Source organism: Pseudomonas sp. PB120, assembly GCF_009761815.1.
Taxonomy (GTDB): domain Bacteria; phylum Pseudomonadota; class Gammaproteobacteria; order Pseudomonadales; family Pseudomonadaceae; genus Aquipseudomonas.
Genome location: NZ_RWIN01000083.1, coordinates 1 through 55,575 on the forward strand (window position 1 = coordinate 1; position 55,575 = coordinate 55,575).

A 55,575-nucleotide genomic window follows, 5' to 3' on the forward strand; every position below is an offset into this window, starting at 1 on the left:
GTCAAAACCGGAGGCCAGCAGGGCTTCGAGGCCGGCACAGCCAATATCGTGATAGGCGAAGACAACAGCTTTAACGCTCATGAGAGAACCTGATCGGAAGAAGTGGAAGTGAGGCCGTCAACGGTGATCACCGGGGCAGGAGACGCCGGTTGGCTGCGCAAGACTTTTTCGATGAAGAAACGGGGGCGGGCGCGCACGTCGCTGTACATGCGCCCTAGGTATTCGCCCAGCAGGCCCATGCCGATGAACTGCCCGCCGGTGAAGACGAACAGCACGGCGAACAGCACAAAGGTGCCGTCGCCGGCCCAACTGGCGCCGAAGGCCAGGCGCAGGACAATCAGCGCAAGGGCGAACAGCACGCCCAGCCCGGCCATGGCGAAGCCGACAATGCTCAGCAAGCGCAGCGGGGTAGTGGTCATGCAGGTGATCAGGTCGAACATCAGGTTGACCAGGCGCATCGGGCTGTACTTGGATTCACCGTGTTCGCGCTCGGCGTGGGTCACCAGGATTTCCGTGGTGTGCCGGGCAAAGCTGTTGGCCAGAATCGGAATGAAGGTGCTGCGTTCGCGGCAGGCGAGCATGGCGTCGACGATGGTCCGGCGGTAGGCGCGCAGCATGCAGCCGTAATCGCTCATCGCCACGCCGGTGGAGCGCTGCACGGCGAGGTTGATCAGCTTCGATGGCCAGCGGCGCAGGGCCGAGTCCTGACGGTTGCTGCGCACCGTGGCGACCACGTCATAGCCGAGCTCGGACTGGGCCACCAGGCGCGGGATTTCTTCCGGCGGGTTTTGCAGGTCGGCGTCGAGGGTGATCACGACATCGCCCTTGCACTGTTCGAAGCCGGCCATGATTGCCGCGTGCTGGCCGTAGTTGCGGTTGAGAATGACCGCCACCACCGGGCTGCCTTCGCGATTGGCGGCGTCCTCGAGGATTTGCGCAGAATGGTCGCGGCTGCCGTCATCGACCATCACGATTTCGTAGTCATGGTGCAGTTGCTGGCACGCCGCTTCGGTGCGTCGCAGCAACTCGGGCAGGCTGTCTTGCTCGTTGTAGACCGGGATGACGATCGACACGCAGCGGATTGGGTAAGGTTTCACAGGCGTGTGTCCATAACGGTTTTAATGGCACCGACCACGCGATCGACGTCGTCGAGGGTCATGTCGGGGAACAACGGGATCGAGCACAGTCGCGCCGAGTTCCATTCGGTGTTGGGCAGGTAAATGTCGGGGTAACGCTGGCGGTAGTAGGTGTGCAGGTGCGTGGCGATAAAGTGGATGCCAGTGCCGATGTTCTGTTCCTGCAGGCCTTTCATGAACGCTTCGCGGTCGAGCCCGCAGCGTTCGGCATCGATGCGCAGGATGAACAGGTGCCAGGCGTGCTGCTGCGCGTAGGCCGGCAGCGCGAGCGGTTGCACCGGCAGGCCTTCGAGGCGTTGCAGGTAAGCCTGGGCCAGTTCGGTACGCTTGGCGTTGATCTCGTCCAGGCGCTCCAGTTGCACCAGGGCGATAGCGGCATTGATGTCGGCCAGGTTGTATTTGAAGCCCGGCTCCATGACTTGCGCCTGGGGCTTGCGGCCGTGGGTCAGGCGGTCGTAGGCGTCGACGCCGAGGCCATGAAACTTGAGCATGCGCACGCGACTGGCCAACGCTTCGTCGTCGCTGACGAACATCGCGCCTTCGGCACAGGTCATGTTCTTGATCGCGTGGAACGAAAAAATCGCCGTGCCCCGGGCCCCGACGTGGCGCCCTTTGTAGAAGGTGCCTGCGGCGTGGGCGGCGTCTTCGATAACCGGGATGCCGTGTTTGTCGGCCAGCGCATACAGCGGATCGAGGTCGAACGCGGCGCCGGCGTAATGCACGGGAATGATCGCTTTGGTGCGCGGGGTGATCGCGGCTTCGATGCTCTCCACGCTGCTCATCAGCGTGTCGCGGTCGACGTCGACAAACACCGGTGTCGCGCCGAGCAGGCTGATCATGTTGGCGGTGGAGACCCAGGTCTGCGACGGCGTGATGACTTCATCACCCGGACCGATGCCCAACGCCAGTAACGTGATGTGCATGCCACCGGTGGCCGACGAAAGTGCCACGGCATGCCGGCAGCCAACATAGGCCGCGAACTGCTCTTCCAGTTGCTGGTTTTTCGGGCCGGTTGTGATCCAGCCCGAACGCAGTACTTGCTCTACAGCGGCTATTTCTTCATCGCCGATACTGGGGCGGGAGAACGGAAGAAACGCTTGACTCATGGGCACCTCGGGGCTGAAAAGTGAATAGCCTTGGAGGCTAAAAACAGCGGTTCAACGAAAGCGTAGACGCTAAAATGAAAGCGGCTTCAATCAGTTACATATCATGTGTTACAAATCACATCAATTGACTTTTACGGCATTGACCGGCAGCGTGAACCTTCGCCGGTGTTGACGCCGACTTCGTTGAGGTTAGGCGTGATTTTGTGAAATGAATATGAAAAACCGGTAGGAGAATCGTTTATCTGACAGCTATTAAGCCCGTGTTCAGGCTTCTACCGCTCATCGCGCTTCTTCGTAGAAAAGTCCTACAGAAGTGTCCTGCTTTATATGAAGGATGTTTCAATCCTTAGTTGTTTCAATGAACTGTTTCCACTGAAGGCCGTTTCGTTTGATTGACTTACCTGCAACCGATTCAAGTGCACCCAAGACCAATCCGTTGACCCTTTATCTGGCGCGACTGGCGCCCTCCAGCCAGCTGACCATGCGCTACGTTTTGCAGGATGCCGCCGACCGCCTGGGCTTCGAAGACATGAATGTCGAGGAGATCCCCTGGCATCAACTTCAGCCGGAAAACGTCGTGGCGTTAGTGGCGACCTTACGCGAGGACGGTTACGCGCCGAACACGTCCTCGCTGTACGTCAATGCCGTGCGCGGGGTCATGAACGAAGCGTGGCGCATGAGCCTGATCAGTCAGGAGCACTTGCTGAAGATGCGCTCGGTGAAAGGCATTGCCGGTACGCGGCTGTCCCAGGGCCGCAATCTCAAGCGCACGCTGATCCGGGAATTGATGGCGGTCTGTGACGCCGACCCTCGGCCACAAGGTCTGCGCGACGCGGCGATCATCGCGATTCTGTACGGGTCGGGAATGCGCAAGTCGGAGTCGGTAAACCTGGACCTCAATGAAGTCGATTTCACCGAGCGCAGCCTGCGGGTGACTGCCAAGGGCAACAAGCAATTGATCAAGTACGCCCCCGCCTGGGCCTTCGCCAAGCTGGACGCCTGGCTTGAACTGCGTCGCTCGCAATTGGGGGAGGGGCAAGACGATGATCCGTTCCTGTTCAACCGTATCCGTCGCGGCAGCCATATCACTCGCGAGCGCATCACCAAGCACGCGATCTATTACATTGCCCGGCAACGGGGCGCGCAGGTCGGGGTAAAGATCATGCCCCATGATTTTCGGCGCTCGTTCATTACACGAGTGATCGAAGAGCATGACCTGTCGATCGCCCAGAAACTCGCCCACCACAGCAATATCCAGACCACGGCCAACTACGACGTGCGCGATGACAACGAGCGGCGGCGGGCAGTGGACCGTTTCGATCTCTGATTCAGGCGTCGCTCAGGACATGGGCGTGGCCGATGGTCGAGACGTTCACCTCGCTGCCCGCGGGCGGCGCATACATGCCCGAACTGCGAACCATCAATGAGCGACCGGGTTGCTCGCTGGACGCCAACGACTGCAACTCCACGGTCAATGTGCAGGTATTGCCGCTGAAATCCCGTTCGGTCACCACGGCGCGACAGCCGGGAGGCCCTGCCGGCCCCGGCACGGTACTGACCAGTTGCAGTTGCTCGGGGCGCAGCATGATCTGCGCGCTGGCATTGTTGCGGTGGTTGTTGACCGGGATACGTCCCAGATCGCAATGGGCCCAGCCCGCTTCGATCCGTGCGGGCATGACCACGGCATCACCGAGAAACAGTGCGGTTTGTTCGTCTTCGGGATAGCGGTAAAGGTCCAGTGGATGGCCGGACTGCACCAGTCGGCCTTGGCGCATCACCGCCAACTGATCGGCAAACGACAGCGCTTCGCTCTGGTCGTGGGTCACCAGAATGGTGGTCACTCCCGCGTCTGCCAGCAGCCGCGCCACCAGTTTGCGCATTGCGGCGCGCAACCCGGTGTCCAGTGCCGAAAATGGCTCATCCAGCAGCATCAGGCGCGGCTGTTGTGCCAGGGCCCGCGCCAGGGCCACGCGTTGCTGCTGGCCGCCGGAAAGTTCGTGGGGCCAGCGGCTCGCCATATGCGATTCCAGTGCAACGCTGTCCATCAACTCCGCAATCCGCTCCTGCTTTTTCACGCCGCTGTAGGCGAGCCCGAACCCGATGTTGGCGGCCACGGTCATGTGCGGGAAGAGGGCGCCGTCCTGAGGCACATAGCCAATCAGTCGTTGATGCGCGGGCACTTCATGGGTGTCGTCCACCAGCGTCTGGCCATTGAGTGAAAGCTTGCCGGCATCAGGAAATTCGAAGCCGGCGATCATCCGCAGCAGGGTGGTCTTACCGGAACCGGAAGGGCCGACGATGACGGTTCTGCTGCCCGAGGGCACGGACAGGCTGATGTTGTTCAGGGCTTGTTGGGAGCCGTAGGACTTGTAGATCGAATTCAGTTCAAGTGCGTTCATCGGCCAGCCGTTCGTTTGGATTGGTGGTAGAGGAGTCCGGTCAACGGAAGCGACAGCAGAATCATCAGCAAGGCGTATGGAGCCGCCGCGGCGTAGTCGATTTCGCTGGTCATGGCCCAGAACCCGGTTGACAGGGTGCGTGTGCCGTTCGGCGCGAGCAGCAGGGTGGCGGTCAGCTCGTTGGTGATCGCCAGGAACACCAGGGCAGCACCCGCAGCGGCGCCGGGGGCGGCCAGTCGCAAGGTGATCAGCCACAGGGCTCGAGTGGGCGAGCGACCGAGGCTGCGCGCCATGTTTTCCAGCTCCACAGGGGCCTGGGCGATACCGGAGCGCAAACTCACCAGGGCTCGGGGCAAAAACATCAGCAGATACGCGAGCAGCACGGTGATCGTGGTCTGGTAGATCGGCCGGGCGAAATGGATCGCGAAGGTCACCAGGGCCAGCGCAACCACAATGCCCGGCAACGAACTGGTGATGTAGTTGCAGCTCTCCAGTACCCGTTGCAGACGTCCCGGCGAACGTATCGACAGCCAGGCAATCGGGAACGCCGCGCACGTTGTGAGGAGGGCGCCGGCGGCACCGAGCATCAGCGTCTGCTCCAGCGCCGGCATCAGTTCGTCCATCTGCCAGACCTGCGTGCCGCCGGCGATCAGCCATTTGCCCAACGTAATCAACGGCACCCCCAGCGCCAGCGCGCAGGTCACGATCTGTAACGTCAGGGCGAGGGCGGTATTGGCGGGTTTCAGGCGCACGACGCGCTGCTCGCGGGCACTGCCCGAGCCGACGCGGGCATAACGCGCAGAGCCGCGCGCAGCCGACTCGACAGTCAGCATCGCCAGGCAACACAGGGCCAGCACACTGGCCAGCGTGTTGGCGGCTGGGCCGTTGAAGGTGGATTTGAACTGATCGAAAATCGCCGTGGTGAAGGTGTCGAAACGGATCATCGCGTACAAGCCATATTCGGCCAGCAAGTGCAGCCCCACCAACAACGCACCGCCGCAGATCGCCAGCCGCAGTTGCGGCAACACTACGCGGAAAAACACCGCCCAAGGCTTCAGCCCCAGCGATTCCCCGACATCTTCGATGGCCGGATCCAGTCGGCGCAATGTCGCTGCGATCGGCAGGTACAGAAACGGAAAGTAGGCGATGACCGAGACCAGCACCCCGGCAAACAGCCCATGGATCGGCGGTACCAGGCTGACCCAGGCGTAGCTGTGAACAAACGCCGGCACCGCCAGAGGCGCAGTGGCCAGCAACGACCAGCCGCGTCGCCCGGGCAGGTTAGTGCGCTCGGTCAGCCACGCCAGTGACACGCCCAGCACGATGCACAACGGAATGGTGATCACCACCAGCAATACGGTGTTGACCAGCAGTTCGCCAACCCGTGGCCGAAACAGCAGCGTCTCAAGGGTTGCCCAGCCAGTCTGGATGGACACGCCCATCACGAACGCAATCGGCAACAGGGCCAGCAATGACACCAGCACCGCCAGACCGACCACCCACGCGCCGCCGCGGCCCGCAAAAAGACCACGAGATCGTCGCTGTAAATTCGCGGGTATCGTCGTGGCGACACCCGTCGGTAGCGTTTCAGGCATCAATTAGAGCAGTCCGGCCTGAGTCATCAGCTCCACGGCTTTTTTACTGTCGAGTTTCGAGGCATCGACCTTCGGTGCGTCGAGCTGTTGCAGAGGCACCAGTTTGGGGTTGGATTCGGCGTCTTTACCCACCGCGTATTCAAACGATTTGCCGTTCTTGAGCACGTCCTGACCTTCTTTTCCCGTGACCCACTTCAGAAACGCCTGGGCTTGTTCCTTGTTTTTGCTGGAGGCCAGGACGCCGCCGCCCGAGACGCTGACAAACGCGCCCGGGTCTTTGTGCTTGAAGTAGTGCAGGGCGGTGTTCTTGCTGTTTTCGCCGGTCTTGGCCTGATCGCCAAAACTGTAATAGTGATAGATCACGCCGCTGTCGATCTGGCCGGCGTTGACTGCTTTCAGGACCGCACTGTTGCCACGGTATACGGTGGCGTTGGTTTTCATCGCCTTGAGCCAGTCGAGCGTGGCGGCTTCGCCCTTGAGTTCCAGCACCGCCGCGACGATAGCCTGGAAGTCGGCGCCGGCCGGCGAAGCCCCCCAGCGACCTTTCCACTCGGGCCCCGCGAGGTCCATCAGCGACTTGGGCAATTGGGCTTCAGGCAACTTGCCCGGGTTGTAGACGAACACCGTGGAGCGCGCGGCGATGCCGACCCATTTGCCATGCGCCGGGCGGTAGGCCGCATCCACTTGCTCAAGGGTGGTCGGCGCAACCGGCGCGAACAGCCCTGCGTTGTCGACCAGCACCATGGCGGGGGAGTTTTCGGTCAGGAACACATCCGCCGGAGACGAGGTGCCTTCCTGCACGATCTGATTACCCATCTCGGTATCGTCGCCGTTGCGCAGCGTGACCGGAATGCCGGTTTCCTCAGTAAAGCCCGCTGCCCACGCCTTGGTCAGGCTTTCGTGTTGCGCGTTGTAGACAACGATGCCGACGGTGTCAGCCGCATACACATGCCCGGCGCCGATCAGCGCGGTGACCAGCAATGCTTTTTTCAGGAAAGACGGGAAAGAAGAATTCATGCGCGGACAGCTCCTGATTTATTTTTGGAATCGTGCATTCGGATTCGACAGGATCGATGGGTAAGGTCGTCGTTGAGTGTAGAACAATACGAATCATTTGCAGCTTAAAGGGCGGGGAATGTAGGGGGCGAGATGAGAAAAAAACGTCAAATTAATCGTTACGCCGTGTCATTTGCGGCGCGAGCGAGGTCATCCAGACGCTCACTCGCTGACAGGTTGTTAACGTTTATTGAGCGAGGCCCGGTGGGCCTCGTTTTTTTTCGAGCGCAGGAACTGTCAGGGCTGGCTCTTGGGGAAAATCAGAATCTGCAGGTTGCCACGTTGATAGCGCTTGCCGTCCACCGGTAGCAACTCGACCTCCTGAATTTCCTGAACACTGTTGACCCGCATGACCACACCGACCGCCCCTTTTTTGCGGGCCTCGGTCATCCACTCCCCGACATTCTCTTTGGTGACGATGCGTGGGGCCATGGCCGGATCGTCGAGGCCATATTTCAGCTCACCGACCGTGTTGAACAGATCGACTTGCGGCCGCTTCAGGCGCCAGGCCAGCGCAGACGCCGAACCCAGGTCATTGCTGAGCAATGAGGTGGTCTGATCTAACGCATCCAGGTGTTCGCCGATGAACGGGTCCGGCATCTTGCTCTCGACAATCTGAGCCGGCATGGCCGCTGGCAACAACGCCACCAACAAGCCCATGCCAATGGCCGGTGCGCCCCAGAACAGCAGTGGCCGCAGGATTTGCAGGGCGTTGGTGATGATCCAGCCAATTAGAACGATAAACACCAGCGACAAGCTGAACATCTCGGTGTTTTCGTAGATCTCCTTGGTGGTTTGTACATAGAGCAGGGCGATCAGCGCTGCGGTGCCCAGGACTACGTTGACCACGCCATTGAGGCGAATCGCCCGGCCGCGCTGCTGATCCAGCAGTTGCATGACGGCATGCCCCATCAGCAAGGCCAGCGGCAGCAGGCACGGCATGATGTAGGTCGGCAGTTTGCCGCTGCTCAGGCTGAAGAACGCCAGCGGAAGCAGCAACGCGATCAGCAGAAACGCGATCGCCGGATGGCGCTTTTGCTTCCAGCCCTGAACGAAGGTAGTGGGCAGCAGCACCGCCCAAGGCAGGCTCGATGCAACCAGCAGAGGCAGGTAAAACCACCACGGACGTGCGTGCTGCGCATCATCGGCGGCGAAACGGCGGATGTGCTCGTTCCAGAAAAAGAATCGCCAGAAGTCCGGCTCCTGATGGTGAATCGCGAGTACCCACGGTAAACAGATCACCGCTGCGACCAGCACAGCCAAAGGGCCGTAGCGCAGCAGTTCGCCCACGCGGCGTTGCCACAGCATGTAGGGCAGGGCAATCAATACCGGCAGCAGCCCGGCCAGGAAGCCTTTGGTCATGAAACCCATGCCACAGGCCAAGCCCAACAGTGCCCAGGCGCCGGCCTTGTGGCGAGGAGAGCGACCATCGATGGCAAACCACAGGGCCAACAGGCTCAGATTCGCCCAGAACGTGAATTGCGGATCAAGGTTGGCGTAGCCGGCCTGGCCGGCAATCAAACCGAAACTCATGTAGAACAGCGCGCACGCCGCGCTTTTGCGCGGATCGTCCCAGAGGCGACGAGCGAGCAGGTACGCTAGCCAGACGCTCATCCCGGAGCTCAGTGCCGAGGCAATTCGTACGCCGAACAGATTGTCGCCAAACACCGCCTGGCCGATGGCAATCATCCAGTAACCGGCGATGGGTTTCTCGAAGTAGCGAATGCCCATGAAGTGCGGGGCGATCCAGTCGCCGCTCAGACGCATTTCCTGGCTGATCTGGCCATAGCGGGTTTCGTCGGGGATCCACAGACCATGGGACATGAGCGGCAGGAGGTAGAACACGACAAATGCCAACAGCAAACCGGGGATCAGCCAGCGCTCGATGCGCATTGGTGGTTGTGCAGTACGGCGGGATAGATCGGCAGGGGAAGGCAACGGCGTATGTGACGTCATGGTTGGGCCTTGGCGCGGTTGAAGTTGCTTTCGATGTTTATTGTTTGCTCAGAAGTGCGGGCCAGCCTTCGGCGTTTGCAATGCCCAACACTTGAAGTTCACCCGTGGCATCAACACTGATAAACAACGAACTCACGTACTTGCTCTTCGCCGCATGCGCAAAGCCTGTCGCTGCTTCAAAGTCACGGATGCAGCCACTGTGAGTGACCAGCAGTAAATTGTGATGGGCACGCTTATGCGCCACGACATCGTTGCGCAGGCCGCTGCCGCAACTGGCGAGCCAGTCCTGGGCGACGGCGTCGTGGCCGAACATGTCGTGTGAAGTTTGGGCTGTACGCGTCAACGGGCTGCTGAACACGTCGGTCTGAGCCATGCCCAGCTGCGTAAAGCGCTGACCCAGGGCCACTGCGGAGTCGCTGCCGACACGGGTAATTCCGTCCAGGGGACCCAGGCACGGATTGCTGGACTGGTCGCAGCGCTCTGCGTGCCGGACGAGCACCACGATATCGCCGGCTTGCCAGCGTCGCATCAGTTCAGCGGTCTCGCGGGCGCTGGAATGTGCCAGGTTGGCCGGTGATTTCGGCCACAAGGCGAATCCCGTCACCACAACGACAATCGCCAGGGCGACGAGGATAAAGGCCAGTTTTGTTAATCGGGAGTTCATGATTTGCCAGGGATCTTGAGTTGCAGGAGTCCGGGCAAACTAAGTTCAGCTGAGTAGCGGAGGAGTGAAACGAATGTGAAAAAATCGCGGAGGGTATTCGGCAGGGTTAATTAGTTGATTTTTGATAATTAATGTCTTTTACGCGCTCTTAAAACGTGGCGTTTGCCGGACATGAACGGGTGGCGGTGAAGGGTTCAACGGTGACGTTTTCACCGTTGAACCGAGGGAGAATGATCAAGCCGAAGGGCAGGTTTTCTGTGCCCCTCTGGATGCCTGACTGATCAGGGCGGCCAGACGCTTGACGTTGCTCTGCTGGGCTGCGACCAGTTCATCGATGGACGGCCCTGAAGGTGTCTGCAAGGTGCTGCGGCACGTCACCAGCGCGCTGTCGCCTTCACCGGCCGTGCGCAGGCGCCATTTGACGTCGATCAGCGCGTATTGGCCCGGAATCGAATCGAAGCGCTGCACTTCCACCCGCACCGAGACTTTGCGTTGAGGATTGCCGTTGACCATCTGGTCGAGCAGCGCGCTACGCAATTCATCCACCAGGCTAGCGCCCCACCAATCGGTTTCCAGGATCGCCATGGTGGTGTTGCCCTGACGAACGACAATCTGCTGGCGATCGACCTGGGGCGGGACGGTAAGGACTTCGATCGGGATGTCCGCTGCCATCCGTGAATTCGTGCTCGGTTGGGCCGGCGTCAACGTATGGAACTGGATCGGATCGCTGCGGCAGGCGGCGAGCAACGACAGCGCGGCAACCAGCATAATTTTCAGCGGAAAAGCCATGGGTGATGCTCCTGTGGTCATTTGCTCGGTGGCCCTTGCATATCCATTGGCGCGGCGTTTTCGGGGCGGCCGCGAATCAGCGATTCGGGATGCCGTCCGAGATAATCCGCAAGGTCACGCAAGGAACGCGAGGTGCGCCCGAGCTCATCCAGTGTTTGTGACAGTTTTTCGCGTTGCGGCGAGTCATCGGCCAGTGTCGAGTTGGCTGATTGCAGGGTTTTGCTGACATCCGAGAGGGTGGTTTGCACGCCCGGCAGGGTCTTGGCGTTGAACTGCGTCAAGCCTTTGCGCAACTCGACGAGGTTGCTGTCGAGGTTGCCGGCAATACGTTCGATCGGGAGTTTGTTGATCTTGTCGACCATGGCCTCCAGTTTCCCCTGCAATTCCTCGAGGCTGCCAGGAATGGTCGGAATCATCGCGGGGCGCAGGTTCGGGTCGAACACGACCTTTTCAGCCTTGGGGTAAAAATCGAGGGCGATATACAGCTGGCCGGTCAACAGATTGCCGCTACGCGCCTGGGCCCGCAGGCCGTTTTCGACGAAGGAACCCATCAACCGTATGCTGGCGGCTTCGTCATTGGGGTCATGATTCAAGGCCTTGAGCATTTTGGTGTGGGCTGTGCCGAGCCGTTGCGGGTAAATGACGATGCCGACATTGACCGGGAAGATGCGCTTCTGCGGGTCGAAATCCAGATTGATCGACACGACTTTGCCGAACTCCATGCCGAGGAATTCCACCGGAGCACCGACCTTGAGCCCGCGCAAGGCCTGGTCGAAACGCAGGCTCAAGTATTGAGCCTTGCCCTCGGGTGGCGCCAACGCGGTTTGCTGATCGTCGAACAGCTCATAGGCATATTCTTCGGCGGCGGGTTTGTCGTCCGGGCTGTAATCGGGTGCGCGGAAGGCAATACCGCCGACCAGAATCGATGATAACGACTCGGTTTTCACCGACACACCGTTGGCGCCGACGCTCACGTCCACACCGCTGGCATTCCAGAACCGGGTGTTTTCGGTGACGTACTGGTCATTGGGCGCATGAATGAACAATTCGATGTTGACCCCTTTGCCGTCGGGGTCCAGGGCGTAGGCCACCACTTGGCCCACCGGAATCTTGCGGTAGTAGACCGGGGAACCGATGTCCAGTGAACCGAGGTCCTGGGTGTGCAGGGTAAAGCGCTTGCCCGGTTCGCCGTAGGTGATAGGCGGCGGGTTTTCAAGGCCCTTGAAGTCCTTCGCGCGGCCATTGGCCTGCCCGATGTCGGCGCCGATGTAATCGCCGGAGAGCAGGGTATCGATACCCGACACGCCACCCGCACCGATGCGCGGGCGTACCACCCAGAACTGCGAATCTTCGCGAGTGAAAATTTCTGCCTGTTTGGCCAGTTTGATCGTCGCGTTGACGCTCTTCTGGTCGCTGCTGAGTTCCACGTCAGACACGTGGCCGATCACCACGTTGCGGTATTTGACTTCAGTCTTGTTGGCCGTCAGGCCGTCACCGGTCTTGAAGGTCACGGTGATGGTCGGCCCTTCCTGCAGGATGCTGTGGACCACCAGCGAGATGCCCACCAGAACCGCGACGATTGGCACGATCCAGACCAGCGACACGCTGAAACGACGAGTTTTTACAGGGGCTTGCCCGGGGGCTAGCGGCCCGTCAGTGGCTTGCGACTTCATCCATGGTCTCCTCGTTGTCTGATTGATCCCGCGTGTCCCAGATCAGGCGCGGGTCGAAACTCATCGCCGCCAGCATGGTGAACACCACCACCAGGCCGAAAAACAGAATGCCCGCACGCGGCTCGATGTCGGCCAGGGCCTGGAATTTCACCAGCGAGGCCACCAGGGCCACCACGATCACATCGAGCATCGACCAATAACCGATGACCTCGACAAAACGGTACAACTTCGACCGCTCCTTGCGCGCCCACGAACTGTCGCGGCGCACGGTGATCAGCAGCAGGGTGATGGCCACGAACTTGATGCCCGGCACCGCGATGCTGGCAATGAAAATGATCAGGGCAATGTCCCAGGCGCCGGCTTCCCAGAACTCCAGCACGCCGCTCATGATGGTGCTGTCGGCGCCATTGCCGACCATTTTGGTGTTCATCACCGGCAACAGGTTGGCGGGGACGTAAAACGCCAGGGCGGTGAACATGTACGCCCAGGTCCGGGTCAGCGAGTTGGTTTTGCGTCGATGCAGGGGGGCGCCGCAGCGCTCACATTCGTGGGGGTCATTGGTCGTGTCACACGCCAGCCCGCAGGTGTGGCACAGGCACAGATTGAGATCGCTGGCGACGGGAGGCGTTTTCATACGATGTCCCACAGTTCACGAATATCGCGCCCGGCGATGCGGATCATCATCAGGCTGAGCACGGCCAGGGCAAACAGGCCGATGCCGGGCAATACGTCCAGTAATCCGGCGAGCTTGATGACCGCGACCATCGCCCCCAGCAGGCAGACTTCCAGCATGCTCCAAGGCCGGAGCGTTTCCAGCCAGCGCATGCAGAATTTGAAACCGGGCGAACGCCGGGAGGCGAGGGCGAAGCTCAAGACCCAGATCAACAGCAGCAGCTGGAATATCGGCGCGATGATCATCGCAATCGCGGCCACCATCGCAATAAAGGTGATCGGCCCCAGACTGAGGGCCAACACTGAGTCCCAGAGTGTTGCGCTATTTTTCAGGCCCTGGAGGCTGATGCTCATGACCGGGTAGAAATTGGCGAAAATCCACACGACCAACGCGGTGAGGGTCAGCGCCAGGCGCTGCTCCACGGTCATGCCGTTATAGCGCTGCAGCACGCCGCCGCAGCGCGTACACAGGGTTTTCTGATGTTTGGCGAGCGTGACTTTCTCGTACACGCTGTCGCAGTGCTCGCAGATGATCAGCTGGTCAGTGGTCGCCATGGGCCAGGCTCGATAGGAGGCTTATAAGTCAGAGCACCTCCTCAATATAGAAGTGCCTCGCAATTGAGCAAATTAAAAGACTGAAACGACGAATGAACCGCGTCATCGTTCATCGCGAGCAGGCTCACTCCCACCTACGATCTTCATTGAACACAGCATTTGTGAACAACGGAGAGCTCCTGTGGGAGCGAGCCTGCTCGCGATGGCGTACGGTCAGTCACCTCAAGGCCAATTGAAATTGATCAACCCAGCACCTCCCGCAATCGATACCAGAACATCCCCAGCGCCAACAGCGGCGAACGCAGCATCGGCCCGCCCGGAAAAGTCATGTGCGGCACGGCGCTGAACACGTCGAAGCCCTCACTGTGCCCGGCATGAATCGCTTCGCCCAACAGCTTCGCGCACCAGTGCGTAACGTTCAGGCCATGCCCGGAATACCCTTGGGCATAGAACACGTTCGGGTGCTGGCTCAAACGCCCCACCTGTGGAAAACGATTGGCCGAGATGCCGATCTTGCCGCCCCATTGATAGTCGATGCGCACGCCCGCCAATTGCGGAAACACCTTGAGCATGTGCGGGCGCATGTAGGCCGTGATATCCGCCGGGTCGCGCCCGGAGTAATGACACGCGCCGCCGAACAGCAAGCGCCGGTCTGCCGAGAGCCGGTAGTAATCGAGCCCGACTTTCTGGTCGCACAGCGCCAGGTTTTGCGGGATCAATGTGGCCGCAAGCTCGGCCGACAGTGGTTCGGTGGCGATGATGTAACTGCCCGCCGGGAGTACTTTGCCGCTGAGTTTCGGTTCGAGTTCTTCCAGATGCGCGTTGCAGGCCAGTACAAGGCTGCCGGCGCGCACCGTGCCACCGGCGCAGCGAACCTGCACGGTGGCGCCATGGACCACGTCCAGCACCGGGCTATGCTCGAAGATTTGCACGCCAAGGCTGCTCGCCAGTCGCGCTTCGCCAAGGACCAGGTTGAGCGGGTGCAAGTGGCCGGAGCCCATGTCGATCAGGCCGCCGGCGTAGACGCCGGAGTCCACCACCTGTTGCCGGATCTGATCGGGCCCGACGAGTCGGGTGACGTGAGGGTAACCCGACTCACCGAGGCTTTCGTGTTCAGCCTTGAAGGCCGCGAACTGCGCCTTGGTGTTGGCCAGTTCACAAAAGCCCCAGCGCAAGTCACAGTCGATGCCGTGTTCGCGGACGCGGTTGGCCACCACTTGCACCGATTCGATCCCCGCGCGCTCCAGGTACCGCACGCCGTCTTCACCGACGTGGCGGGCGAAACCGGACACGTCATGGCCGATGCCACGGATCAACTGCCCGCCGTTGCGTCCGCTGGCCCCCCAGCCGATCCGCCGCGCCTCCAGCAACACCACCGACAATCCGCGCTGCGCCAGTTCGATGGCCGTATTGACGCCGGTGAAGCCGCCGCCGATCACGCAGACATCGGCCACCCGATCCTCGGTCAGCGCAGGGAAGGGCGTCAGGCTGTGGGCAGTCGCGGCGTAATAGGACTGTGCATGTTCGTTATTCATTTGTTGGACTTCACTTTGCTCCAGGAACGGGTCATCAAACGCATGATCGCCTGGGGCGGGGTGGTCGAAATGTAGAGTTTGTCGAGGACTTCCTGGGACGGATACACCTCGGGATTGCTGACCAGCTCCGGGTCCATGTATTGCTTGGCGGCCGGGTTCGGGTTGGCGTAGCCGACCGAAGCGCTGACCTTGGCAATCACTTGCGGGTCCAGAAGGTAATTGATGAAGGCGTGCGCTTCTTTCGGGTTGGCGGCGTCGGCGGGAATGGCCAGCAGGTCGAACCACAAGTTACTGCCTTCCTTCGGGATGGCGTAGGCGATGTTCACACCGTTCTTGGCTTCCTTGGCCCGGCTGGCGGCCTGGAACACGTCGCCCGAATAACCGAAGGCCACGCAGATATCGCCATTGGCCAGGTCAGACACGTACTTGGACGAGTGGAAATAAGTGACGTAAGGCCGAATGCTCAGCAGCTTGGCCTCGGCTTTTTTGTAGTCTTCCGGATTTTCACTGCGCGGGTCCATGCCCATGTAGTTGAGGATCGCCGGGAACACTTCATCCGCCGAGTCCATCATCGACACGCCGCACTGGCTGAGTTTCTTGATGTTTTCCGGTTCGAACAGCACGGCCCAGGAATCGATGTGGTCGATGCCCAGCACCTGCTTGACCTTGTCGACGTTGTAGCCGATGCCGTTGGTGCCCCACAGGTACGGCACGGAGTGCTCGTTGCCCGGGTCGTTTTTCTCCAGCAGCGCCAGCAGTTTCGGGTCGAGGTTCTTGAAGTTGGGCAGTTGTGCTCGATCGAGCTTGAGGAACGCACCGGCTTTTACCTGGCGGGCGAGGAAGTGGTTGGACGGCACCACCACGTCATAGCCGGTACGGCCGGCGAGCAATTTGCCCTCCAGGGTTTCATTGGAGTCGAAGACGTCGTAGATCACCTTGATCCCGGTTTTTGCCTGGAAGTCGGCGAGGGTGGTCTCGCCGATGTAATCGGTCCAGTTATAGACACTGACCGTGGGTTGGGCCTGTGCAACAGCGCTGACCAGCAGGGCCAGCGTGACCGGAACAATGGATTTCAATAGACGCATGGCGACACCTCTTGGTTATTGGTTTTTTTGTGGGAGCGAGCCTGCTCGCGATGGCGTTCTTACAGTTAATGATGATGCTGAGACTACCGGCCTCATCGCCGGCAAGCCGGCGAAGGAGCCCTTACAAACAGTTCAAGACTTAGACGCTAAAGAGCAGGAACTCACGCTCCCAGGAGCTGATCACGCGCTTGAAGTTTTCGTGCTCGGCGCGTTTCACCGCGACGTACCCGCGAACGAATTTCTCGCCCAGGACACGCTCGATGGCCTCGCATTCTTCCATCTGCGTCAATGCGTCTTCGATGGTGATCGGCAGACGCAGGTTGCGCCGCTCGTAGGCTCGCCCGGTGACTGCCGCGCTTGGTTCAACTCGGTCGACCATGCCGAGGTAGCCGCACAACAGGCTGGCGGCGATGGCCAGGTAGGGGTTGGCATCGGCGCCGGGCAAACGGTTTTCGACACGCATCGCGTCGGGGCTCGAGGTCGGCACACGCAGGCCGACGGTGCGGTTTTCTTCGCCCCACTCAACGTTGACCGGCGCCGAGGTGTCCGGCAGGAAGCGGCGGAACGAGTTCACGTTGGGCGCAAACATCGGCAGCACTTTCGGGATGTACTTTTGCAAGCCGCCGATGTGGTGCAGGAACAGTTCGCTCATATTGCCGTCGGCATCGACGAAGATCGGCTTGCCGGTGGCGATGTCGACCACGCTCTGGTGGATGTGCATGGCGCTGCCGGGCTCGTCACCGATCGGTTTGGCCATGAAGGTCGCCGCGACGTTGTGCTTCAGTGCGGCCTCACGCATGGTGCGCTTGAACACGGTGATCTGGTCCGCCAGGTCCAGCGCGTTGCCGTGACGGAAGTTGATTTCCATCTGCGCCGGGCCGTCTTCGTGAATCAGCGTGTCGAGGTCCAGGCCCTGGAGTTCGCACCAGTCGTAGACGTCTTCGAACAGCGGATCGAATTCGTTGGCCGCGTCGATGGAAAACGACTGGCGACCGCTTTCCGCGCGGCCCGAACGGCCCAGCGGTGCCTTGAGTGGCAAGTCCGGGTCTTCGCAGCGCTGGGTCAGGTAGAACTCCATTTCCGGTGCAACAATCGGGCGCCAGCCTTTGTCGGTGTACAGCTGCAGGACTTTTTTCAGCACGTTGCGCGGCGACAGTTCGATCGGGTTGCCGAACTTGTCGAAGGTGTCGTGAATCACGATGGCGGTGGGCTCGATGGCCCATGGCACCACGTACACCGCGTCTGCATCCGGCTTGCACACCATGTCGATGTCGGCCGGGTCGAGCAGGTCGTAGTAGATGTCGTCGTCGACAAAGTCCCCGGTTACCGTTTGCAACAGCACACTTTCCGGCAGGCGCATGCCTCGCTCATGCAGGAACTTGTTGGTGGGTGCGATTTTGCCGCGTGCAATGCCGGTCAGGTCGCTGACGACGCACTCGACTTCGGTAATCTTGTGATCTTTCAGCCAGGTAAACAGCTGATCGAAAGGGACATTCATAAAGACCTCGTTATTGGTTTTATTAACGCCGGGGAGGTTGGTTTCATCCACCACACACTTCCCCTGTGACGCGTTGACGACTATCTTGGGCGAGCCTTGCAGTTCCATCTATCCACTTTCAGCAGCACCAAAACGCACCAAACGAGTGCGTAAGGTCTTTCCATGACGATGTGCAACTCCTTACAAGTCCAAGCGTTCAACACCGCTGACGTGGCCGAGCAAATCCGCGCCACGCCGGGTTGGGAGCAGCATTACCAGCAGATGTCGCCGGGGCATTTCGCCGGGCTGGTGCGCTATCTGGACCTGCAGGGCGTGGAGATTTACGAAGAACACATGAACACCCGGGTCGAACAGAATTTCAGCGCACCGCCAGGTTCCCTGGCGTTCTGTTTTGATCGCAGTGACAACGCGCTGTACCTGCTGAATGGCGAAAGCCGCAATATCTGGATCACCCCGGAGAACTACCAGGAAATCGCCGTGGTGTTCGGTCCGGAGTTTGTGCGGCGCCACGGGCTGGATGTCGGCAGGCTCGAAGGGTTGTTCATGGCACCGCTGAATTCGCAGCAGAACGGGTTGTTCAGTCGCTGGTTGAGCAGCACGCTGACCCGTTTGGCGCAGACGTTCGATCCGCCCAGCAAGGAGGCGTTGACGCAGCAGTTGCTGGAGGATTGCCTGTACATTCTCGACAATGCCTGTGTTTGCCTGGATCACGGCGGTTTGCAGCGGCGTGCGCAGGAGCGCGGGGTGATGCGGCGTATCGGGGAGTGGGCGGCGGATTCGCCGGAAGAAACCTTGAACCTGATGGAGCTTTCCGAGTTGGCGGGGGTTTCATTGCGGCAATTGCAGCATGCGTTCAAGGCGTATACGGGGATGACGCCAACCCATTGGCTGCGCTTGCGTCGCCTGAACAGCGCCCGGCGTGAATTATTGAGCCGTTCGCCGATGGAAACGACCGTTGCCGAAGTGGCGATGCGCTGGTCGTTTTGGCATTTAGGGCGGTTTTCCAGCAGCTATCGCGGGTTGTTTGGCGAACTTCCCAGTGAGACGTTGAAACGGTAGGTTTTTGGATTGCCCGTTCAAAAATGTGGGAGCCAGCCTGCTGGCGATGGACGCCCAGACAACGCGATCTTCCAGGCAGGGCGCGTTATCGTTGACGTCCATCGCCAGCAGGCTGGCTCCCACAGGGGAAATGCGCGAATCAGAAAAATCAGGTCGGGCGGTAGGCTATTCGCCTACGCCATTAACACTCAGTGCCCTTCCGAAGCCCCAAACATCGTCTTCGCATAAATCAACCCCAACCCATAAGACCCGCCATTGGCAATCGAAGTCTTCACGGTCTCTTCATACGTCTCGCTACGCGCCCAGTCACGCTGCAGTTCAAGCAGGTATTGCAGCGAAGTCATCGGCCGGGCCCCGATCTGGATCATGCGCTGCATGGCCATTTCATGCGCTTCGGTAGACACATCACCGCAAGCATCGGCAATCACATACACCTCAAACCCCTGATCGATCGCCGACAGCGCCGGCCCAACGATGCACACGGAAGTCCACAGCCCCGCGAGAACGATTTTCTGCTTGCCGATCTTATTGACTTCGACCGCAATGCGCTCGTCTTCCCAGGTGTTCATGCTGGTGCGGTCAATCACGTTGTGTTCCGGAAACACCGACTTGATTTCGTCGAAAATCGGACCGGAGAAACTTTTCTCGGCCACGGTGGTGAGAATGGTCGAGACCTTGAAGCCGCGAGCCGCCTTGGCGACCAGTGCAGCGTTGTTGCGCAACGTCACCGCATCAATGGATTTGGTTGCAAAAGACATCTGCGACTGGTGATCGATCATGATCAGGGTGTGGTCGGTCGGGGTCAGCAGGGTTTTGCCGGGAACAGCTTTTGCGATAGCCATGGCGATGTCCTTACAGGGTGAGTGAGGGCCACAGGATTACGCAGTTGGCGGGAAGGATATTGAGTGAATGTGCTGAGTTGCCGCTGACCCCGGTTAATTAGCGTAGCGCCTCACGTTTTCTGTTGAGCGTCTATGCTGGGCTAACCGACCACAATCCTCAGCAGTGACCTGCAAGGAGGCAGTAATGGTGCCTACGACCCTCACCGAGAAAACCCTCACTCGCAGTCTGCTGGACGTCCTGATTCGAGCCGGACTTATTATTGTTCTGGTGCTGTTCTGCTTCGAGATATTCCAGCCATTCCGCGACCTGATGCTGTGGTCGGTGATCCTGGCAATCACTCTTTACCCACTGCAAGAACGGTTGAAAGGCCCGTTGGGACAAAAAGACGGGCGCATTGCGACGCTGATCATATTGGTCGCCATCATCATTTTGATGGTGCCGATCTACCTGTTGGGCACCTCGATCGCCGATTCGGTCGAGCATGCCATCAGCGTGGTCAAGGAAGGCGGGATCGATATTCCTCCGCCGGCGGAATCCGTCGCGGGCTGGCCGTTGGTGGGCAAGCCGCTTTCGGCGCTGTGGGCGCAGGCTTACAACGATCTTCCGGGTTTGACTCAGAAGTACATCCCGCAGATCAAGGGTGTCAGCCTGACTCTGCTTAGCAAGCTGGCCGGTGTCGGCATGGGGTTTCTCACCTTCATCTTCGCGCTGATCATCGCCGGCATCTTCATGGCGTACGGTGAGGCCGGCAGTCGCAGCGCCGTACAGATCGCGTCGCGTGTCAGTGGCCCGGCCAAGGGGCCGAAAATTGCCGAACTGTGCACCGCCACGATCCGCGCGGTGGCGCTGGGGGTGGTGGGCATTGCCTTCATCCAGATGCTGTTGGTAGGTCTCGGTTTTGTGGTCAAGGGCATTCCGGGTGCGGGTTTGCTGGCGCTGGCAGTGCTGTTGCTCGGGATCATGCAGTTGCCGGTCACACTGATTACGATACCGGTGATCGCCTATGTGTTTGCCACTGAGGGCGCCAGCACGGCGACCATCACGTTCGCCATCTACGTCTTCGTCTCCGGCCTGGTGGATAACGTCCTCAAGCCGTTGCTGCTGGGGCGCGGTGTAGATGTGCCGATGCCAGTGATTCTGATCGGGGCTCTGGGCGGTATGGTCACGAACGGAATCATCGGCCTGTTCATCGGCCCGGTGGTGCTTGCGGTCGGCTATCAGTTGTTCTGGCAATGGGTACAGGATCGGCCGGAGGAGGGCGACTGACCCCGCGAAATCTCTTGGCCCGTCTGGCCAGCGACGGTATCGCGGACAGCAAGCCACTGACTCCAACCTTGCGTACACCGGCGCCGATTTTCAGTTGCCGACGACCTGATTGAGCGGCCCGCTCCCTGTGGGAGCCAGCTTGCTGGCGATGACGGTATTGCATTCAGCGGAACTTGCCGCTGGCTACCCGCCCGAATCGGCCGTACAGCGCATTTCCCCCGATCCCGGCTTCTGGAACAGGGCGTCGTTACCGTCCTGCCAGAAGCTGTACATCCCCTGGCTGTCCTTGCCGGTGTAATGCGCGCCGGAATCGCTCGGCACCTGGTTCAGGGTGACCGAAGTGTTCGCCCATTTCAGGTACACGACCCCCGGCTGGGTGATGAAGAAGGAGGCGGCAATCGGCGTGTTGAAGCCTGTGCAGCGAAACGTCAGGGGGCCCTCGGTCAGCCTGTCGGGGTCTCGGGTTCTTACAATCGCCGAGCCCTGGCGCAGCTGGTAGGCGCGCTCGGCATAGCTTCGAATCGTGCAAGCCCTGGGCTCCGCCGAGGAACCACATTGATTGCGCGCATCGATCCAGAATTGCTGGTCGATCATGACTTTGCTGGGCGGCGGCACTGAGCGTTCATCCGTGAGTGCGAGGCGATAAAGGCGCAACAGCTCAAGGTCCATCTGCGCCAGTTGCGGGTCGCGACAGATGAGTTTTTCGACGGATACCTGTGCCGTGGCGCAGTCGAAGCTGGTCTTGAAGGACGCTGCATTCGCACAGGTGCTCGCCGCCGCGCACAGGCTGGCAGCGAGCAGACAGTTGAAAAGGGCCGTGGACGTTTTCATGTTGGCTTCGCAGTGGGTTATCGCAGTGTAAGTCAGTGCTCGAAACTTGCCACACTGCCCGCCAGTCGGCGCCCGGGTACAGCGACACGGGCCGCCTGTCAGAGCGAACTACACTTTCTGCTCTTTCGATATGCAGCCAGTGAAGGCACAATGCGCATCCTTTTTTTGGCTGGCCTTGCCGGAGGCCTCGAAATGATCAAAACGCCGTACTACCTCATCGACAAACAAAAGCTGCTGGTGAACCTGCAGAAGATTGCCTATGTGCGCGAACAGTCCGGGGCCAAGGCCCTGCTGGCGCTCAAGTGCTTCGCCACCTGGTCGGTGTTCGATCTGATGGAGCAATACATGGACGGCACCACGTCGTCTTCGCTCTACGAGCTCAAGCTCGGTCGACAAAAATTCGCGGGCGAGACCCACGCCTACAGCGTGGCCTGGGCCGATGACGAAATCGAGGAGATGCTCGAGAACTGCGACAAGATCATCTTCAACTCCATTGGTCAGTTGCAGCGCTTTGCCGAAGCCTCCACCGGCAAGGTTCGCGGTCTGCGGGTCAACCCGCAAGTCAGCAGCTCGGATTACCTGCTGGCAGATCCGGCGCGGCCCTTCAGCCGCCTGGGCGAGTGGGACCCGGTGAAGATCGAGCAAGTGATCGAGCACATCTCCGGTTTCATGTTCCACAACAACTGCGAGAACGGCGACTTCAGCCTGTTCGACCAGATGCTGTGCACCATCGAAGAGCGCTTCGGCCATCTGCTGCATAAGGTCGAGTGGGTCAGCCTCGGTGGCGGCATTCATTTCACCGGCGAAGGTTATGCGCTGGATGAGTTCTGCGCGCGTCTCAAGGCGTTCTCGCAGAAGTACGGCGTGCAGGTCTACCTGGAACCGGGCGAAGCCGCGATCACGCAGAGTGCATCGCTGGAAGTCACCGTGCTCGACACCCTCTACAACGGCAAGCACCTGGCGGTCGTGGACAGTTCCATCGAAGCGCACATGCTCGATCTGCTGATCTATCGCCTGAACGCCAAACTGGCGCCGAGCGAGGGCGAACACACCTTCATGGTGTGCGGCAAATCCTGCCTGGCCGGGGACATTTTCGGTGAGTATCAATTCGCCAAGCCATTGGCCATCGGCGACCGCCTGTCGTTCGTTGATGCAGCGGGTTACACAATGGTCAAGAAAAACTGGTTCAACGGCCTCAAAATGCCGTCCATCGTAGTGAAACAACTCGACGGTACAGTCGAGGTGGTTCGAGAGTTTGGTTACGACGACTACATGTCCAGCCTTTCGTAAGCTGGCAGAGAAGGAGAGAGAGAAAAATTGAAGAAGAACGTGCTTATCATTGGTGCAGGAGGTGTCGCCAAGGTGGTGGCCCACAAGTGCGCGCAGCATAACGATGAACTCGGTCGTATTGCTATCGCGTCGCGCAACATCTCCAAGTGCCAGGCCATCATCGACAGCGTCAAGGCCAAGGGCAGCCTCAAAGTGCCCGCCGAAATCCAGGCCTATTCGCTGAACGCCCTGGATGTCGAAGCGACCAAGACGCTGATCCGCGAAACCGGATCGCAGATCGTCATCAACGTCGGTTCCGCGTTCCTTAACATGTCGGTGCTGCGTGCCTGCATCGATACCGGCGTGGCTTACCTCGACACCGCCATTCACGAAGAGCCGGGCAAAGTCTGCGAGACGCCGCCGTGGTATGGCAACTACGAGTGGAACCACCTCGAAGAGTGCAAAGAGAAGAACATCACCGCCATTCTCGGCGTGGGCTTCGACCCGGGTGTGGTCAACGCCTATGCGGCACTGGCGCAACAACAGTATTTCGACCGCATTGATTCGATCGACATTCTCGACGTCAATGCCGGCTCTCATGGCAAATATTTCGCCACCAATTTCGACCCGGAAATCAATTTCCGCGAGTTCACCGGACAGGTGTGGAGCTGGCAGAACAGTCAGTGGAACAGCAACACCATGTTCGAAGTCAAACGCACCGACGACCTGCCGGTTGTCGGTTCGCAGAACCTGTACCTGACCGGCCACGACGAAGTGCACTCGCTGTCGAAGAACCTCGACGTGCCCAACGTGCGTTTCTGGATGAGCTTCGGCGAGCACTACATCAATGTGTTCACCGTCCTGCGCAACCTCGGCCTGCTCTCCGAGAAGCCGGTCAAGACCGCTGAAGGCCTGGAAGTCGTGCCATTGAAAGTGGTCAAGGCCGTGCTGCCGGATCCGAGCTCGCTGGCGCCTGGCTACACCGGCAAGACCTGCATCGGTGACCTGGTCAAGGGCACCAAGGATGGCCAGCCGCGCGAAATGTTCATCTACAACGTGGCGGACCATGAAGACGCCTACGCCGAAACCGACAGCCAGGGCATTTCCTACACTGCGGGCGTGCCGCCCGTCGCCGCCGCCTTGCTGGTCGCCCGTGGCGAGTGGGACGTGCAGCGCATGGCCAACGTCGAGGAGCTGCCAGCCGAGCCGTTCCTCAAGGCGCTGGACGTGATGGGCCTGCCGACCCGCATCAAGGATGAAAACGGAGACCGTCCCTGGAACTGAAACGCCTGAGGTTTGCACAACCCAGGTGAATTTCGTTTCACGCTCGGTACGCAAAAACGCCGCTCATTGAGCGGCGTTTTTGTGTGTGCGTACCGGGCTGGCATCGATTGAGATCAATCACCCACCACTGACCTTCCAGTGTTTGACGTCATCGGCAAACACCATCTGCTTCATCTCGTGAGCAATCCCGTAGGCCAGCGACTCATGGGCGGCGATGACTTTTTCCTCGGCCGACAGGCAATGAAAAATATCGAGTTTGGTCGCGGCGTCAGCGGTTTCGAGGGTGAAGATCTGCACGTAGCGCGCCAGATCGTTATCGAGGCTGGACAGGTATTCCCGAAGTCGTTGGTGGTCGACGGATTTCTGGCTGAAATACCAGTTCATCGGATGAATCAAAAACCGGGCATGCGGCGACGTAATCCGCCGGTTGGCCGCCAGGAACATGATGATGCCCATCGATTCGATGTTGCCGGCGTTGATCGCGCACAGCGGTACCGGCAATGACTTCAGGAAGGTGTAGAGCGTGAAGCCAAAGTTGGTGCTGCCGCCACAGGTGGACAGATTCAGCAGCAGGGATGTGGCGCCCTGATCAATGGCTTCCAGGCAGCAATCCCTGAAGCGCTCAGTCGTTGCCTGATCGATCTGGCAGTGAAAGTGCACGATGTGTTCTGTCATTCACTGACCTCCTGGGATGAAGGCGGGAGGGTGGTCTTCGAATCATTCAGTCTAGTAAATATCGGCGTTCGGCTTTGAGAATCCGGCGTACGGTGCCCTTTCCGGACGGGCATGCCGTCAGTCGACCGAGCCGGTTTTTTTTGGAACCAAATTCCCCGATCCGCTCGTCGCGAGCTCTGTATTTCCGTTCAAACTTTCAATTTTCGGCGTCCTCCGAATTATACGGGCCAGTGCTCGGACTAACGACGTAGAGGTGAATTGAAATGGCTAATACAGGAAACAATAACCCAGGCAATGACCGGGACAAGGCTTCGCAAGCCGGCAACAAAGGCACCGAAGCTACGAGTGGCAATCATGCCAACGATCCACAGCGGGCGTCGGGAGCAGGCCAAAAAGGTGGCCAGGCTTCGGGCGGACAGCAATCACGCGATGCCGACCGCATGTCCGGAGGCGGGCAGGGTACAAATCGCGGCGGCGAATTTACCGATGATAAAGATGACATGACCAAACCAGGCCAGAAAGGCGGCCAGGCGTCGGGCGCACAACGGCCAAATCAGGCCGATAAATCAACTGGCGGTGGCCAGGGAAGCGCGCGCGGCGGTCAGTTCGCCGACAAGGACAAAATGTCGGACATGGGCCGCAAAGATGATGATCAGAGTGGCGGCGGAGGACGCAAATCCTGATGCGGCGTGATCCATTTCAGGCCCCGATTCTTCGGGGCCTGATTCAATCTGCGGGTTGATGCCCAAGGCAAATCTGACAACCCTGCACCTCTCAACTACGCTGCGATACGTACTGGTTCATGGAGATGACAGGCATGGAACGTCATCTGCATCGCCGGCCTGATCCATGCGGCGTGAGGGGTTGAACGATGCGAAAAAGGTCGCTAGCACTGGGGATTGCGAGCGTTTTTTTAGTACTGTGGTCTGTTTTTTCCTGGGCGGTGGACGCACCCAGCGCCAAAGACAATCCCGCCGAACTGAAAGTGGCCAATCGCAGCATCATGGTCTTTCGTGCGACCTTGCTGGGGGAATCGCCGGAGTCGAGGGTCAAGCGGGCCAGAACCGTTATCAATGAAGTGCTGGATGAGTCTGAAGACTCGTCCGTCAACGTCGCGCCGATCGAGCAGAGTTATCTGGTGATGCTAGGCGCGAAGCGCGCCTTTATCGTTTCCCCGGACGACGTCGATACCGTCGAATACGCATCGGCCCAGCAGGCCGCCGAAGGGGCCGCTCAGAAGTTGCGTCAGGTCGTCACCGAAACCCAGGAAGCCCGCACCCTGCACTTGATGCTCAAGGCTGGCGCAGCCGCTGCACTCGCGACCGTCATCTACGTCGCCTTGTTGTGGGGCATGGCGTATCTGCGGTTGAAACTGGACAAGCGGCTCCCGGAGTTGATGCATCGGCACAGTCAGTCACTTAAGGTCGGGAGCGCGCAACTGATCGATGCCGGCTCCTTGTATCTGTTGGTCAGTCGGGCGTTCGCGCTGGTGCGCTGGAGCGTCGTGTTGCTGCTGACCTACGAGTGGCTGGGCTTCGTCCTTTCGCGCTTTCCCTACACCCGGCCCTGGGGTGAAAGCCTTAACAATTACTTGCTGGATGTCGCCCGTTATCTGCTCGAAGGCATTGTCGGTGCGATTCCGGGCTTGGGCGTTGCCGTCGCGATTTTCTTTATCGCCCGTGGCATGACCGCGTTCAGCCGGCGTGTCCTGCGGCGCCTGGCAGCGCCGGGCACTTTCAGTTGGCTGAATTATGAAACCCTGCAACCCACGACGCGCCTGACATCATTGGCGATCTGGCTGTTCGCGTTAGCGATGGCTTATCCGTATTTGCCCGGTGCGGGTACCGATGCCTTCAAAGGGTTGACGGTGCTGATCGGCTTGATGATTTCGCTCGGGGCCAGCAGCGTGGTCGGGCAGGCGGCCGCTGGTCTGATTCTCACCTACACCCGGACGTTGCGACCGGGGGAGTTCGTGCGCATTGGCGAATACGAAGGCACGGTCACGGAACTGGGCATGTTCACCACCAGCATCCGCACCGGGTTGGGCGAGGTGTTGACGCTCCCCAATTCGATGATCACCAACACCGTGACCAAGAATTACTCGCGCACGGTGCAAGGTGCCGGCTACGTCGTCGACACCGTCGTGACCATCGGCTACGACACGCCTTGGCGGCAAGTCGAAGCGATGTTGCTGGAGGCCGCCAAACGGACCGCCGGGATTCTTGAAGACCCACCGCCACAGGTTTTCCAGACCGCACTGTCGGACTTTTACCCGGAGTACCGCTTGGTGGCCCAAGCCATTCCCAGCCAGCCTCGCCCGCGTGCGGTGTTGCTCAGTGTGCTGCACGGCAATGTCCAGGACGTGTTCAACGAGTACGGCGTGCAGATCATGTCGCCGCACTATTTCGACGACCCGCAACAGGAGAAGTGGGTGCCCAGGGAGAAGTGGTTTGCGGCACCGGCGGATGAAACGAAGGAACCCTGAAGGGCAATGCCTTCAGGGCTCTGTCTTGCGCTAAACAGCAGGAGAGCGCTGAGTTCAGACCGTCACGGTGATTTGCGCGCTCGTGCCTTCTGGATCATCAGATCCAGCTCAGCGATCATTTCGTCGACATCGATCTCGTGCCATTTATCTGCGCAATCCGTCGCAATAATCATCTCTGCAAACGCCGGGCTGCACGCTTGGTCGTCATGGCGATGTTCTTCGTCAAACGAGGTAAACACCCAGACCCCCGTGATGTCCTGGCCGGCGAGCCGTCCGCGATCTTGAAGCGAAAGCAACGCGGAAAAATAGTGGCTGTCACGAAGACCGGGATGCGCCGACATCACCTCTCGGCGCAGTGCCCCGGAGGCAATGCCGCCCTTGGCGAGTCGCAGGATAAAATTGTCCAATTCCGTCATATCGTCCATGGGGACCTCACTGCCAGTCAATCATGCGTTTACGGTAATCAGGCCGGGGTTCAGAGGCTTTGCGCGCCGAGGTCGTAGCCTCGCATGAACAGGCTGTTCTCGATGGCCAGGCGAATGTCCTCAGACTGCTCGATGTTGCGGAACGGGGTATCGAGCGTAAGAGCACGTTCCGCGACCTGGTTCAGTACGTGGCTGGCGCGCAGGTTCCAACGCGCATGGTGGGCGCCGGAACGCAGCCGTTTGAAGTGCAGGGTGCCTGTGCTCGGGTTGCGGCGCTTGGGGGCTACGGCATTCTTGCCTTCCTTTGCGGCAGCCCAAGGAAAGCACAACGCATCGGGTACTTTCGTCAGGGCGTTTGCCTTGCAGTATTGAACGACCAGCGCCCCAAGACCCGCCGCGACTCGGCTGTCATAGATGCAGATGCCGGGGCACAGCAGGGCGTATACCTTGGTCATCCCAGAGTTGAAGCGCAACGCCTTGGATTGCAGGACCGGCGAGTGTTCGTCGCCCGTCATCAGCGCCGATCGTACGGTCTGAATCGTGCGGCCCAGGCCCTGTTCGTTGGCCTTGAGCCAGTCCACGTTGCGAGCCGTCACGCCGCCCCAGGCCATGACGTCGATGGCCGCTTGCAATACAAGCGCGTCATCATGGCCGGCGGCGATGATATCCTCGCGCAGTGCACCGAGAGCGCTGGCGTTGGCCGCGGAAGACATGCCGGATGTGTACCCCAGGCGCTCGTTGCCGGGGAAGTTCCAACGGTAGGACTCATAGGCACCAAACAGGCTGTCGCACGACCACTTGGCGGCGTTACGGCGATCAATGTATTCGTGCTTGAACAGCGTCTTGGAATCAAGCTCTGCAGCCAGCCAAGTGATGAAGCCAGTGACGTGGGGAAGCGTTGCATAGGCCTGTTGGGTCTTCATTTGATGCTCCAGTGGGTTGGCGATATCAGCGCAGGATTGCGTGCCAACGGAGAAAGGTTACCCACTGGTAGGGCCACATTTTGTCCTCATTTTTAATGGAAAGGAGTTTTCTTTGGCCGGGTCGAAATACACTGCTCCAGACCGGGAGCGCCGTCGGGCAGCCCTGCGCAAATTGCTTCAGGGCGCAACCGGTGCGCAGAAGACTGAAGCGTTACACAGCGCCCTGGAGAGCCAGTTCGGCCCCTATTCGATCCGAACGACACGCCGCGACCTCGTCGCCATGGCGGGTCGGCCCGAATGGGTGAAACCGGTACCCAAGAATCCAAATGCGAAGTCGTTGTTGTGGGCCGTGGGGCGAGGGAGTGTTGATTTGACCTTGTCTCCCATGGAGTGCATGACGCTCACCGCCATCTTCCAGCACGCGGATCGGTTCGGCTTTCGTTCCGACACCGAGGACCTCGCGAAGCTCAGAGCCTATGCATCGACGGAAGTAGGGAAGAAGGCCCGTCGCGACCTGGTTGCAGAAGGCCGCATCACTACCGGGACCCGGTTCACTGTTCTCAAGCCGGGTGAGTACAAGGAAGAACACCTGAGGGTCATTCAGGAGGCGCTGCTCGATGGCACCCTCAGCCTTGATGTCGTCTATCGGCCCCGGGATGCGGGTGCCGCTGAAACGTGCTGGTATCGGTTGAAGCCGCTTGCACTGTCGTATCAGGACTCGAACATCTACCTCACTGCGCTGGTTCACCAGGAACAGTGGCCCGAGGGGCTCGAACCAACGGCCGATGCACCCCGTGGCAAGTACAGCAGCAATGGTCCGGGGAAAACGTGCGCGCTCATGCTTCACCGGATGACGGAGGTTAAGACCTATTGGCAGGACATTCCTGAGTTGAACGCGCACGATGTTCGTTCCGTGGAGGTTCAAAAGGATCTCATGACGATCCACAGCGATGGGCCAATCGAAATCGAACTTACGTTGAGCGATAACTTGCACAATCGCTTGAGCGAAAACCCGTTGGCGGAGGGGCAAGTGATGGTCCCGAGTGCGAAGGGGTGGAGGCTCACGTGTCAGATTGCTGATACGCAGGGGCTGCGTTTGTTCCTGCTGAGCAATGCCGCAGATATCCAGGTTGTCAACCCGCGCCATCTTAGGGATCACGTTCGCAGTGTCTTGAAGCAAGCGCTGGAAATCTATGACAGTGAGTTGTGATCCCGATGAGGAACGGTATAGTCCCCGGCCTTGATCATCCTCACACCCAAGGACCAGGTGATGCCGCTCGACACGCTTCAAGTGAAAGCATTAAACGATGCAGTGAATGGCTATGCCTTCCCGACAGCCCATTTTGACTTCACGACTCACACTCCCGTCGTCGGGCTCTCCATGACCGAGTTGGAGACCCGCATCCGGCAACAACTGCTCAGCGCTTCAGTCAGTGACGTCAAAGACGGCCTGTCGAATGTTCTGTACTGGGGGTTTGCGCAAATGGGAGGGCTGGCGCTTGTCCGGGTGGAGCGCTTCCGTTCAGCCGTCACAGATGCACAGCTTGAACAGGCGTCAGCGTTGTTCACCAAACACCGGCGCCCGGCGCTTTACGACATCGCTCGGCTCAAGCTGCCCCAGTTTTCGAAGGTTTCATTTGTAAGCAAGATTCGCATGTATCTGGACCCGGCCGAGTCCGCCACACTGGACCGGCAAATCATGCAAATGCATCAAGTTCATAGCGATACAGTCCTCGCTGCGATCAAAGAGGACGCGACCAGCATTCCCACCAGTGTCGTGAATTCTCATGCCTATGAGCGCTGGTGCGAACGTCTGGCGGACATCGCTCGCGGCTATCTACCTGGGGCTCGCGTCGTGGACATCGAGCGCGGGCTGTTTCAGATGATTCAGTCCGGGAGCGCAAAAGAGGCTGCAGGCATTCTGAGAAGCGCCTGAATCGTCTTCGGCTTGAGCAAGGCGCCGCAACGGTCGGGAGGTTTAATAGCGGTAACCCACGTTAATCATTATTGCCGCGCCCCCAAGCACGACCAGTTCGGCACCGACAGGACCATAAAAGGTGCCGAAGGAAGGAATGATCACCGGCGCGACCCCAAAGTGATTCAGCGGGATTTTGTCATCGTATTGGCCTTTGTAACCTTCGATCAGGCCGCCACTGAGTTTGACGTAGACCGGGTACTGCTCGTTGACCCAGCGCCGGCCGTAATACGCGTAGTACGAGCGCTGAGAGAAGGAGTTCAGAAAGGTCGCACCGCCCCACAGATACCCGTCCGCCTGGTTGCGTTCGACACCGATCAACTCTTGATGATTGTTGTGGTCCGGGTCGTGGGTCCAGTGATTGGTATAGGCACTGGTCTGGAAATACCAGAACTCTCCATCCATGGAGAATACCGACGGGCTCACGCAGAGCAGACTCAGAACCAACAGTAGAGGTTTCATGGATCGCCTTTACTCTGCGGCTTGGTGAACGTTAGTGGTTGGCGAACTGGAAGGCAGTACAGGTTCGCGGGGAAAACATCCAGACCCGTTGACGATAGCACCGATCCACGATCACTCAGGCAACCCGGCCAACCGCAAACCATCGGCGAAGCGCGCAAAATCCTCCGGCCGTTGGATGGGCAGCCAGTCTTTCAGGTTGGACAGACGCAACGAGGGATCCAGCTCGCGCACACGCAGCATCGCCGACGCCGCTTTCTCCATTCGTCCACTGAGGGCATGACTGGCCGCCACCAAAGCCATCGGGACCAGAAAACTGGACAGGTTGCCCAGCGCCTTTTCCGCCCATTCGGTCGTGAGATCAAAACGCCCGGCGAAGAAGTGTGCGAGCGCCATGCCGACCTGCATCCTGAACATTTCCGGATCCAGAGGGCTCAAGCGAGTGGCATGGGTCAGGTGCTCGATGGCCGCATCCGTTTCCCCGCGCATCGCTCGCAGGAGGCCGCCCAGGAACCATACGGTGGCGAGGTTGGGATTGAGCAGGCGCGCCCGGTCGAGCAATGCAATGCCGCCGTCCACGTCGCCGACCAGATGGCTCAAGGCATGTCCGCCCCGCGTCAACGCGACCGCATCATCCCGGCCCAGCGTCACCGCCAGGCGCGCCAGCCGTACGCCCTCAGCGATCTCCCGCGTCCGATCGGTCATCCAGCCATTCACCTTGCGCCAGAAATGGCACCAGGCGGCCATGCCGTAGGCCGATGCAAACTCCGGATCGAGCTCAATGGCCTTGTAGAACAACGGCAGCGCTTCGTCGAGGGCTTCGCGGGTGCCGTTGTGCAGTTTTGCCATACCGCGCAAATAGTAGTCGTAAGCGTCCAGGCTTTCTGTTGGCTTGCGTTTGGCGCGCTCGATTTCTGCCCGTTCGAGTTGCGGCGCGATGGCACCGACGACGCTTTCGGTGATTTGATCCTGCAGCACAAAGATGTCGTTGAGCGTGCCCTCGAAGCGTTCGGCCCAGATATGCGTCCCGCTGGTCGCGTCGATGAGTTGCCCGGTGATGCGCACCTTGTCCCCGCACTTGCGCACACTGCCTTCCAGCACGTAGCGAACGCCCAGCTCCTGGCTGACGCCCTTTGTGTCCACGGTCCGGCCCTTGTAGGTGAAGCTTGAATTGCGCGCGATGACGAACAGCCAGCGAATACGCGACAGGGCCGCGATGATGTCTTCCACAATGCCGTCGGCGAAATAATCCTGCTCCGGATCGCCGCTCAGATTCTGGAAAGGCAGGACGGTAATCGAGGGTTTGTCCGGGAGGACCAGCGAGGAGGGCTGGTCATTCGGCGCTATGGGCGCGCGTTCTTCGATATGCGCTTCGCCGATCCCGCCGGCCTTGATCTGGCCGACGAAGCGGTAGCCCTTGCGCGCGACGGTACGCACCAGACGCTGTTCCTCGCCGGTATCGCCGATGGCCTTGCGGACCGCATTGATGTGGCTGGTGATGGTCGATTCGGAGACGATCCGCCCGCTCCACACGGCCTTGAGCAGATCGTCCTTGCTGACGACGCGATCGGGGTTGTTGACGAACAGCAGCAACAGATCGAAGACCTGCGGCCCGATGGCCACGCTTTGCCCGCGCAAGGTCAGTTCCCGGCGCTCCTCATCAAGCACGTAGTCTTCAAATGCGAATGGCAAAGCGAGGTTCCCCTGGCGAAGCGCCCTCAACTCCGTGTCCCAGGCGGCTGGTGATCATTATTTAAAAGTGATGATACGGCAGCCCTGAACATGCCGCACCGTCTGTGGCCGCGACCACGCCGGACATTAGCTGCTTTGGACGTAAAACCAAGCGTTCGTGGACGCAAACCCACAGCCGGTGCAAGGACTCCGCGTCCGCACGCAGGCAATCTTTCTTCACACCGACGCAATGGTTGCAGTCGACAGTGGAGAAAGCCCATGAAGATCGTCGTTATCGGAGGCTCCGGCCTCATCGGATCGAAACTTGTGAAGAACCTCCGCGAGCGCGGCCATGAGGCACTCGCCGCCAGCCCGAGCACGGGCGTCAACAGCATCACTCGTGAGGGCCTGGCCGCAGCGATGGACGGGGCTGACGTCGTGGTCGACGTGGCGAACGCGCCGTCATGGGAAGACCAGGCCGTCCTCGAGTTTTTCGACACTTCAACCCGTAACCTGCTGGCGGCCGAGGCGGCCGCCGGGGTTCGTCATCACGTTGCCTTGTCGATTGTCGGCAGCGAGCGGCTGCCCGAGGCCGGTTACTTCCGGGCCAAGGTCGCGCAGGAAAACCTGATCAAGGCGTCCGGCATTCCTTACACCTTGCTCCGTGCCACGCAATTCTTCGAGTTTGTCGAAGGCATTGTCCAGTCGTTCGCGGTCGGCGAAGTGTTCCGCGTTTCACCCGCACTGATCCAGCCGATTGCGTCGGACGACGTAGTGGCGGCGCTGGTCGATGTCGCGCTGGCCGCGCCGGTCAACGGCATGGTCGAAGTGGCAGGTCCTGAAGCCTTGCCTATCGACGAACTGGCCAGGCGCTTTTTGCGGGCTACCGGGGATAAACGTCAGGTCGTACCGGACGTGAATGCGCGCTACTTCGGCGCTGTGCTCGACGATCAATCGCTGACTGCCGGCAAGCGTGCACGCCTGGGCGCGATTGGCTTCGAAGACTGGCTCGCTCGGTCGACGACCCGGTAACCGATCGCGCCATCACTTCCCTACCTATGAAGGAGCATTGTCATGATGACCCGATTTGTACTGGCCGCTGCTTTCGCCGTGCTCTCGATCAGCGCAGCGTCGGCCGCTGAGCCGCCCGCCGGCAAGGTGACCGTCGTGTTTGACCGTCCCATCCCCAACATCCCGGGCAAGAGCATGAAGGGTGTTGTCGTCGAGTATGGGCCGGGCGCAGCGTCACCGTCGCACACTCATCCGAAAACGGGGTTCATCTATGCAACGGTCCTGGAGGGCGCGTTTCGCATCAAAGTCAAAGGCCAGCCGGAAAAGATCTACCACGTCGGTGAGAACTTCGTAGAGGAGCCGGGCTCCGTACACGAAGTCAGCGCCAACGCCAGCGACACCGAACCCGCACGCCTGTTGGCGGTGTTCGTCCTCGACACCGGCGAAAAGACGCTCGTGACGCCGATCAAGAAGTGAGCCGGTCAACGGACGCGTAAATGCAGGGCGGCAAACCAATGCCGCCCTGCAAGCTCGAACGTCTGGTAAGAACTCAGTTTTTCTTCTTGATCAGCTTATTGATGTAGTACTTGAGGCTCAAACGATCCTTGGGTCTTGGCTTGTAGTGGGTTTTGTTTCGTTGCGTGGGGTCGATGGCCATGGTCCCGGCGGTGTAGTAGTACAGCGCAATGGACCGGCGGGTGATGTGCTCTGGTGTGGTCAGCGGCTCCGGATGCCCGTGATTGCTGTCTTTGTCGGTGTTGAAGATGACGCAGCGGTTATAAATGGGCAGGACTTTCTTAAGGCAGGTCTTCATGCCGATGTCCCAAAGCTCCAGGTTGCCGCCGTATTCCTCCTGCCAGTTCTCATTCAGGTAAATGATGACATTCAGCCGGCGCTCGACTTTAAGCTTTTTGTTGAGCCTGAAATCCGAGTGCACCCCAAGGAAGCCACCGCTTCGGGTTTCATGCAGGCCGCCACCGGTGAAGTACGGGTCGGGTATCAAGCCTTCGATGCCGGTGAGCTTTTCCAGAAACTGCAGCATGGGCGCCGAGTTCAAGGCGTTGAACACCGTCTTCAGGAAAGGAGGGCATTCATTGGGGCTGATTTGCCGTTTTAGCTGGCCTTTGTAGCCGCGCTCGTAGAGCATTTCGTTGTTGGTGGGCTCCACGGGGAAGTGCGAGCAGATACTTGCAATCAGGTCTTCGTTCAGGAAGTTATCGATAACGATGTGCGGAAATGGCGTCGCCTGAACATAGTGGCTGGTCAATGAACTACCAAAGGCACTGGCGGCGTTCTGGTCGAAATCAAGCTCGGGGGAGAGCGTGATCGGGAGAGTTTGAGTGATGGGGGCCATTACCGCTCCAATAACGTATTATAAAAACCTGTGGGATAACTTGAAACATAACCAAACGCATTGCTCGGGCGTGTCTGCCTGGCTTATGTTTTACCGTCGTCCTTGTTCAGGCGTTTAAGAATGTTGTTGTACATTTTTGTTCGTCTGTGGGTCTCGTCATAGCCGCCAGCCGCTGCAACAGTGCCTGACTGGATGTGATCCAGATAACTGAAGATTTTACGCGGCGATAACAATTCAACGGAGTAGCCGAGTTCGGTCATGCTGTCCTGTAGCGTATAGCCAGGAACCCGATCGTCCATCGAGAAGTGCATGCCGTGTTGCTTGATCAGTTTACAGTTCCACAGTGTGCAGAAACTCTTCAGGTACACTTCCCTGTACGGCTTTGGCTCTCGGGTGCGTAAGCCTGCCGACTTTTTCAAACGTCTGAAATGGTGTTTGACCAGGCGTGAACTAAATCGCCAAAGTGTTCTCGTGGTGCCGCGATTTAATTGTTCTACACAACCGACGGCGACGATTTTTTGATTCTTGATGCATTTATTTAGCATCATCGGAAAAACATTCTTGTCAAAAACAAATGTGTCGGTGTGCATTAGAAATAAATAATCGGTATCCACTCGCTCCAGAATCAGATCGAGTGCCTTGCCGTGTGCAATATGACCTGCCTCGGGTTCGGAAATAGTGCGTTCGATCAAGTTGATCCAGTCAAGTGTCCGCAAGTACTCAGTGCTTTCGTCGGCTGAGTAGTTGTCGACAACCCAGATCGGCACATTTTCGTTGCCCAGATGCTGGTGCAACAAGTCCAGGCAGATCTTGGTGATTTCGGGTGTCTTGTAATTGACCAGGGCTATGCTGAAGGTCTTGGGTTTTTCAACTGAAGTGCTAGTACTGATCATGGGTTAGGCGCTCAATGGTTTTTTAGAATCGGAAATAATTGGGCCTGTTTCCAGTAGTCGCTTATTTGTTTTGTTGGAGTGTTGCTTGATTACAAAGCCTAATGTGTTTAGTCGCTTTGTCATGCAATGAATAGCCATGGATTACTCGAATCTGAAAGGATAGCAGTAGATGCGAATTTCATCTTATAAGGAACGACCCAACAGGTAAACGTCTGCGAATTAATTTGTAACATCAAGCGGGCGGCCAGGTGTGTTTCATAAGGTGACTGGGTGAAAGCGATCGGGTTTTTCGGCTGCCATCTGTAGACAGGGTTGATGGTGAGCGCAGGGGCACCCATCGAAATTATGTGATTCTGGTATCAGTGCTATGTGATTGGCATGGTTTATCGATGAATGCCCGAGAGGTAATTTGCTGCTCAGCGATATCAAATCGAGAGCGAGGCAGGAAGCGACGCTGGGCCACGCCTCTCACAGGCATGAACTATCAGGAGCATTCACAGGATGAGAACCACGCTAAAGGCCACCTTTATGGCCGCCATGATCGGGATGTCTGGCGCCGAAGCCGAGGCCGCAGACTACAAGCAGAACCCCTTCACACTGACCTACGGTGGCGCGCTGACCCGGAACGAACCCGGCAAGGTCAATATCCATCCGGTCTCCTACAAGCTCGATGGCCTGGACATTGCCGCCAACGTCTACACCCCGGCGAACTATGACGCGACGAAAAAATACCCGGTCGTCGTCGTGGCGCACCCCAATGGCGGAGTGAAGGAACAGGTCGCGGGCCTGTATGCCCAGCGCCTGGCCGATCAGGGCTACATCACCATCACAGCGGATGCGGCGTACCAAGGGGCCAGTGGCGGCGAGCCGCGCAATGTGGACAAACCGGCGCATCGCATCGAGGACATCCATGGCATGGCGGACTTCATTGCCCGCTATCCCGGCGTCGACAGCAAACGCCTGGGCTTGCTCGGCATCTGCGGCGGTGGCGGTTACTCCCTGGCGGCGGCGCAAACCGACAAGCGCTTCCAGTCCATTGCGACTTTGAGCATGTTCAACTCCGGTCTGGTTCGCCGTAATGGCTATCAGGATTCGCAGCTGTCGACGATTCAGGAACGCCTGCAACAAGCGTCGGCGGCACGGGCCCAGGAAGCGGCGGGCGGGGAAGTGCTCTACGTCGGTGATGCCAAGCTGACTGATGAACAGATCGCCAAGTTGCCGTTTGACCTGTATCGGCAGGGTTTCGAGTACTACGGCAAGACCCACGCTCACCCCAACTCGACGTTCCGTTACACCCAGAGCAGCCTGATGGACCTGATGCGCTTTGACGCCACGGACCAGATCGAGCTGATCGACAAGCCGTTGCTGATGATTGCCGGCAGCAAGGCCGACAGCCTGTACATGTCGCAACAAGCCTTCGCCAAGGCCACCGGAACCCAGGACAAAAAACTGTTCCTCATCGATGGCGCGACCCATATCGACACCTATTGGGTGCCTGCGTACGTGGATGTTGCGATGGACCAGCTGACCGCGTTTTACGCCCGAACGCTCTGACTTGAAGGAGTACGTCGTGATGAAGAACACCTTGATAGGCCTCGCGGTGTGCGCCGCGGCGCCTTTTGCCGACGCCGCCGGTGCAGGCAGCGAATCCCGGGCCGCGCAACAGATCAGCCGGGCGGGGAGCCAGGCTGCCGTTGCAGGTCCTGCGGATTATTTCACCGGCCGGGTGCGCGTCGATCCCTTGTTCCCGGCCTCGGACGAGATCAATGCTTCCGGCGCCTATGTCAGCTTCGAACCGGGTGCACGCTCGGCCTGGCATACCCATCCCGCTGGGCAGCGATTGGTGGTGACGTCCGGCGTGGGATTGGTCCAGGAGTGGGGCAAGCCGATGCAGGAAATTCACCCGGGCGACGTGATCGTCTGCCCGCCCGGCGTCAAGCATTGGCATGGCGCCGCGCCGACGAGCGCCATGACGCACCTGGCCGTGACGGGGTCGGTGGATGGCAAAAGCGTGGATTGGCTGGAGAAAGTGACTGACGAGCAATACAACGCCCCAGGTTCCCGCGCGTCGAAAGACGAGCCGGCGGCCCAACCAGTTTCCCAGACGCTGTCCGCCAAGCAACAGGCCATCCCTTTGATCGCCGCCGCCATGGCCACCAGCAACCTGTCGAGTCTGAATACCGCATTGAATCAAGGGCTGGACGCAGGCCTGACCGTCAGCGAGGCCAAGGAAATCCTGGTGCAGCTCTACGCGTACAGTGGTTTTCCACGCAGCCTCAACGCACTCGGCGAGTTGATGAAAGTAGTAGAGGCCCGTAAGCAACGCGGTGTTCAGGATTATCCGGGGCGCGAGCCGGGTCGGGTCATTCCCGTCGGCGATGAGCTGCTGGCGTCGGGCAAAGCCAATCAGACGCGAATCGCCGGTGCGCCCGTCCAGGGGCCGTTGTTCGACTTCGCACCCGTCATCAACCAGTACTTGCAGACGCATCTGTTCGGCGACATTTTCGAACGCGACAACCTCGACTGGCAAAGTCGTGAGCTGGCAACAGTGGCCGCGTTGGCGGTTACACCGGGCGTGGAGTCGCAATTGCGCTCGCACATGGCGGCCAGCCTGCGGGTCGGTTTGACCGCTTCACAGCTACGTCAACTGATCCAGCTGCTGGCCGACCAGGGTGATGCGGCGGCGGCCAAGCGTGCCGGCGAAGCATTGAACACTGTCCTGACCCATCAACCCACGTAACGCAAGGCTTCGCGCAGCAAGGTGAACGCCGGTGAACTCTGGCGCCGGCTCGGATAATAGAGGTGGTAGCCAGAGAACGGTTCACACCAGTCGTCGAGCACGCGAATCAACCGGCCTTGTGCCACGTGTGCCTGAACCAGGTCTTGCGGCATATAGGCCAACCCCAACCCCTGGAGGACGGCTTCCAGGCGCATGGCGATGTTGTTGAACACCAGCTGGCCTTCGACCCGAACGTTCAGCTCTTGCCCGTCTTTCTCGAACTCCCACAGGTACAGGCCGCCGTAGGTCGGCATGCGCAGGGTGATGCAGTTGTGCACCATGAGATCACTCGGGACAACCGGCTTCGGATATCGGGAGAAATACGCTGGTGAGCCAACCACCGCCATGCGCATGTCAGGCCCGATGCGCATTGCGATCATGTCCTTGGCCACTTGCTCGCCCAGCCGGACACCCGCGTCGAATCCTTCGGCCACGATGTCGGTCAGGCCATAGTCGACGATGATTTCGATATTGAGATCGGGGTTGTCCGGCAGCAACTTCGCCAGCACCGGATGCAAAATCGTGATCGCCGAGTGTTCGCCTGCCGTGACGCGCAGTTTTCCGGCCGGTTTGTCGCGGTACTTGCTGAGCAACGCCAGCTCACTGTCGATTTCTTCCAGCCGGGGGGCGATCACTCGCAGCAAGTGCTCGCCGGCTTCGGTGGGGGATACGCTGCGGGTCGTGCGGGCCAGCAACCTCACCCCCAGTCGTTCCTCCAACTGGCGCATCGCCCGGCTCAAGGCCGGTTGCGACATGCCGAGTTTGGCGGCGGCGCGGGTGAAGCTGCGTTCTTGCGCCACGGCCGTGAAGATCGCGAGTTGGTCGTAGCTTTCAATGGTCATTGATCCACCCCTGATATAAACAGTGGGTGATTATGCCATCTGCGAGAGCAAAGATTGATCAGGTGCGAGCTCCCGATGGCTGCATTACTTAACTTGTCACCGGCTCGCGGTAGGCGGGATAGTCGGTATAGCCGTTGGTTGGGCTGCCATTGATGCCATAGAAGGTCGTGCGATCACCTTCAGCCAGCGGCCAATCGTTTTGCATCCGCTCGACCAGATCGGGGTTGGCAATGAACGGGCGACCAAACGCAATCAGGTCCAGGTCGCCGACTTCCAGTACCGCTTCTGCCAACTCACGAGTAAAGCCACCGGCAGCGATCAACGTGCCTCGGTACGCTTGCCGAAACTCGCTGGCGAAACCCTTCGGAATAGCCTCGGCGCCAATCGTGAGTTGATCACTCAAATGCACATACGCCAGGTCTCGCTCATTGAGTGCCGACGCCAGGCTCAGCCAGGTGTCGGTTTCTTCGGCGTAGGGGTGCATGTCGAACAGGCGGCCGAACGGGGACAGGCGCACGCCCACCCGGGCGGTGCCGATTTCTGCCGCCAGGGCATCCAGCGTTTCGAGCAGGAAGCGTTGGCGATTGGCGATGGAGCCGCCGTAGGCGTCCTGACGAGTGTTCAAGGCACCGTTCAGGAATTGCTCGAAGAGGTAGCCGTTGGCGCCGTGCAATTCGATGCCGTCAAAACCAGCGTCCATCGCTCGGCGCGCGGCGCTGACGAAGTCAGCACTGACCCGATGCACCTCGGCCGTGCTCAACGCTCTAGGGATACTGGCCTGCACGGGGCCGGGCTTGTCTTTTTCAACCCACGCATACGCATTCGAACGGGCGGCAACGGTAGCGACCGCCGACACCGGAGCGGCGCCGCCCGGCTGCAGTGACACATGGGACACGCGCCCCACATGCCACAGCTGCGCGAAGATTCGCCCGCCTTTGGCGTGGACGGCATCAGTGACTCGACGCCAGGCTTCAGTCTGTTCATCGCTATAGAGACCGGGGTTGAACAGGTAACCACAGCCTTCGCGGGAAATCGGTATGCCTTCACTGATGATCAGGCCGGCAGAGGCTCGCTGCTCGTAATAGGTAACGGTGTGTTCATCCGGAACATCGTCGAGGGCTCTTGCCCGGGTCATGGGGGCCATGACCACGCGGTTGGCCAACTCGGTGCCGGCCAGATTGTAGGGTTTGAATAATGTGTTCATCAGAAACTCTGGAAAGGAGGGAGAAGGAGATTCAGGAAGGCAGAACCAGGCCGTTACCCGGGTCGCCGCCACCGACATCGGGTTCAGGCCAGATGACGTCCAGGCGGGTACGGCTGATCAGCCACTGGCCGTCCACACGGCGGTACTCATCGGCGTACAAACCCAGTAGCAACAGCGGGTTCTCGCCCGCCGCCCGTTGGGTGGCGAAGTCGATCAGGTAGCAACGACCCTCGGCGCGATCCTCATCGAGCATCTCGATCCAGTGATTCGACACGGCATGCATGAAGGGATACGTCCCGCGTTGCTGCGTATCGAATGCCGAGAAGGCTTGTGACAAACCTTGCTGGATGGCGACGCGCCCGCGCCAAGAGCCGCGATCGACCTGGCAAATGGCGTCTTCGGTGAACAACTGTGCGAGCGCATCCATCCGGTTCGCGTCGAGGTGATGGCAGTAGCGAAGCCGCAGGTTTCTGATCGCTTCTAGCGTCAGCAGACGGTTCAAGTCCACGTTCAAAGTGGCCTCCAGGGGAAGGTCGGTGACAAGTGCGACCACCTTAATCCAGTCTGTGAATTCCATTAATCCATGAAAATTACGATCAGTTGATCCTGTCGGGATAGAATCAGGTTTTCATGTCCAAGGAGCCTGTCATGGAGACCCTTCAATTTGATGGCATCCCGGAGTTCACGCTCGCGGCTCAATTGCGAAGCTTTACCGCCGCTGCCTTGCAGCTGGGCGTGACCAGTTCGGCGGTGGGCAAGAGCGTGACCCGGCTGGAAAAACGCCTGGGCATCAAGTTGCTGCACCGCACGACGCGCAAACTGAGTCTGACCAATGAAGGGGAGGTCTACCTCGCCAGTTGCTTGCGGATCATGGAAGAGTTGCGCGGTGTGGAAGGCAGCTTTCTCAATGGTGTAGCCGAGCCCAAGGGCCGTTTGCGTATTGATCTGCCTGCCGCCTTCGGTCGACGACACATCGCGCCGATGCTGATTGCCCTGACGCGGCAATACTCGCAGCTCGACTTGACCCTGACCTTCGGCGAGCGGACGGTCGACATGATCAACGAGGGCATCGACCTCGCCGTACGCATTGGCGATCTCAAGGATGATCCAGAGTTGGTGGCGCGCCGGTTGGGAGAGCAGCATCTGGTGATCTGTGCGGCGCCCGCATACTTGAGTCAATGCCCGCCGATTCTGCACCCGTCTGATTTGCTGGAGCGCGACTGCGTCATTGCCTGGCGCAAAGGGTTGCGTATCGCGTGGTTGTTGAGGAATGGCAAAGGCGGAATCGAGAGGCAGGAAGTGCGCGTGCGCCATGAGTTCGGTGACGGTGAAATGATGCTGCGGGCGACCCTGGAAGGCTGCGGCCTGTGCCAGTTACCAACATGGCTGGTGGCGGAACACCTGAGCAGTGGCGCATTGGTCACCGTGCTGGACAGTTACGCGGGGGCAACAATGCCGATCCACGCCATTTGGCCTCAGACGCGTTATATCCAGCCGAAAGTGCGAGTGGTCGTCGATGCCTTGCTCAAGATGGCCGAGGAGCAGGCCGCCCTGTTTGGTGCAATGTCCGACACCGAGCACACCTTTTCGCATTCACCCGAACCACCGATTGACGCGCCCTAGCGCCGAATCGTTGAATAACCCTCTTTTACCCGCGCCGACGTGCGGGTTCACTTTCAATCTCCGGCGAGAAACTCAGTGCTCAGAAACGTTACGGACATGGACCTGCGCCTGTTGCGCATCTTCGCCATTGTCGTGAAATGCGGTGGATTCACGGCGGCGCAGGCCGAGTTGAACATGAGCCAATCCAACATCAGTACGCACATCTCGGGGCTGGAGAAACGCCTCGGCTATCGCATTTGCGAACGCGGCAAAGGCGGGTTTCGCCTGACCGAAAAAGGCCAGCGGATACTCAAGGCGTCGCAAGCACTGTTTGGCGCGGTGGATGCGTTTCGCGACGAGGCTCAGGACCTTTCCGGGCGGTTGGTGGGGGATCTGTACCTCGGACTGGCGGACAACATCGCGACCTTGCCTGCCGCGCGGATCGACGCAGCCATCGCGCGGTTTTATCAACGCGAACATGACATGCACCTGCACATCTTCGTCAATTCGCCCACCGAGCTGGAACTGGCGGTCATCGACGGACAACTGGACCTGGCCATTTCCTACTTCAGCCGGCCATTGCCAACGTTGGCCTACCAGCCGCTGTACCAGGAAGAAATCGGCATTTTCTGCGGGAACACGCACCCGTTGTTCAAGGTGGAAGCACCCAGCGTCGAACAGATGCAGGCGTGCGACTGGATCAAGCACGGCTTCCTGCCGGCCGATCAGGTGTTGCCGGTGACACCCGAGCACGCCTCAGCCACCGCGCACCATATGGAAGCGGTGGCCCATGGCGTATTGGCCGGGACACACCTGGGGTATCTCCCGGCCCATTACGCCCGGCCATGGCTGGCGAGTGGACAAATGCGGGCGCTGCACCCTGGGACGCTGCGCTATGAGGTCCAGCACAGCATGATCACTCATGTGGGGCACCCGCAAAGTGAAGCGGTGCGGGCGTTCATCGATGACCTGCTGGCTGAACATAACCTCTAGGCCCGTCAGCCAAGGCACCGCGTGATGTGCTTGACCGACTGATACGCGGCCAGGCCCCACGGCCCGAGTTCGCGGCCAATGCCGCTGCCCTTGGTGCCGCCCCAGGAAGTCTCGACGAACACCGCCTGGATCGAGTTGATCCAGACGTGGCCGACCTCCAGGGCACAGGCAACGCGCTCGGCACGAACGAGGTCGGCACTGATGACCGTGGCCACCAGGCCAAAGCGGCTGTCGTTGGCCAGCGCCAGCGCTTCTTCCTCCGTGGAGAAGCGATGAGTGCACAACACCGGGCCGAAAATTTCTTCGGTCCACAAGCGACTGTCGAGCGGCACGTCCGCATAAATCGTCGGGTTGACGAACCAGCCCGGGTCACGCTGGACGTCGCCGCCGGTCACGCACTGCAAACCTTCCTGGCGGGCGATGTTGAAATACTCCGACACTTTGCTCCATTGCGCCTGGCTGGTCAGCGGGCCCATATCGACCTCGCCGTTCAGCGGATTGCCCACCCGCAGTTTTTCGAACGCGCTCTTCAAACGCTGGAGCAACGCCTCGGCGATGGTGTCGTGCACCAGCAAGCGTGAGGTGGCCGAGCACATTTGTCCCGCATTCCAGCAGATCCCGGCGACGATCCATTCAACGGCCTGGTCCAGGTCGCAATCGTCAAAGACGAGGATGGCGGACTTGCCGCCCAGCTCCAGGGTGACTGGCCGGCAATGGGCGGCCGAACTGCGCATCACCTGACTGCCGACGGCGTTGCTGCCGGTGAACGACAACTTGTCGATCCCGGAATGATTACTGAGCGCCGCACCGACTTCGGCTTTGCCGCCAACGATGTTCAGTACCCCGGCAGGCAAGCCCAGGGCGTCCGCGATGTGACCGTAAGTCTGCTCGATCAGCGGGGTGATTTCCGACGGCTTGAGCACCACCGTACAACCGGCCGCCAGTGCAGGGGCGATCTTCCAGGCGCTGGTGACCAACGGAAAATTCCACGGCACGATCAAGCCGACCACACCGACCGGCTCAAGGCGTGTGTGGGCATTGAAACCGGGTGCGGATAACGGCGCTTCACGGTTTTGCCGGTCGTCCAGCCGCTCCGCAAGGTCGGCGTAATAGCGGAATGTGGCGACCGCATCATCGACATCCACCTCAGCCTCATGGCGAGGTTTGCCGTTGTTTTGCATCTGCAGCGCAATCAGTGTTTCGCGGCGCGATTCGATCTGCTCGGCAAACCCTTTCAAATAGGCGGCTCGCTGCGTTGCACTGAGGTTGCGCCATCCCGGAAATGCCTGGCGCGCGGCGGCAATGGCCTGATCGACTTGCGAGGTACTGGCCGCGGTCAGCTCGGCAAAGGGTTGGCCCAGCGCCGGGTCGAAAACGGTGATGCAGTCGCCACTTTCGCCTGCAACCCAGCGTCCGTCGATGTAATGGGCGGCGGTCATGGTTTGGCTCCTTGTAGAACGCCCTGGACGGCATTGATGAAAATCTGGCTGTAGTCCTCAGCGGTGAGGGCGCAGGCATTGGTGTCCGAGGACGAAATATCAGCCAGCGCCTGCTCGCCAACCCAGGTCGCCGCGTCGGCATCGAGACCGATCTCCGCCAGCGAGTGAGGGATGCCGAGGCGCATACGCAGGTCGAGCACCCAATCGAGAAAGCCTTCGAAGTCCGGTTGTGGCAATTCCAGATAACGCGCCAGTCGCGCGATGTCCGGGCGGATCGTTTCTCGGTTGGCCATCAAGACGTAGGGCAGCAGGATCGCGTTCAACAAACCGTGGTGCTTGTGATACCGCGCGCCCAGCGGGTGGGCGAGGGCGTGTACACCGCCCAGGCCTTTCTGGAAGGCGACGGCGGCCATGGCGGAGGCGACGAGCATGCCCTCGCGCGCAACCATGTCCTGGCCATTGGCATGCGCGTTGATGAGGTGTTGCTGGATCAGACGCACACCCTCGACGGCAACGCCCGACGACATCGGGTGATACAAGGGCGAGCAGAAGGCTTCAATGTGATGCGTCAGGGCATCCATGCCGGTTGCCGCCGTCAGGGCGGGTGGCAGGCCGCGGGTCAATATCGGGTCGAGGATCACGGTGGCGGGGAGCAGTTCCGGGTGGCTGATCACCCGTTTGACCTGCTCGTCGCTTTGGGTCAGCACGGCTTCGCGGCCCAACTCCGATCCCGTCCCGGCCGTGGTCGGCAACGCAATCAGCGGCGCAAGGCCCAGGTGTGGGAAGTCCGCCAGGGTCGGGTAGTTGGCGATGACCTGCGACCATTCAAACCGCTCCAGCCCCTGAGCGTCGAAGGCGGCCAGGCTGACGCCCTTGGCGACATCCATCGCGCTGCCGCCGCCCAGGGCGATCAGCGAATCATGCTGGCCCGCCTTGAACGCAGCGACGCCTAGCGCCACGTCCTCCATGCTCGGGTTGCTGGCCACATCGCTGAACACGCTGAACGGAATGTCGGCCTGCACCAGGTGAGCTTTCAGCAGCGCCAGAGGTTCCAGAGGCAGCATGCCGGGGTCGGTGACGACCAAGGGATTGCGCATGCCCAGTAATGTGCAGCGTTGCGCCAATGCGTCGAGCGCACCGGGTCCGCAGAAAATATCCGTGGGGTAATTCCAATAGTGAAGGGACATCTGAAACTCCAGATCGGCAAGGCGCAGGTGTGACGCGCCTTGCACGGCAAGACGAAGGCGTTATTGGAAACGCGGCTGTGGGCTGACGGTACGTTGATAGGGCTTGGCGCAGACCATGTAGATCAGACCCAGCACCGCCAGGATCGAGAACACCAGAATCACCGCCCAGACCTGAAACCAGGGTGCGCCGGGTGGTGCGAGGGATTCCCGGGGCCAGGCGACGTTGATGCTTTCGAACACCAGCCAGCAGAACGCGGCGAGGTTGATCGGCACACCCCAGCGGCCCAGAGTGAAAACGCCCGGTTCGGCTTTCCACTTCCCGCTGAGGCGAGCGAGCAGGGCACACGTCACCACAATCAAAAACACCACGAAGAAACCACCGCTGCCGAACGCAATCAGAGTGCCGACGGCGGTTGCATTCAAGCCCAGGGCCAGGCCGAAGCTGGCGAACAAGGTGCTGAACACCATCGCCGCAAACGGCACTTTGCGTTTGTCGACGCGCCGCAGCAGGGCCGAGGCGGGCAGGATCGAGTCCCGTGCCATGCCGAACACAGCACGGCCGATGTAGGTCTGGACGGAGACGACACAGGCAATGAACGCCACCAGCACGATGCCCACGAACGGCCGTTCCGCCCAGGCACCAAAGGCGTCGACGACGGCAGGGGTGACCGGATCGATGACCTGGCCGGACACCATGGCGGCGGTATCGGTATAGGACAGGGTGACGGCGAACGCGGTGAGCATCACCGTCAGCCCGACCAGAATCATCGAGCGCAAGATGGCGCGCGGGGTCGATGTGCGGGCGTCGGCGGTTTCTTCGGACACTTGCGAACACGCGTCAAAACCGAGGAAGGCCCAGCCGCCGACCGCCATGGCCGTCAGAAAACCCGACAGGTAGGAACCGTCGGAACCTTGAGTAGAGGTCAGGCCTTCAAACACCAGCGACAACGAATGGTTACGGAAGAACAGCAGCAACAACACGCCGATGCCGATGGAGGCAATCGCTTCGGCGATGATGCCGGCATTGACGAAATACTTGAGCGGGTTGATCCCGAACAGGTTCACCCCAAGACCCAGCAGCAACAACACCGCACCGCTGAACACCTGGGCATTGGCCGAGGGCGCCTCACCGGTTAAAAACAGCCATAACCAGAACCCGCCCAGATAGGCCACGGTGGTTAACGAGGCCAGTGCAGACGCCAGGTACATGAACCCGGTAAACCAGGCCCAACGATCCCCCGCCAGACGCTTGACCCATTGATAGCAGCCGCCGGCGAGCGGGTACTGCGAGGCCAGTTCGGCGTAGACCAGGGCCACGAGCAATTGCAGTGCCAGGCACAGCGGGACGATCCAGACCCACGAGGGGCCGACGCTCATCGCACCCAGCGACATGACCGAATAGATACCGACCACGGGAGACACCGTGGCGAAACCGACTGAAAACGACGACCACAGTGACAGGCCCCGGTGCAGTTCCTGAGCATAGCCCTGGCTGTGCAGCAGGTGTTCATCGGCGCTTTGCCGTGTTGATGACATAGGAATTCCTTGAGTCGGCAGACACATTTATTTTTAGGATTGCCTTGTTTGTTCAGCCTTGGCGACGAAACAAACTCCTTCAGGAAAGGAGACGACAGGAGCTTAAAGGGGCCAAACATCAAAAGAAATTCATATGTTCTTAGGCTGGCATCTGGATTTATTGATGTTTGATGGGCGACAGGTCAGAGGAATTGTGGCGAGGAAGCTTGCTCCCGCTGGACTGCGTAGCAGGCCCATTTTTGGGGCCGCTTCGCGACCCAGCGGGACGGTGCGGCGTTCCGACAAGCTCCCTCGCCACAGGGGATGGGGCGGGCGCGTCAGCGGCTATGCCCCCCGGGTTTCCCCAATAATCCGTGCCGCATCTCGCGCCGGCGGCAAGCCAAACACCCGTGCGTAATCCCGGCTGAATTGCGTCGCGCTTTCATAGCCAACCTCGAACGCCGCATGGGTGACATTCCTGGCGTTGGCCACCATCAGCGTTCGTGCCTGCAGCAAGCGAACTCTTTTCTGGTACTGCAACGGGCTCAGTGCCGTGACGGCTTTGAAGTGACGGTGAAAGGCTGACACGCTCATCGACGCGAGTTGTGCCAATGCGTCCACCCGGATGGGTTCGGCAAAGTCCCGGCGAATGTGCTGAATCGCCAGATTGACTCGCGCCATGGCGCTGTCGGGCGCCGCGATATCTCGCAGCATCCAGCCATGCGGACCTTGCAGGACACGGTACAGAATCTCCCGCTCATAGACTGGCGCCAGGGCCGCGATCTCCTCGGGCCGGGCCATCAAACGCAGCATGCGCACCCAGGCGTCCATCAAGTCGGGCGTGACCGCAGCCACCGAAAAACCGGCCTCTTTTTCGTGCTGTTCGGCAGGTTTAGGCAAATCCGCCAGGAGTGTCGTCAAGGCAATGGGATCGAGCGTCAGGCTGACGGCCAGGTAAGGCTCGCCGTCAGGGCCGGGATTAACCTGCCCGACCGCTGGCAACTCGATGGACATGACAAAGTAAGTCGCCGGGTCATAGCGAAGCGTGCGATCGGCGATGGTCATGGATTTGCTGCCCTGCAGAATCAGGTTGATCATCGGGTCGTAAACGGCCGCCAGCAAGTGTTCAGGAATTTCGCCCTGAACCATGGCCACACGCGGAATGCCCGTTTCCGTGCGGCGGTTTTCGGCTCGGGAGGCCAGGGTGCGAAGTTCATTCAGTGGGTTTGTCATGGGACTCATCTGAACTCACGCTGATACGTCCACGCAAGCAAAAAGCAGAAACAGGCAGGAAATGAGCAGGAACGACTACGCTCGCCCTGGCGGCGGTGGGTACTGTGGTGACTCATCTCACCCGACCTCTGGAGCACCCTATGAACGTTATCGTCATCACCGGCGGCAGCCGTGGCATCGGCGCCAGTACCGCCGAACAGTGCGCCCGTCGAGGCATGGGCGTCATCCTGACCTATAAGCGTGATGCTGATTCCGCAGCTTCCGTCGTCCAGCGTATCGAGGCCTCGGGCGGCAAAGCCGTGGCGCTTGAATTGGACGTGGCGGATGTCAGCCAATTCGACAGTTTCCGTGAAAAAGTGCGACAGACCTTGCTGGCGACCTGGGGTGTGACGACCCTCGGAGGGCTGGTCAACAACGCGGGCCATGGCCTGTTCAATCCCCTGGAATCGGTGACCGAGGCGCAGTTTGATGGCTTGCTGAATGTCCACCTCAAAGGCCCGTTTTTCCTGACGCAAACCTTGCTGTCGCTGATGGGCGAGGGCGCCGGCATCGTCAACCTCACCAGCGCCACAACTCGCGTTGCTACGGCGGGCGTCGCGCCTTACGCGGCGTTCAAGGGTGGGTTGGACGTGCTGACCCGCTACATGGCCAAGGAATTCGCACCACGAGGCATTCGGGCCAATTCCGTATCGCCGGGGGCGATCCGTACGGAGCTGGGGGGCGGTTTGAATGACGAGTTCGAGGCGCTGCTGGCTTCGCAAACGGCGCTTGGCCGGGTGGGCGAGCCGCAGGACGTCGCTCGGGTTATCGCCACGCTGCTGTCGGAAGAAGGGGGCTGGATCAATGCCCAATCCATCGAAGTCGCTGGCGGCTATTTCATCTGAATCAGTCTTTGAATCGTGAGGCACTGCAATGCTTGATCATCTCTTTCTCAGCGTCAGCGACATTGATCGCTCCGTTCGTTTCTACACCGCCGCGCTGACCCCGCTTGGCATCACCGCCAGGCTCGATTACGACGGCAAGGATGGCCCGCCCGGTCATCCTGATCTCAAAGGGTTCGGCGCCAATGGGCGAATGTTTTTCTGGTTGCGCCAGGGCGTGGTAGAGGGCGGGGCGGTTCATGTCGGCTTCGTCGCGAACAACAAGGCCCAGGTCGATGCAGCCTATGCGGCGGCGATAAAAAATGGCGCGATGGACAACGGCGCCCCGGGTGCGCGTCTGCATTACGACCCCAACTACTACGCCGCCAATGTGCTTGACCCTGACGGCTACAGCCTCGAATTCGTCTACAAGAACTGGCAGCACGCCCAATGAAGACATTAATGATCTACGGGGCGACGGGCTACACCGGTCGCATGGCGGCCGAGCATGCCAAGGCATTGGGGCTGGATATTGTGATCGCGGGGCGTACAGCCGCAACACTGCAATCGCTCGCGGCCGAACTTGATGTTCCTTATCGAGTGTTCACCCCGGATTCCCCTACAGCAGAATCCCTGGATGGCATCGGCGTGCTGCTGAATTTCGCCGGGCCTTTCGCCCAAACGGCGGACGCCTTGATGCGAGCCTGTATCAAGTCCGGGGTCGACTATCTGGACATCACGGCCGAGATCAATGTCTATCGGCAAGCGGAGCGGCTCGGCGCGGTTGCCGCCGAGGCGGGTGTGATGTTGCTTCCAGGCGTCGGCTGGGACGTGGTGCCGACAGATTGCCTGGCGATGCAGGTTGCTCGTCGCGTGCAGAATCCACACTCGTTGAGGGTGGCCTTGCAGGTGGCCGGCTCCATGTCACGGGGATCGGCGATGAGCGTCAGCGAGATCATTGGCGCCGGGCTTTTACAGCGCGTTGACGGCCTGCTGATTGAAACCCCGGACGCCCAGCCGCAGCACTTCGATTTCGGCGAAGGTCCGGCAATGTGCGCGCCGCTGTCCTTTGGCGACCTGGTCACGGGCTGGCATTCCACCGGGATCCCGAACATTGCCATGTTCGTGCACATCACCGGTGATGCCTTCCCGGAGGGAGATCTGTCTCAACTTCCCGACGGCCCGAGCGCGCAGCAACGCGAAGCCCATCGCGCCCGCGCCGTGGCCGAAGTCACTGGCGCCGACGGCACCGTCGTGCGCTCGGTCATCGAGACCGTCAATGGTTACACCTACACGCCGTTGGCGGCGGTGGAGGCCGCGCGACGGGTGCTGGGCGGTGAGCGACGGCCCGGCTTTGAAACGCCGGCACGGGTTTTCGGCGCTGGATTCGCCGAGACCATTGCCGGTACGACCGTCACTGATTTTTAGCGGCTACAAGGGTTCTTTATCGCGCTCATCGAAGGCCAGCTGCGCCTGCAGGACGGTGTCCACGTGATTGATGGTCCAGGTGTACAACGCCCGAAACGGTTCCTCGAGCGTTCGCCCCAACGGCGTGATGCTGTACTCCACCGCAATCTGCGAGGACGGAATGACGCGACGGGCCAGTATGCCGTTGCGCTCGAGCCGGCGCAGGGCTTGGGTCAATGCCTTTTGCGTAATGCCCTCCAGGCAGCGTTTGAGTTCGTTGAACCGTAGGGGCTTGTCACACAGCGCCGAGAGAATCAGCACCGACCACTTGTCCGCGATCTGATCCAGCAAAAAACGGCTCGAGCAATCGACTTTGTTGTCGGCGCTTGAGCCGATTCCGGCGAGCGTTCGGTCAGCTAACTCCTGCATGGGGTTTCCTCCGGTAAACCTGATGACTTCAAAGTGCGTAATTGATATCTGGTATACAACTTATACCATGGCAATTCACTTCACCTAAGGCAGTAAAAACCATGTCACTCCAATATTCCCACGACACCGCCGACAAACTCGCGGTGGTTGAAACACTGTACCGATTCGCCGCCGGCATCGATCTGCGCGACAGCGACTTGCTGGCATCGGCATTCGCAGAGGATGCGGTTTCCGACTTCAGGCCCGCCGCTGCCAAAGCCGGCTTCGAATACCCTGTGCTGGAAGGCCGGGACACCATCGTCGCAGCGCTGTCGGGCTCACTCGCCGGGATCGACACGACACATTCCGTGAGCAATCCCCGGGTCAGCATTGACGGCGACAAGGCGCGTCTTGACGCCCTCGTGGAAGCGCAGCACGTCCCGCAAAGCGATCATTCGCGCCATTACCTGATGAAGAACCGTTACGACATCAATTTGGTCAGGCAGGGCGAGGTGTGGGTTATTCAACGCGTCACGGTCGATAACGTCTGGCGCTCGGGAGATCCAGCGGTTCTGTCCGGCGTTTAGGACCTGGCGCATGGGGGGCGAAAGCCCTCCAAATGGACCATGTCGATGGCCATCGGTATTGCTATTTTTCAATGACAAAAAATACCGAGAGTCAGAAATGGATATCAAAACCCTGCTGCTTGAGCGCGACCTCCATGATGTCCTTTGCCGCTATGCTCGCGCCTGCGACCAACGGGACTGGGCTGCGCTGGAGGATGTTTTTCTGGAGGAGGCCACCGCCGATTATGGCGGTGTACATCACCTGCAAGGACGCGAGCCTATCCTCGACATGATCCGCATGCACCTGGAAGGTTGTGGCCCCTCGCAGCACATGCTCGGCAATTTGCTGGTGGACGCGAATGATTCCATGGTCAAGAGCCGGGTGTATGTGCGCGCTGCGCATCGCGGTGCCGGCAGCCTTGCGGACAAGACGTACGAAACGCTGGCCGAATATCAGGATCGCTGGGCATTGACGCCAGCCGGCTGGCGTATCGCTCATCGGCGCATGGACATCAGCCACGAGCAGGGTTCCCGCGAGGTGCTGCGTCCGCTGATAAAGGTGTCCGGAGAATAACGTTCTGGGTGTTCGGTGCTGACAGAGCCGTCACCATGGCCTGACGCATCTTGCACAGGCCACGGTCCCTCACGGATGGCCCTAGCCAGCGCTGATATTGCCGCAGAAAAGAGGTCGGCTGCCATCTGCCGGGCTGGTGCGGACGAGCAAGGCATAGTCACCCTTGGTCAGTTCGCTCAGCGCCACCGGTGCTTGTGCCCAATGTTGGGTTCTCGGCGCCATTGATGGATAGTCGACGCTGTTGGACTGACGGGTCTCGTAGGCCGGTTGTGCGCTCAGATGCTGGCATGAGCCGGCGTAGATGGCGGTATCGAGACGGCTGGGTAAGGCGAGGTCGTGCGGGACACCACCGACCGTGAGCCAGACGCTGGTTTGATTGCCCACCGGACTGAGGGTTGCTCGAGCGATATGCTGTGCGTTTTGCGGGGTAGCCATCAGGGGTACATCGACGATGTCGGATCTGCTTGCGCAACCGGTTATCGCCCCTGCCGCCACGACCAACGCCAGCCAAGATGTTCTGTTCATCACAGATCTCCTGAAAAGGGTGCGTTGATTTCATTCCCCCTGTGGAGTTTAGTGGTCTGCGAGGCGCATGGGCTTTAACTGATGGGTGGTCATTGAGGACAGGCGATCAGTGCGATTTCTTCAATCCCTTCAAGCGCACATTCGCCCTTTGCACGGCGGCCATTTTTTCCGGTCGCTTCATACGTTTCCACTTGCGGATGTCTTCCTTGCTGCGCCCGCAGCTCACACACAGATCGCCGCTCAACTGGCAGACCGAAATGCACGGGTTTTCGATTTCTTTAGCCATGGTCAATGGCCCTTGGTGGCGCGGGATTGCGCGAGGCGCTTCTGCCAGTCGCCACCCTGAGCGCGCTGGCATTCTTCCTCGGAATCGAACAGGACCGTTCGATCGCAAGCCTTAACGTCAATGTCTGCTTCGAGCAACGCGGTAGCCGTCAGCTCGAAAATCCGCACTTTCGCGTTGGCCTGGGCAAGCTGTTTGTCGGCCAGCGTTTCAAACACCCACGTCACCCTCAGCGTTTGAACAAACGCGTCCAAATCCGCGGTGTGGGTGAGCCAAGTGAAACCCTTGATTTCACTTTTTGCGGTCTCGCAAGCATCGGTCAGCGTTGCAATCAAACGGCGCTCAATGCGCGCCAGTTCACGTTTGCCCAGGGGCATGACGGGTACCTTTGGAGATGAAAAAAATGGCGGACATTTTGCACTGGAAACCAGGCAGGGGCGACCTCAAATCGAGCGCTGGTTTACCCGGGCGATAAGTTGCTCGGCGGTCTCTTTGCGTTCCGAGTAGCGATCCACCAGAAATTCCTGGCGGTCGCGCAGCAACAGGGTGAACTTCACCAGTTCTTCCATCACGTCGACCACGCGGTCGTAGAAGGGCGACGGTTTCATCCGGCCGGCTTCATCGAACTCGGTGAAGGCTTTCGGCACCGAGGATTGATTGGGGATGGTGAACATGCGCATCCAGCGTCCCAAGACCCGCAGCTGATTGACCACGTTGAAAGACTGCGAGCCACCGCAGACCTGCATCACCGCCAGCGTTTTGCCCTGGGTCGGACGCACGGCGCCCAGTTCCAGCGGGATCCAGTCGATCTGCGCCTTGAACACGGCCGACATCGCGCCATGCCGTTCCGGCGAACACCAGACCTGGCCTTCGGACCACAGCACCAGATCTCGCAGTTCCTGCACCTTGGGGTGCTCGACAGGAGCGTCGTCGGGCAGCGGTAAACCGGACGGATTGAAGATGCGCACTTCGGCACCGAAGTGCTCCAGCAAGCGTGCTGCTTCCTCTACCAACAGACGGCTGAAAGAGCGTTCGCGGGTCGACCCGTAAAGCAGCAGGATGCGCGGTTTTTGCGGATCCGCAGAAGAGATTTGCACGTCATCGAACAGGGTGGGATCAAGGTTGGGCAGATGTTCTGACATAGTGACTCCTTAAAGCGTGCCGATTCGATCGAGCTCATGTTTGAGTTCATGGCGATCGAGGCCGGCAAAGGGCAGTTCGAGGAAGGCTGTGCAGCGTTGCTCGATGCGCGCTAACGTGGCGCGGAAGGCGGCATCGATCACCGCGTCGTCACCGTTCACGTCGGATGGATCTTCCAGGCCCCAATGGGCTTTCAGCGCCGGACCGAAGTACACCGGGCAGGTTTCACCGGCGGCCTTGTCGCACACAGTGATGACGATGTCCGGCGGGTTGTGTTCGAAGGCGTCATTGCCCTTGCTGGACAAGCCGTCAATGGAAATTCCGGCCTGTTGCAGCGTCACCAGACTGCGAGGAAGAACCTGGCCCTTGGGAAAACTGCCGGCGCTCACCGCTTCGAATCCGCTCGGTGCCAGGTGATTGAACACGGCTTCGGACAGGATGCTGCGGCAGCTGTTGGCTGTGCACATGAACAGGACACGCATGAATGGCTCCTTTCGCCTGGGGTGGATTCGATCAGGTTTCAGCAGCACGCCGCATCACGAACGGGGCGGCCATCCATGTTCTGCAGGCGCGACGCGTTGTGTTGAAGCCAGTCTGAATTGGCCTTGGACGTGACCTGGAGGATCTCGTGCACCCAATCGGGCAGGTCTGGATTGAGCCGGTAATAGACCCATTGGCCCTGACGACGATCCAGCAGCAGGCCACTGCTGCGCAATTGAGCGAGGTGGCGGCTGATCTTCGGCTGACTGTCGTCCAGCGCGCACATCAGCTCGCAGACGCACAGCTCACCCTGGCTGGCAATCAGCAGGGTGGCGCGAGCGCGGGTCTCGTCTGCCAGACTCTTGAATACGTCGGGAGGTGTGATCATCGGCAGCT

Annotated in this window: 57 protein-coding genes; 20 read left to right on the plus strand and 37 right to left on the minus strand. The window is 59.8% G+C overall.

Going from position 1 to position 55,575, the window contains the following annotated elements:
* Positions 1–77: 77 nt before the first annotated feature.
* Together arnC and arnB are read right to left on the minus strand one after the other, a co-directional pair.
* Entirely contained in the window at positions 78–1,097 is a 1,020-nt protein-coding gene (arnC, locus tag EJA72_RS16165) for an undecaprenyl-phosphate 4-deoxy-4-formamido-L-arabinose transferase (protein ID WP_178129393.1), read from the minus strand.
* Positions 1,094–2,242, minus strand: a complete 1,149-nt coding sequence (gene arnB, locus EJA72_RS16170; RefSeq protein ID WP_157712433.1) for a UDP-4-amino-4-deoxy-L-arabinose aminotransferase — start codon at positions 2,240–2,242, stop codon at positions 1,094–1,096. Before arnB ends, arnC begins: the two co-directional genes overlap by 4 nt.
* A 388-nt stretch (positions 2,243–2,630) precedes the next feature.
* On the opposite strand from arnB, the gene xerC reads away from it, so the two are divergent.
* A complete protein-coding gene (xerC, locus tag EJA72_RS16175) occupies positions 2,631–3,569 on the plus strand; it encodes a tyrosine recombinase XerC (RefSeq protein WP_157712434.1) in 939 nt (312 codons plus the stop codon).
* Between the two features lies 1 nt (position 3,570).
* On the opposite strand, the gene EJA72_RS16180 is transcribed toward xerC, so the two are convergent.
* From EJA72_RS16180 to EJA72_RS16235, 12 genes are all read right to left on the minus strand, one after another.
* Positions 3,571–4,641, minus strand: coding sequence for an ABC transporter ATP-binding protein (locus EJA72_RS16180; RefSeq protein WP_157712435.1), 1,071 nt, complete (start codon positions 4,639–4,641; stop codon positions 3,571–3,573).
* On the minus strand, positions 4,638–6,236 hold the full coding sequence (locus EJA72_RS16185) for an iron ABC transporter permease (RefSeq protein ID WP_157712436.1): 1,599 nt from the start codon (positions 6,234–6,236) through the stop codon (positions 4,638–4,640). The genes EJA72_RS16180 and EJA72_RS16185 overlap by 4 nt, the downstream gene beginning before the upstream one ends.
* Positions 6,237–6,239: 3 nt before the next feature.
* Complete coding sequence (locus EJA72_RS16190) at positions 6,240–7,253, minus strand: iron ABC transporter substrate-binding protein (RefSeq protein WP_157712437.1); 1,014 nt, start codon at positions 7,251–7,253, stop codon at positions 6,240–6,242.
* A gap of 276 nt (positions 7,254–7,529) precedes the next feature.
* A complete protein-coding gene (gene arnT, locus EJA72_RS16195; RefSeq protein ID WP_157712438.1) occupies positions 7,530–9,248 on the minus strand; it encodes a lipid IV(A) 4-amino-4-deoxy-L-arabinosyltransferase in 1,719 nt (572 codons plus the stop codon).
* A gap of 37 nt (positions 9,249–9,285) precedes the next feature.
* Positions 9,286–9,912: a histidine phosphatase family protein gene (locus tag EJA72_RS16200; protein WP_157712439.1), complete on the minus strand. Its 627-nt coding sequence runs from the start codon at positions 9,910–9,912 to the stop codon at positions 9,286–9,288.
* Positions 9,913–10,146: 234 nt separating this feature from the next.
* Positions 10,147–10,701 (minus strand): membrane integrity-associated transporter subunit PqiC, encoded by a 555-nt coding sequence (locus EJA72_RS16205; protein WP_157712440.1) that lies wholly within the window; start codon positions 10,699–10,701, stop codon positions 10,147–10,149.
* A 17-nt stretch (positions 10,702–10,718) separates the two neighbouring features.
* On the minus strand, positions 10,719–12,374 hold the full coding sequence (locus tag EJA72_RS16210) for an intermembrane transport protein PqiB (RefSeq protein WP_157712441.1): 1,656 nt from the start codon (positions 12,372–12,374) through the stop codon (positions 10,719–10,721).
* Positions 12,355–13,008: a paraquat-inducible protein A gene (locus EJA72_RS16215; protein WP_157712442.1), complete on the minus strand. Its 654-nt coding sequence runs from the start codon at positions 13,006–13,008 to the stop codon at positions 12,355–12,357. The genes EJA72_RS16210 and EJA72_RS16215 overlap by 20 nt, the downstream gene beginning before the upstream one ends.
* Positions 13,005–13,601 (minus strand): paraquat-inducible protein A, encoded by a 597-nt coding sequence (locus EJA72_RS16220; protein WP_157712443.1) that lies wholly within the window; start codon positions 13,599–13,601, stop codon positions 13,005–13,007. Before EJA72_RS16220 ends, EJA72_RS16215 begins: the two co-directional genes overlap by 4 nt.
* Positions 13,602–13,843: 242 nt before the next feature.
* Positions 13,844–15,136 (minus strand): FAD-binding oxidoreductase, encoded by a 1,293-nt coding sequence (locus EJA72_RS16225; protein ID WP_157712444.1) that lies wholly within the window; start codon positions 15,134–15,136, stop codon positions 13,844–13,846.
* Complete coding sequence (locus EJA72_RS16230; protein ID WP_157712445.1) at positions 15,133–16,221, minus strand: polyamine ABC transporter substrate-binding protein; 1,089 nt, start codon at positions 16,219–16,221, stop codon at positions 15,133–15,135. Before EJA72_RS16230 ends, EJA72_RS16225 begins: the two co-directional genes overlap by 4 nt.
* 139 nt (positions 16,222–16,360) lie before the next feature.
* Positions 16,361–17,719: a glutamine synthetase family protein gene (locus tag EJA72_RS16235; RefSeq protein WP_157712446.1), complete on the minus strand. Its 1,359-nt coding sequence runs from the start codon at positions 17,717–17,719 to the stop codon at positions 16,361–16,363.
* Positions 17,720–17,881: 162 nt separating this feature from the next.
* Between EJA72_RS16235 and EJA72_RS16240 the strand changes: the two genes are divergently transcribed.
* The gene (locus EJA72_RS16240) at positions 17,882–18,778 is read left to right on the plus strand and encodes a helix-turn-helix domain-containing protein (protein WP_157712447.1); all 897 of its coding nucleotides are present in this window, start codon (positions 17,882–17,884) and stop codon (positions 18,776–18,778) included.
* A 188-nt stretch (positions 18,779–18,966) separates the two neighbouring features.
* Here EJA72_RS16240 and EJA72_RS16245 read toward each other — a convergent pair whose 3' ends face one another.
* Complete coding sequence (locus EJA72_RS16245) at positions 18,967–19,620, minus strand: hydrolase (RefSeq protein WP_157712448.1); 654 nt, start codon at positions 19,618–19,620, stop codon at positions 18,967–18,969.
* 184 nt (positions 19,621–19,804) lie between these two features.
* Here EJA72_RS16245 and EJA72_RS16250 point away from each other — a divergent pair, with 184 nt between their 5' ends.
* Positions 19,805–20,887 (plus strand): AI-2E family transporter, encoded by a 1,083-nt coding sequence (locus EJA72_RS16250; RefSeq protein WP_157712449.1) that lies wholly within the window; start codon positions 19,805–19,807, stop codon positions 20,885–20,887.
* Positions 20,888–21,070: 183 nt separating this feature from the next.
* Here the strand turns inward: EJA72_RS16250 and EJA72_RS16255 are convergent, their stop codons facing one another.
* On the minus strand, positions 21,071–21,718 hold the full coding sequence (locus EJA72_RS16255; protein ID WP_157712450.1) for an MliC family protein: 648 nt from the start codon (positions 21,716–21,718) through the stop codon (positions 21,071–21,073).
* A 192-nt stretch (positions 21,719–21,910) separates the two neighbouring features.
* Between EJA72_RS16255 and EJA72_RS16260 the strand changes: the two genes are divergently transcribed.
* Complete coding sequence (locus EJA72_RS16260; protein ID WP_157712451.1) at positions 21,911–23,008, plus strand: carboxynorspermidine decarboxylase; 1,098 nt, start codon at positions 21,911–21,913, stop codon at positions 23,006–23,008.
* Between the two features lie 27 nt (positions 23,009–23,035).
* On the plus strand, positions 23,036–24,271 hold the full coding sequence (locus EJA72_RS16265; protein ID WP_157712452.1) for a saccharopine dehydrogenase family protein: 1,236 nt from the start codon (positions 23,036–23,038) through the stop codon (positions 24,269–24,271).
* A gap of 117 nt (positions 24,272–24,388) precedes the next feature.
* On the opposite strand, the gene EJA72_RS16270 is transcribed toward EJA72_RS16265, so the two are convergent.
* Entirely contained in the window at positions 24,389–24,946 is a 558-nt protein-coding gene (locus EJA72_RS16270; protein WP_157712453.1) for an ATP-dependent Clp protease proteolytic subunit, read from the minus strand.
* Between the two features lie 263 nt (positions 24,947–25,209).
* Here EJA72_RS16270 and EJA72_RS16275 point away from each other — a divergent pair, with 263 nt between their 5' ends.
* On the plus strand, positions 25,210–25,629 hold the full coding sequence (locus EJA72_RS16275) for a general stress protein (RefSeq protein ID WP_157712454.1): 420 nt from the start codon (positions 25,210–25,212) through the stop codon (positions 25,627–25,629).
* A gap of 188 nt (positions 25,630–25,817) precedes the next feature.
* Positions 25,818–27,431: a mechanosensitive ion channel family protein gene (locus tag EJA72_RS16280; RefSeq protein WP_157712455.1), complete on the plus strand. Its 1,614-nt coding sequence runs from the start codon at positions 25,818–25,820 to the stop codon at positions 27,429–27,431.
* Between the two features lie 62 nt (positions 27,432–27,493).
* Here the strand turns inward: EJA72_RS16280 and EJA72_RS16285 are convergent, their stop codons facing one another.
* Both EJA72_RS16285 and EJA72_RS16290 read right to left on the minus strand, forming a co-directional pair.
* Positions 27,494–27,856, minus strand: a complete 363-nt coding sequence (locus EJA72_RS16285) for a hypothetical protein (protein WP_157712456.1) — start codon at positions 27,854–27,856, stop codon at positions 27,494–27,496.
* 50 nt (positions 27,857–27,906) lie between these two features.
* Entirely contained in the window at positions 27,907–28,779 is an 873-nt protein-coding gene (locus tag EJA72_RS16290; RefSeq protein ID WP_157712457.1) for a hypothetical protein, read from the minus strand.
* Positions 28,780–28,891: 112 nt separating this feature from the next.
* Here EJA72_RS16290 and EJA72_RS16295 point away from each other — a divergent pair, with 112 nt between their 5' ends.
* Complete coding sequence (locus EJA72_RS16295) at positions 28,892–29,989, plus strand: YafY family protein (RefSeq protein WP_157712458.1); 1,098 nt, start codon at positions 28,892–28,894, stop codon at positions 29,987–29,989.
* A gap of 60 nt (positions 29,990–30,049) precedes the next feature.
* Positions 30,050–30,715: a hypothetical protein gene (locus EJA72_RS16300; RefSeq protein WP_157712459.1), complete on the plus strand. Its 666-nt coding sequence runs from the start codon at positions 30,050–30,052 to the stop codon at positions 30,713–30,715.
* A gap of 42 nt (positions 30,716–30,757) precedes the next feature.
* On the opposite strand, the gene EJA72_RS16305 is transcribed toward EJA72_RS16300, so the two are convergent.
* Positions 30,758–31,216 (minus strand): sn-glycerol-3-phosphate transporter, encoded by a 459-nt coding sequence (locus EJA72_RS16305; protein WP_157712460.1) that lies wholly within the window; start codon positions 31,214–31,216, stop codon positions 30,758–30,760.
* A 111-nt stretch (positions 31,217–31,327) separates the two neighbouring features.
* Positions 31,328–32,905: a winged helix-turn-helix domain-containing protein gene (locus tag EJA72_RS16310; RefSeq protein WP_157712461.1), complete on the minus strand. Its 1,578-nt coding sequence runs from the start codon at positions 32,903–32,905 to the stop codon at positions 31,328–31,330.
* A 258-nt stretch (positions 32,906–33,163) separates the two neighbouring features.
* Between EJA72_RS16310 and EJA72_RS16315 the strand changes: the two genes are divergently transcribed.
* Positions 33,164–33,916, plus strand: a complete 753-nt coding sequence (locus EJA72_RS16315) for an SDR family oxidoreductase (protein ID WP_157712462.1) — start codon at positions 33,164–33,166, stop codon at positions 33,914–33,916.
* Positions 33,917–33,958: 42 nt separating this feature from the next.
* Positions 33,959–34,372, plus strand: coding sequence for a cupin domain-containing protein (locus EJA72_RS16320; protein ID WP_157712463.1), 414 nt, complete (start codon positions 33,959–33,961; stop codon positions 34,370–34,372).
* Positions 34,373–34,445: 73 nt separating this feature from the next.
* Here the strand turns inward: EJA72_RS16320 and EJA72_RS16325 are convergent, their stop codons facing one another.
* Together EJA72_RS16325 and EJA72_RS16330 are read right to left on the minus strand one after the other, a co-directional pair.
* Complete coding sequence (locus EJA72_RS16325; protein ID WP_157712464.1) at positions 34,446–35,249, minus strand: 2OG-Fe(II) oxygenase; 804 nt, start codon at positions 35,247–35,249, stop codon at positions 34,446–34,448.
* Positions 35,250–35,332: 83 nt separating this feature from the next.
* Complete coding sequence (locus EJA72_RS16330; RefSeq protein ID WP_157712465.1) at positions 35,333–36,142, minus strand: glycosyltransferase family 2 protein; 810 nt, start codon at positions 36,140–36,142, stop codon at positions 35,333–35,335.
* A gap of 501 nt (positions 36,143–36,643) precedes the next feature.
* Between EJA72_RS16330 and EJA72_RS16335 the strand changes: the two genes are divergently transcribed.
* Positions 36,644–37,696: an alpha/beta hydrolase gene (locus tag EJA72_RS16335; RefSeq protein WP_157712466.1), complete on the plus strand. Its 1,053-nt coding sequence runs from the start codon at positions 36,644–36,646 to the stop codon at positions 37,694–37,696.
* Between the two features lie 19 nt (positions 37,697–37,715).
* Positions 37,716–38,882, plus strand: a complete 1,167-nt coding sequence (locus EJA72_RS16340) for a carboxymuconolactone decarboxylase family protein (protein WP_157712467.1) — start codon at positions 37,716–37,718, stop codon at positions 38,880–38,882.
* Here EJA72_RS16340 and EJA72_RS16345 read toward each other — a convergent pair.
* From EJA72_RS16345 to EJA72_RS16355, 3 genes are all read right to left on the minus strand, one after another.
* Positions 38,870–39,763 (minus strand): LysR family transcriptional regulator, encoded by an 894-nt coding sequence (locus EJA72_RS16345; protein ID WP_157712468.1) that lies wholly within the window; start codon positions 39,761–39,763, stop codon positions 38,870–38,872. The genes EJA72_RS16340 and EJA72_RS16345 overlap by 13 nt on opposite strands.
* Before the next feature lie 88 nt (positions 39,764–39,851).
* Complete coding sequence (locus EJA72_RS16350; RefSeq protein ID WP_157712469.1) at positions 39,852–40,967, minus strand: alkene reductase; 1,116 nt, start codon at positions 40,965–40,967, stop codon at positions 39,852–39,854.
* Positions 40,968–40,998: 31 nt separating this feature from the next.
* Positions 40,999–41,475: a nuclear transport factor 2 family protein gene (locus EJA72_RS16355; RefSeq protein WP_372240711.1), complete on the minus strand. Its 477-nt coding sequence runs from the start codon at positions 41,473–41,475 to the stop codon at positions 40,999–41,001.
* A gap of 140 nt (positions 41,476–41,615) precedes the next feature.
* On the opposite strand from EJA72_RS16355, the gene EJA72_RS16360 reads away from it, so the two are divergent.
* Both EJA72_RS16360 and EJA72_RS16365 read left to right on the plus strand, forming a co-directional pair.
* Positions 41,616–42,590, plus strand: a complete 975-nt coding sequence (locus EJA72_RS16360) for a LysR substrate-binding domain-containing protein (RefSeq protein ID WP_157712471.1) — start codon at positions 41,616–41,618, stop codon at positions 42,588–42,590.
* A 75-nt stretch (positions 42,591–42,665) separates the two neighbouring features.
* Positions 42,666–43,562 carry a LysR family transcriptional regulator gene (locus EJA72_RS16365; protein WP_178129395.1) on the plus strand — a complete coding sequence of 299 codons (897 nt, stop codon included), beginning with the start codon at positions 42,666–42,668 and terminating at the stop codon, positions 43,560–43,562.
* A gap of 5 nt (positions 43,563–43,567) precedes the next feature.
* Here the strand turns inward: EJA72_RS16365 and EJA72_RS16370 are convergent, their stop codons facing one another.
* The 4 genes from EJA72_RS16370 to EJA72_RS16385 form a co-directional block, all read right to left on the minus strand.
* Complete coding sequence (locus EJA72_RS16370; RefSeq protein ID WP_157712472.1) at positions 43,568–45,001, minus strand: aldehyde dehydrogenase family protein; 1,434 nt, start codon at positions 44,999–45,001, stop codon at positions 43,568–43,570.
* Positions 44,998–46,188 carry an iron-containing alcohol dehydrogenase gene (locus EJA72_RS16375; RefSeq protein ID WP_157712473.1) on the minus strand — a complete coding sequence of 397 codons (1,191 nt, stop codon included), beginning with the start codon at positions 46,186–46,188 and terminating at the stop codon, positions 44,998–45,000. The genes EJA72_RS16370 and EJA72_RS16375 overlap by 4 nt, the downstream gene beginning before the upstream one ends.
* A 60-nt stretch (positions 46,189–46,248) precedes the next feature.
* Positions 46,249–47,724: an APC family permease gene (locus tag EJA72_RS16380; RefSeq protein WP_157712474.1), complete on the minus strand. Its 1,476-nt coding sequence runs from the start codon at positions 47,722–47,724 to the stop codon at positions 46,249–46,251.
* Between the two features lie 324 nt (positions 47,725–48,048).
* Positions 48,049–48,936: an AraC family transcriptional regulator gene (locus EJA72_RS16385; protein WP_178129396.1), complete on the minus strand. Its 888-nt coding sequence runs from the start codon at positions 48,934–48,936 to the stop codon at positions 48,049–48,051.
* 140 nt (positions 48,937–49,076) lie between these two features.
* On the opposite strand from EJA72_RS16385, the gene EJA72_RS16390 reads away from it, so the two are divergent.
* The 3 genes from EJA72_RS16390 to EJA72_RS16400 are packed head-to-tail and all read left to right on the plus strand — an operon-like array spanning position 49,077 to position 51,224.
* Entirely contained in the window at positions 49,077–49,820 is a 744-nt protein-coding gene (locus tag EJA72_RS16390; RefSeq protein ID WP_157712475.1) for an SDR family NAD(P)-dependent oxidoreductase, read from the plus strand.
* 28 nt (positions 49,821–49,848) lie between these two features.
* Positions 49,849–50,250 carry a VOC family protein gene (locus EJA72_RS16395; RefSeq protein WP_157712476.1) on the plus strand — a complete coding sequence of 134 codons (402 nt, stop codon included), beginning with the start codon at positions 49,849–49,851 and terminating at the stop codon, positions 50,248–50,250.
* Complete coding sequence (locus EJA72_RS16400; RefSeq protein WP_157712477.1) at positions 50,247–51,224, plus strand: trans-acting enoyl reductase family protein; 978 nt, start codon at positions 50,247–50,249, stop codon at positions 51,222–51,224. The genes EJA72_RS16395 and EJA72_RS16400 overlap by 4 nt, the downstream gene beginning before the upstream one ends.
* Positions 51,225–51,227: 3 nt before the next feature.
* On the opposite strand, the gene EJA72_RS16405 is transcribed toward EJA72_RS16400, so the two are convergent.
* Positions 51,228–51,632, minus strand: a complete 405-nt coding sequence (locus EJA72_RS16405) for a helix-turn-helix domain-containing protein (RefSeq protein WP_157712478.1) — start codon at positions 51,630–51,632, stop codon at positions 51,228–51,230.
* 101 nt (positions 51,633–51,733) lie between these two features.
* Between EJA72_RS16405 and EJA72_RS16410 the strand changes: the two genes are divergently transcribed.
* Together EJA72_RS16410 and EJA72_RS16415 are read left to right on the plus strand one after the other, a co-directional pair.
* The gene (locus EJA72_RS16410) at positions 51,734–52,198 is read left to right on the plus strand and encodes a nuclear transport factor 2 family protein (RefSeq protein ID WP_157712479.1); all 465 of its coding nucleotides are present in this window, start codon (positions 51,734–51,736) and stop codon (positions 52,196–52,198) included.
* A gap of 97 nt (positions 52,199–52,295) precedes the next feature.
* Entirely contained in the window at positions 52,296–52,751 is a 456-nt protein-coding gene (locus EJA72_RS16415) for a nuclear transport factor 2 family protein (protein ID WP_157712480.1), read from the plus strand.
* A gap of 81 nt (positions 52,752–52,832) precedes the next feature.
* Here EJA72_RS16415 and EJA72_RS16420 read toward each other — a convergent pair whose 3' ends face one another.
* From EJA72_RS16420 to EJA72_RS16445, 6 genes are all read right to left on the minus strand, one after another.
* On the minus strand, positions 52,833–53,276 hold the full coding sequence (locus tag EJA72_RS16420) for a hypothetical protein (protein ID WP_157712481.1): 444 nt from the start codon (positions 53,274–53,276) through the stop codon (positions 52,833–52,835).
* A gap of 106 nt (positions 53,277–53,382) precedes the next feature.
* Positions 53,383–53,562: a DUF1289 domain-containing protein gene (locus tag EJA72_RS16425; RefSeq protein ID WP_157712482.1), complete on the minus strand. Its 180-nt coding sequence runs from the start codon at positions 53,560–53,562 to the stop codon at positions 53,383–53,385.
* A 2-nt stretch (positions 53,563–53,564) separates the two neighbouring features.
* The gene (locus EJA72_RS16430) at positions 53,565–53,936 is read right to left on the minus strand and encodes a hypothetical protein (protein WP_157712483.1); all 372 of its coding nucleotides are present in this window, start codon (positions 53,934–53,936) and stop codon (positions 53,565–53,567) included.
* A gap of 66 nt (positions 53,937–54,002) precedes the next feature.
* Positions 54,003–54,701 carry an arsenical resistance protein ArsH gene (gene arsH / locus EJA72_RS16435; RefSeq protein ID WP_157712484.1) on the minus strand — a complete coding sequence of 233 codons (699 nt, stop codon included), beginning with the start codon at positions 54,699–54,701 and terminating at the stop codon, positions 54,003–54,005.
* Positions 54,702–54,710: 9 nt separating this feature from the next.
* Entirely contained in the window at positions 54,711–55,181 is a 471-nt protein-coding gene (locus tag EJA72_RS16440) for an arsenate reductase ArsC (protein WP_157712485.1), read from the minus strand.
* 38 nt (positions 55,182–55,219) lie between these two features.
* The gene (locus tag EJA72_RS16445; RefSeq protein WP_157712486.1) at positions 55,220–55,567 is read right to left on the minus strand and encodes a metalloregulator ArsR/SmtB family transcription factor; all 348 of its coding nucleotides are present in this window, start codon (positions 55,565–55,567) and stop codon (positions 55,220–55,222) included.
* Positions 55,568–55,575: the final 8 nt, after the last annotated feature.

Excerpts from the sequence above, each read along its gene's own strand:
- EJA72_RS16200 (WP_157712439.1), bottom strand. The coding sequence starts at position 9,912 with ATGAACTCCCGATTAACAAAACTGGCCTTTATCCTCGTCGCCCTGGCG.
- EJA72_RS16425 (WP_157712482.1), bottom strand. The coding sequence starts at position 53,562 with ATGGCTAAAGAAATCGAAAACCCGTGCATTTCGGTCTGCCAGTTGAGC.
- EJA72_RS16350 (WP_157712469.1), bottom strand. The coding sequence starts at position 40,967 with ATGAACACATTATTCAAACCCTACAATCTGGCCGGCACCGAGTTGGCC.
- EJA72_RS16280 (WP_157712455.1), top strand. The coding sequence starts at position 25,818 with ATGCGAAAAAGGTCGCTAGCACTGGGGATTGCGAGCGTTTTTTTAGTA.
- EJA72_RS16180 (WP_157712435.1), bottom strand. The coding sequence starts at position 4,641 with ATGAACGCACTTGAACTGAATTCGATCTACAAGTCCTACGGCTCCCAA.
- EJA72_RS16340 (WP_157712467.1), top strand. The coding sequence starts at position 37,716 with ATGAAGAACACCTTGATAGGCCTCGCGGTGTGCGCCGCGGCGCCTTTT.
- EJA72_RS16400 (WP_157712477.1), top strand. The coding sequence starts at position 50,247 with ATGAAGACATTAATGATCTACGGGGCGACGGGCTACACCGGTCGCATG.
- EJA72_RS16375 (WP_157712473.1), bottom strand. The coding sequence starts at position 46,188 with ATGTCCCTTCACTATTGGAATTACCCCACGGATATTTTCTGCGGACCC.
- EJA72_RS16275 (WP_157712454.1), top strand. The coding sequence starts at position 25,210 with ATGGCTAATACAGGAAACAATAACCCAGGCAATGACCGGGACAAGGCT.
- EJA72_RS16335 (WP_157712466.1), top strand. The coding sequence starts at position 36,644 with ATGAGAACCACGCTAAAGGCCACCTTTATGGCCGCCATGATCGGGATG.
- EJA72_RS16430 (WP_157712483.1), bottom strand. The coding sequence starts at position 53,936 with ATGCCCCTGGGCAAACGTGAACTGGCGCGCATTGAGCGCCGTTTGATT.
- EJA72_RS16390 (WP_157712475.1), top strand. The coding sequence starts at position 49,077 with ATGAACGTTATCGTCATCACCGGCGGCAGCCGTGGCATCGGCGCCAGT.
- EJA72_RS16415 (WP_157712480.1), top strand. The coding sequence starts at position 52,296 with ATGGATATCAAAACCCTGCTGCTTGAGCGCGACCTCCATGATGTCCTT.
- EJA72_RS16225 (WP_157712444.1), bottom strand. The coding sequence starts at position 15,136 with ATGAATAACGAACATGCACAGTCCTATTACGCCGCGACTGCCCACAGC.
- EJA72_RS16260 (WP_157712451.1), top strand. The coding sequence starts at position 21,911 with ATGATCAAAACGCCGTACTACCTCATCGACAAACAAAAGCTGCTGGTG.
- EJA72_RS16395 (WP_157712476.1), top strand. The coding sequence starts at position 49,849 with ATGCTTGATCATCTCTTTCTCAGCGTCAGCGACATTGATCGCTCCGTT.
- EJA72_RS16440 (WP_157712485.1), bottom strand. The coding sequence starts at position 55,181 with ATGCGTGTCCTGTTCATGTGCACAGCCAACAGCTGCCGCAGCATCCTG.
- EJA72_RS16270 (WP_157712453.1), bottom strand. The coding sequence starts at position 24,946 with ATGACAGAACACATCGTGCACTTTCACTGCCAGATCGATCAGGCAACG.
- EJA72_RS16445 (WP_157712486.1), bottom strand. The coding sequence starts at position 55,567 with ATGATCACACCTCCCGACGTATTCAAGAGTCTGGCAGACGAGACCCGC.
- EJA72_RS16345 (WP_157712468.1), bottom strand. The coding sequence starts at position 39,763 with ATGACCATTGAAAGCTACGACCAACTCGCGATCTTCACGGCCGTGGCG.
- EJA72_RS16235 (WP_157712446.1), bottom strand. The coding sequence starts at position 17,719 with ATGAATGTCCCTTTCGATCAGCTGTTTACCTGGCTGAAAGATCACAAG.
- EJA72_RS16370 (WP_157712472.1), bottom strand. The coding sequence starts at position 45,001 with ATGACCGCCGCCCATTACATCGACGGACGCTGGGTTGCAGGCGAAAGT.
- EJA72_RS16330 (WP_157712465.1), bottom strand. The coding sequence starts at position 36,142 with ATGATCAGTACTAGCACTTCAGTTGAAAAACCCAAGACCTTCAGCATA.
- EJA72_RS16300 (WP_157712459.1), top strand. The coding sequence starts at position 30,050 with ATGCCGCTCGACACGCTTCAAGTGAAAGCATTAAACGATGCAGTGAAT.
- EJA72_RS16380 (WP_157712474.1), bottom strand. The coding sequence starts at position 47,724 with ATGTCATCAACACGGCAAAGCGCCGATGAACACCTGCTGCACAGCCAG.
- EJA72_RS16220 (WP_157712443.1), bottom strand. The coding sequence starts at position 13,601 with ATGGCGACCACTGACCAGCTGATCATCTGCGAGCACTGCGACAGCGTG.
- arnB (WP_157712433.1), bottom strand. The coding sequence starts at position 2,242 with ATGAGTCAAGCGTTTCTTCCGTTCTCCCGCCCCAGTATCGGCGATGAA.
- EJA72_RS16210 (WP_157712441.1), bottom strand. The coding sequence starts at position 12,374 with ATGAAGTCGCAAGCCACTGACGGGCCGCTAGCCCCCGGGCAAGCCCCT.
- EJA72_RS16410 (WP_157712479.1), top strand. The coding sequence starts at position 51,734 with ATGTCACTCCAATATTCCCACGACACCGCCGACAAACTCGCGGTGGTT.
- EJA72_RS16185 (WP_157712436.1), bottom strand. The coding sequence starts at position 6,236 with ATGCCTGAAACGCTACCGACGGGTGTCGCCACGACGATACCCGCGAAT.
- EJA72_RS16305 (WP_157712460.1), bottom strand. The coding sequence starts at position 31,216 with ATGAAACCTCTACTGTTGGTTCTGAGTCTGCTCTGCGTGAGCCCGTCG.
- EJA72_RS16245 (WP_157712448.1), bottom strand. The coding sequence starts at position 19,620 with ATGGCTATCGCAAAAGCTGTTCCCGGCAAAACCCTGCTGACCCCGACC.
- EJA72_RS16250 (WP_157712449.1), top strand. The coding sequence starts at position 19,805 with ATGGTGCCTACGACCCTCACCGAGAAAACCCTCACTCGCAGTCTGCTG.
- EJA72_RS16325 (WP_157712464.1), bottom strand. The coding sequence starts at position 35,249 with ATGGCCCCCATCACTCAAACTCTCCCGATCACGCTCTCCCCCGAGCTT.
- EJA72_RS16255 (WP_157712450.1), bottom strand. The coding sequence starts at position 21,718 with ATGAAAACGTCCACGGCCCTTTTCAACTGTCTGCTCGCTGCCAGCCTG.
- EJA72_RS16190 (WP_157712437.1), bottom strand. The coding sequence starts at position 7,253 with ATGAATTCTTCTTTCCCGTCTTTCCTGAAAAAAGCATTGCTGGTCACC.
- EJA72_RS16285 (WP_157712456.1), bottom strand. The coding sequence starts at position 27,856 with ATGGACGATATGACGGAATTGGACAATTTTATCCTGCGACTCGCCAAG.
- EJA72_RS16385 (WP_178129396.1), bottom strand. The coding sequence starts at position 48,936 with ATGACAAACCCACTGAATGAACTTCGCACCCTGGCCTCCCGAGCCGAA.
- EJA72_RS16290 (WP_157712457.1), bottom strand. The coding sequence starts at position 28,779 with ATGAAGACCCAACAGGCCTATGCAACGCTTCCCCACGTCACTGGCTTC.
- EJA72_RS16360 (WP_157712471.1), top strand. The coding sequence starts at position 41,616 with ATGGAGACCCTTCAATTTGATGGCATCCCGGAGTTCACGCTCGCGGCT.
- EJA72_RS16240 (WP_157712447.1), top strand. The coding sequence starts at position 17,882 with ATGACGATGTGCAACTCCTTACAAGTCCAAGCGTTCAACACCGCTGAC.
- EJA72_RS16315 (WP_157712462.1), top strand. The coding sequence starts at position 33,164 with ATGAAGATCGTCGTTATCGGAGGCTCCGGCCTCATCGGATCGAAACTT.
- EJA72_RS16205 (WP_157712440.1), bottom strand. The coding sequence starts at position 10,701 with ATGGCTTTTCCGCTGAAAATTATGCTGGTTGCCGCGCTGTCGTTGCTC.
- EJA72_RS16405 (WP_157712478.1), bottom strand. The coding sequence starts at position 51,632 with ATGCAGGAGTTAGCTGACCGAACGCTCGCCGGAATCGGCTCAAGCGCC.
- EJA72_RS16320 (WP_157712463.1), top strand. The coding sequence starts at position 33,959 with ATGATGACCCGATTTGTACTGGCCGCTGCTTTCGCCGTGCTCTCGATC.
- EJA72_RS16420 (WP_157712481.1), bottom strand. The coding sequence starts at position 53,276 with ATGAACAGAACATCTTGGCTGGCGTTGGTCGTGGCGGCAGGGGCGATA.
- EJA72_RS16230 (WP_157712445.1), bottom strand. The coding sequence starts at position 16,221 with ATGCGTCTATTGAAATCCATTGTTCCGGTCACGCTGGCCCTGCTGGTC.
- arnT (WP_157712438.1), bottom strand. The coding sequence starts at position 9,248 with ATGACGTCACATACGCCGTTGCCTTCCCCTGCCGATCTATCCCGCCGT.
- EJA72_RS16215 (WP_157712442.1), bottom strand. The coding sequence starts at position 13,008 with ATGAAAACGCCTCCCGTCGCCAGCGATCTCAATCTGTGCCTGTGCCAC.
- arsH (WP_157712484.1), bottom strand. The coding sequence starts at position 54,701 with ATGTCAGAACATCTGCCCAACCTTGATCCCACCCTGTTCGATGACGTG.